Consider the following 57,261-nt stretch of genomic DNA (forward strand, 5'->3'; position numbering starts at 1 on the left):
GCGTCAATATTTGCCCAATAATCCATAGCACCCGTGAAACTAATAAAAGGAGCTTTAGGGACCAAGGGCTCTTCAGCAGTTCGAGCAGATGGATCAAAATATTGAACGTCTACGCCGTTTAATATTCCACGCACTTTATCTTGGTGAATTCTTGGTTGACGCTGACTAAACAAACTAGCCTCGTCTGGCGATACAAACAAACTGTAATCAAAATGCTGACAAATTTTGTCTTCATAGGTCGCTAACGTTTTATGCTCTCGACTGTAGACGTATTTTGCTATACCGGTTTTCTTATCCGCGTACTGACGCCACTTATCAGAGTCCACATCAACAAAATCAATAATACGTTGGCTATTCTCAAATGCAGCCCCCTCACAGTATTGTGCCATTGAGGACGAGTAGACAAAAATATGTTTAAACTGATGTGTTTGCATGGACGCCTTGCACCACGCATCCATCGCACCATCAAAATAATACGGAAGTGTGATCGGTTTGCCAGTCAAAAATGCACTAAGCCCTTTTATTTTACAGGCAGTCTTATTTTGCTGACGATAAAAAAGAACTTTGCAATATTTCTCTAACTCCGACACGTATCGCATGTCATACGGATCGTCGATAAAACAACCCAAATGGACATCAAACTGTTCATGCAGCTGTTTCAAAATATTGAATGAACGAATTTTATCCCCTTTGTTTGGCGGAAAAGGGATTCGATGGCAAAGAAATAATAACGGTTCCTTGTTCATGATTTCTTTCATCAGACGACTACCCCAAATACTTTGATAACAAAGGTCCAAGCATTTGGCTCACTCTAAGAGGAAGTTTCTGCCACATGCTAATAAACAACTTATACTTCGGGTTGTTAGGACTAAGATTGGGTAGCTCAGTAGCATTTACTAAATGATAGTAATAGTGAAGCGGCTCAGGCGTCATTCCCCAATTTTTTTTATACTTGTATGGACCACTATCATTTTTGCTACGTCCAAAGTCATACCAAGAAAAGCCTTTCTCTCGCGCATGACACAACACCTGATAATACATAAAATCAGCGCTTTTTAGTGCACGTGCACCGTCATTGCCGCCGCCATAATAAGGCAACACTTGATCTTTAAAGTAAAAGTTCATCACGGCATTTGACGGATTGCCTTGGCTGTCTTTGATTACACAAATATCGAGCTGCTCACCGAAATGCTTAATGAGTGATGCAAAGTATTTCTCGCTAAATATTGGGGTGCCTAAGTTGCGATAACTTTCTGACAACAAGGGATAAAAATCTGTTAGTGATTGCGTAAACTCAGCCGACAGCTCATTTTTCAATGAATGGCGAATAACAGCGCGCTGCTTCTTCTTAACATTCGCAAGTATTTCTTCATCAGATTCTGCAATCTCACAACCAAATGTACTGTGAGCTTGTTTCAACAGCATATTATTGTCTTGTTGATGGCGATAACGAAGCTCAAGATAATCAACCTGCAATTCTTCCGCGATTTCACAGGCTCTTTGCTCAAGTTGGCGTTTGGTATCTTCATCATCAGAGATAGCACCGCCGTATACACAAAATGGTGTCGAAACCAGCGCATGACCAAAAAGTGCACTCTTAACTTCGACCAATGGCAACACACCTACGAGCCTCGAATCATTCTCAGCATATAAAAAATAGCAAGGGTGGTTATAGGTTTCGGTGACGACACGTTGCCAACCGCTTAAATGAAAAAAGCTTCCTTCCTCGTGAGAGCCTACGTAGTCATCCCATGCCTTGTGCTCATCAGATAGTATTTTTATTGTTGTTTTTGCCGACAAACTGACTTCTCTTCTTACGTCCATGGTGATTAGCTTTCTATAGGTTCGTTTCCGGTACTGATGAATTCATATAAACATCTTGCATTGTTGACCACTGATAGTCTTGCAATAACCTGACTATCTTACCTTCCATTCTTGACAGATTGATGTAGTGGCGAACGCGAGATTTGAATGATGCACCTGCAACGCGAGGCTGTTCGGGGTCTATTTCCCAAGGGTGAAAATAAAAGCTATAGGGTGCATTTTCTTGCGATAGAAATTTTTCAATTCTTCTTTTCGAAAAACTGTACGGGTATAGACGGAAGTATCCACCACCGCCAATACCAGTATTGGTATCGCCACTTCGAACGGTGGGAATAGGTATTTCAACAATGCCTTCTGGGCGCGTGTATTTGAACCTTGGCCATTCCGGAACGCCGTAAAGATCATGCTCTATGGGATAAGTGCTGGAACTGTATTCAAAACCAAGATCCAATAATATATCGTAGGCCCATTGGTTATCTTGATTAATAGAAAAGCTAGGCGCTCGATAACCGGTAACTTTCGCACTACCGGCATCTTCGAGTAAAGTTTTACTCTTGTGAACGTCTTCTCGAAACTCATCAGGCGACATCGTAACTGCACGGCGATGGTTATAGCCGTGACTAGCTAGTTCATGACCTTGTTTAACAATTGCTTCAATAAGCGAAGGGCACTTCTCAGCAACCCAACCAAGCACAAAAAAAGTGGCTTTTGCACCGTGCTGTTCAAAAACGTCTAGGAGTCGATACGTATTGTGCTCTACTCTTAGCGGTAAGTTTTGCCAATCTTCACGTTTTATATTTTTTTCAAATGCCGACACGTGGAAGTAATCTTCGACATCTACCGTCATTGCATGCTTGCGAACTGTGTTCATGTCGCTAACTACCTTCTTTTACCGAACACAACAATTTCAAACGTTCTAATTAGAATCAGTAGATCTAGGAAAAAGCTACGATGCTTGATGTAATACAAATCGTATTTTAGTTTTTCAAGCGCATCTTCTTCCGTTGCACCGTAAGGGTATTTAAGTTGTGCCCAGCCCGCTAAACCAGGCTTCACGTTATGACGTTCGTTGTAGTAAGGAATTGACTTTACGAGGTTTTGCACAAATTCAGGACGCTCAGGGCGAGGACCAACAAAGCCCATATCACCTCGCATTACGTTGTAAATTTGCGGTAACTCATCAATCCTGTATTTGCGGATAAAATGGCCGATTCGCGTGGTACGATCATCATTTTTTGCCGCCCATTTAGCGCCATCTTTTTCCGCGTCAACTCGCATACTACGGAATTTAACGATGTAAAATGGTTGGCCATCAACACCAACACGCTCTTGGCGATAAAAAATAGGCGCAGATAAACCATCGTCCAATTTAATCAAGATCGCGGTAATCAACATCACTGGCCACGTGATAAGCAAAAGGAAAAATGCAATCGTCGCGTTAAACAACCAATCTAGTGTGTTACGCAAATAATTAGTTGAGGTAAACCCATTAGAATAAATAACCCAACTTGGATAAATAAGATTTACTGCTATTTGCCCCGTCTCTCGTTCGATAAAATCAAGAATTTCAGTAACATCTACACCGCGAATTTTACAAGCGAACAGTTCATCAACAGGCAGGTTGTTTCGACGCTCATCACTGGCGACAACAATTTCATCAATATCGTGTTCCAAACAGTAACTAACCAGAGACTCTTCTAAATTGATGCGTGTTTCTCGTTCAATACCGCCTTTCGAATCACCTTCCATGACAACAAAGCCATGTACTTTAAAACCTTGACGGTCGACGTCTCGTCGCATGCGTTTTTCAATGATGGATGCACGTTCGCCAGCACCTAACACCAATACGTTTCTTTTGTTGAAACCAAAGATATCGACATGATAGGCGAAATAGCGCAGCCCACCGATAAACAGTAAACTAATACACGAAGATAGCCCGAGTAGCTCAATAGCAAGCGCGAGATCTCCGTAGAGTGGATTAATAATGGTGGCAATTGAAAACGCGATGGCAATAGCCAGCATGATACGCCTGAAAAGGCCTCGGAAACTCTCTCTGAGTTTAGAATTGTATAGCCCTAACGCCAACGACGAAAGTTGTGCAATAAGTGCGTATGACAGTGCATATATGAAGAATATGTTACTGGGAAGAACCGCTTGTTGAACAATGCCAAATGCGTTATTCAAATGGATAGCAAGTGCTATTGATGACATGAACAGCAAAAGTTCGAACAGGACGAGATACTTACTACCTGTCGATAAATCTTTGAACTTAGTGATGGGCATTTTAGCTGTTTATTCCTTTAACCTGAGCTTCTTAAAACGAGCACAAAACTGTCTATTTTAACGGTTTCGATACTTTACCAGACTTAACATTACATTTACACAAATTAAATTGCGTGAATCATTTGTTAAAAAGTGTGCAACATCACCCAAAATACAATACAATCTTGAGCGTTACAGTTAATAGCACCGTATACTAAAAAGGTATTAACCATGGAAAAACGCTATATCCGCATCGCAACAGTCATGTGTGGAATGATTTTAGGTACACTTCTAACCGCATGTAGTTCTGTACCCGTTCTACCAACAGCAACATTGCACCCTTCTAAAACTGTCGATATTGACTCGTACCGCTACCTCATTGGTGCTGGTGACTCTGTCAATATTTTTGTATGGCGACACCCTGAAGTTTCAGGAACGTTTGTTGTTAGACCCGACGGTATGATTACCACGTCTCTTGTGGAAGACATTCCGGTATCAGGCCGTACACCGACAGAACTCGCAAGACAAATAGAAGAAGTGTTAAGTACATACTTGCGAGAGCCGGTTGTCACTGTAACCGTCAGTGGATTTGTTGGTCCTTTTAGTGAACAAATTCGTGTAATTGGTGAAGCAGCAAGACCACAAGCTATTAACTACAAAAAGAATATGACCCTTCTTGACGTAATGATTCGTGTTGGTGGCCTAACTCAATATGCCGATGGCAATGATGCTGTTTTGGTAAGAGTTGAGAACGGTCAACAAAAACAATATGAATTGTCGATAGATTCGTTGCTTCGTGACGGCGAAATTAATGCCAATGTCGATATGCTACCAGGCGATATTATTATTATCCCTGAAGCTTGGTTTTAATTAGTTTTACCTGTTTGTTAGAGGTCAGGAATGCAAGAGTTACTTGAACAGATAATCGATTATCTAAAGGGAATTTGGATAAAGCGTCGCTTTATTATTATCGCTACGTGGATAATCTGTCCTATCGGGTGGTATGCCGTTTCACAGCTGCCGAATGTTTATCAATCATCTGCACGTGTCTATGTAGATACGCAGTCGTTGCTACGTCCTCTATTGCGAGGATTAACTGTTGAAACTAACCCCAACACACAAATCCGCCTCATGGTGAAGACATTACTAAGCCGTCCCAACCTTGAGCGAATCTCGAGAATGACCGATCTCGATGTTCAAGCGACGACAAGCGAAGAATATGACGAGATAATTGAGCAGCTTAAGAAAGACCTCAAGATCAGCAGCGCAGGTAGAGAGAATATCTATACCCTATCGATCGAAAACAAAGATCCAGAAACTGCAAAAAATATTGTTCAGGCGGCATTGACCGTATTTATTGAGAATACGTTGGGCGAAACTCGCAGTGACTCTGACGAAGCACAGAAGTTTTTAAACGCGCAAATCCGCGACTATGAAAATCGCCTAGTAGCTGCCGAGAGTAGATTAACTAACTTTAAGCAAAAATACGGTGATTTACTCGCTAAAAACTCTGGTGGATTTTATGCCAACCTCAGTCGAGAGAAAAACCAACTTGAGCAAGCGCAGCTGCAATTAGAAGAAGCAAGAACGAGACTGACCTCAGCGAAAGCACAAATCGCTGGTGAAGAACCTGCGTTTGGGTTATTTAACAGTCGAGTACAATCAAACAACAGTGTAACAACAGCATATGATTCACGTATTCAGCAACTTGAAAGGGAATTAGATGCCAAGCTTCTCAGGTACACTACTCAACACCCTGAAGTCAAAGAATTACAGCGTCGCTTAGAAGAGCTTAATACGCTTCGTTCATCTGAAATAGAAGACTACTATGCAACCATTCAGTCGTCACAAGACGAGTCGACAGGTAGCATTACAAGTGTTGATAAGAACCCGGTTTATCAAGAGCTTAAGATTCAAGCGAACCAATATGAGAATGAAGTGGCATCATTAACGGTTCGTGTTGCTAATTTCAAACAGCGCGTTGCTGAAATAGAGAACAAGATTCACTCTTTGCCTGAAATTGAAGCTGAGCTAACGGCGTTGAATCGTGGTTACAACATCACTAAAGCAAAATACGAGGAATTACTGTCGAGAAAAGAAACCGCTCAGTTAGCACAACAAGCTGAAGAAACAACCGACAAGATTCAATTCCGAGTGATTGACCCACCGCGCGCTGCTATAAAGCCGTCAGGCCCACCTAGATTAGTATTCTTTACCTTTATTACTATCCTCGGGTTTGGCGTTGGCGTTGGCTTATCTCTATTAATGAGTCAAATCAATCCAGTAGTCACATCTGGTCACCAAATATCAAGAGTGACAGGCATCCCAGTTTTTGGTTCTGTTTCAGCCAATGAAAGTCTTGGTTTACACCAGTGGCACAAAAAGAAAACACTATTATTTATGATATCAAACTTAACATTGCTTATTGTTTTGGCGGCATTTATTAGCTACTTCACTTTCCCTGAACTATCACAAAAGGTATTTAGGTAATGAGCACTATCGAGAAAGCTTTAGCTAAGCAAAAAACCAAAGCGCCGGCAACGAACGATGTTGTAACGGAAGAGAAAAATACCGAAAGCAATGAAAGTGTTAGTGTTAATCCAGCACCTGCGCCGACTGAAAAGTTCGATATATTTATCGACAACGAAAAATTAACGGAAAGAGGCTTCTTGCACACAGGCGGCAATACGACCAACCAGCAAGAAGAGTTTCGTCATATCAAGCGTAAACTTATTAACAACGCCTTTGGACCCGCGTCTAAAACACTCAATAATAGCAATCTGATCATGGTCAGTAGTGCCAACCCTAACGAAGGTAAGACTTTCGTTTCGATAAATTTGGCACTCAGTATTGCGCTAGAGCAAGACAAAACCGTGTTGTTAATTGATGCTGACGTACTTAGACCCAGTATTCATCGTGAATTGGAGTTTGAAAACTCGACAGGGCTACTAGATTACTTGTGTGGTGACACTGATGATGTGTCACAAATTATTTATTCAACGAACCTTAACAACCTGAAGATAATGCCTGCAGGCAAAGCTCATCATTTAACCAATGAACTTTTAGCCAGTGACAGGATGGCAACGTTATCAAAAGAGCTCTCGTCGAGATACCCTGACAGGCTCGTTATTTTTGATTGTCCTCCATTGCTAGGCGTAACTGAAACGCCAGTACTAGCAAGTTTAGTTGGTCAAGCTGCGGTTGTTGTCGAGGAATCGAAAACTAAGCTTGAGACCATCAAGCGTGCTACCTCTTCACTCAACGAAGATCTCGCTATCGGCTTTGTACTCAATAAGACGATTAAAACCAGCAAGGATGTTTATGGCTATTATGGATATGGCTATGGCCGAAAAAGGTAAGTTTGTTCTTGCACTAATAGCAACTGTGCCTCTCCAGCAAGCACTTGCGCAAGGAGAGGTAACCTACAATGTTCGTGTAGAAGAGGTCTACTCAGACAATGTAGGCTTGTCCACAATTGACAAAGAAGACAGCTTTGTTACCAAAGCAGAAGTTGGAATAAACCAGTCGTTTGACTCGGCCATGCTTACAGGTAACCTTAAAGCCGACTACACACATCTACTATACTCCCACGACAGTGACGCTAATGATGGTTATGAATCACTTGATGCCAATGTCGACATAACTCCCTGGAAAAAGGGTCCGTCGTTATTGCTCGAAGGACGAATTGCTAATGTACCAAGGAGTACTGGTGCTGATTATTACTCAGACCTTATTTCCGGCGATACTGTGCGTACAACCGATTACAGCGCGACATTATCACAAACACTAGCAAACTCTGCTTATATCTTGACTGGTGAAGTCGAATATAACGATCAAGGTGCTGAAGATGATATAGGAATCAGTAACGGTTACAGAGGAAATGTTAGCTTCCGAAACAACTCAGGAGAGCACCATATTTTCTGGGATGTTCGCGGAAGTTATTCTGATAGAGAGTTCGAACAAAACACCGCTCGTAGTTATCAAGTGCAAGCGCAGTTGGGCTGGATTACTGGCTGGGATATCAATCCTTTCATACGCTATTTTGACGAAAGCTTCACCGGTTCAGTTAGCAATAATCAACTTAACCAGGGCGAGTCTTGGGGAGCAGGTATACGTTGGCAACCTGTCGACCTGATGTATTTAGATGTGTCTTATAACTTTGCAAAAGAAGATGAACTGAGTGATGACTACGTAGCAGCCACACTAAATTGGCAACCAACAAAACGAACGTCAGTATACGCGGACTATAACCAGCGTTTCTTCGGTGACTCATATAATGTACAAATTACCCACGAAAATAAACGCTTAACTAACACTATTAGTTATGAAGAAGAATTGCGGGCATTTGAACGAGACAGTTTTGAAACCATTATTGTTGACAACCTTTTCTGCCCCATTGGCGAACCAATAGACATTAATAACTGTTCCTCAGATATTGGAAGCCAAGATCCTGCTGACTTTGTCGAGTTACCGATATTCGGTGTTGTCCCAGTCGAAGATAACCAATTCTCCCTTTACCGCTCTCTTGAGTGGAAATCGCAGTATAAGACTGTCAGGGGTAGCATCGGTTTTGATATTTCGTCAAATGAACGGGAAGACTTAAATACGGGCGATATTCAAGAATACGGTACCGTCAACCTTTCATACAATCATGAATTAAATGAGAGAGCCAATGTTGATTTTACGTGGCGATTCACACGAAATGAATTTACCACTGATAACAATGACATAGAAATTGAGCGTAGAGATTATTACCGCCAATACAGTGTCGCATATAATCAACGCTTGGGAAGAACTTTATCTTTTAGAACAGATATTCGTTATTTACAGCGAGACAGTAATATTGGTCTGCGAGAATATGAAGAGACTCGCGCAACCATCTCTATCAACAAGAATTTTTAACCATGTACGAAAGTTACTATGGCTTTAGTGAACGACCTTTTCAGCTAAGCCCAGATCCGCGTTTCTTTTTCGCCACTAAACATCACCAGCGAGCGCTTTCTTATCTTCAATATGGTCTAGACCAAAAAGAAGGGTTTATTGTGATAACCGGCCCTATCGGTACGGGTAAAACCACCATTGCTCGCAACTTAATGAGCAATATATCAGATGCTGATATTGTGGCAGCGCAATTGGTTACCACCAAGCTAAACCCTGACGAATTACTGGAATTGGTCATTGCTGAGTTCAAAATACAATACGATGGCGATAGCAAAGCTGACATGTTGCATGCTATTGAGAAGTTTTTAATATCGTTACATGAACAAGGTAAGCGTGCTTTGTTGCTTGTTGATGAGGCACAAAATTTACCTTCTGAAACCGTTGAAGAACTCCGCATGTTGTCCAATTTTCAATTGGATAACCAACCACTAATACAGAGCTTTTTATTGGGACAAGAAGAGCTAAAATGCATTATTCAAGCGCCTAATATGGAGCAATTTCGCCAACGTATTATTGCTTCAGCCCATTTACAGCCTTTGTCAGTAGACGAAGTTAAAAACTACATCAATTACCGGATACATCAAGCGGGCTATGAAAAAGGTGACCTGTTTTCGGAAAAAGCCTTTGAACTTATCCATGAAAAAACACTTGGTGTTCCGCGTAAAATTAATATATTTGTAGACCGCATCTTGTTGTTTGGCTTTTTAGAAGAGCTCGACAATATTGATATTAACGCCATCAATACCGTTGCCGAAGAAATGGGAATTGAACTTACAGGTTCTCTTAACAGCAACGTCGAATCTATCGCTAGTGCTTCGAACAGTAATGGCCAAGTTGTGGTTAACTCAACTGAAAACGTTGAAAATATCAAAGAAGTTTTGCGAGAAGTTGAGGACATTCTAGAGTCATCAATTAAGCAAAAAATTAAAATGGCTCGTTATGTTGATAAATTGCTTAAGCAAAAAAACAAGCAATACGCAGAAGCCAACATCACCGAACAAAAATCCAATAAAGGTTAGCAGTCGCTAGCCTTTTTACTAAGGTGACACCTAAAGTAACGCATTAGCGTTGCGACAATATCTTTGAATAATGCTAAAATAAGCGTTCTAATAAATCTGGACGAAACAATATGTTAGCTTTACGTTCCCTCTTTTATTTTCTTCTTTCTTGGCCTATTAAGCTATTAGTGCGCTGTAAGATCATTCCGGATGATATCTTCGGTGCCTATAAAGACACAGCCGAACAGCCTGTGTTTTATATTGTTCGCCATCAATCTGCGAGTGATTTATTAGCCCTTCAAAAAGCGTGTAAAGAAATGCGCTTACCTGATCCGCTCAGTACGGTGACCGTAAAAGGCGAGCAATTTAAACGTACATTATGTCTAGAAAAGCCAACGGCACTGTTGCTTGGTCGAACCAACAACCACACAGACGCGTTAGACCAAGGGTTAAAACTGATAAAACTACACGCTAGTGACCCTAAGCTTGATGCCAAACTCATCCCCGCCAACTTGGTTTGGGGACGCCGACCAACCGTTGAGAAAAATGATGCCAACGTCGGGACTTTGTTAGCCGACCAAGAGTCTCCTTCAGCATTTCGTAAATTCTTTATTGTACTTTTTCTTGGCCGACAAACACTCGTGCGTTTTAGCGAAGCGCTCTCGCTGCGTATTATTGCAAATGACCACGGTACAGATAAAACGCGTGCTAGAAAGCTGTTGCGTGTTGCCCGTTTCCATTTTCATCGCCAAACGGTAGCGGCCACAGGCCCGCGTTTAATGCACCGCCAACAAATGTTTACTGCCCTTTTCGCTAATCCTTCTATTAAACGTATGGTGAGTGATGAGGCAAAAGCGAAGAAAATTTCTGAAGAAAAAGTGAAGAAGCAAGCCCTAGCGATCATGGATGAAATTGCAGGTGATTACCGTGATTCAATGATACGTTTTGGCGAGCGAGCACTAAGTTGGTTGTGGAACCGTTTATATAAAGGAATTGAAGTCAATAACGCTGGCAAGTTGCGCGAGGTTGCACAAGAGGGTCATGAAATAATCTATGTCCCTTGTCACCGCAGCCATATGGACTATCTACTGCTTACTTATGTTATTTTTCACGAAGGGTTGGTCACACCGCGAATTGCCGCAGGTATCAACTTAAACTTTTGGCCAGCAGGTCCAATTTTCAGAAAAGCAGGGGCCTTCTTTATCCGCAGAAGCTTTCGCGGTAACCGCATGTACTCGACCATTTTCCGCGAGTACCTGGGCCTCTTATTTGAGCGTGGTTACGCCGTTAAATATTACACTGAAGGTGGACGCAGTCGCACTGGGCGTTTGTTACAACCGAAAACAGGTATGCTTGCGATGACTATTCAAAGCCTACTTCGCGGTATCGATCGCCCGCTAACGCTCGTACCTGTCTACATCGGTTATGAACATGTGATGGAAGTTGGTTCTTACCATAAAGAGCTAAGCGGCAGTAAAAAGAAAAAAGAATCTGCTTTTGGTGTTATCAAAGCCATTAAAAATCTTCGGAACTATGGTCGTGGTTATGTCAACTTTGGCGAACCCATTAACCTCAACCAATTCTTAAACGATAACGTAGAAAACTGGCGTGATGCGATTGACCCAATAGATCCACAAAAGCCAAGCTGGTTAACCCCAACAGTTAACACACTAGCACATGATGTGATGGTTGAAGTGAATAAGTCTGCAGCGCTCAATGCTGTCTCACTAAGTGCTTTGATTTTGTTAGCGACAGAAAATAAAGCTCTTGCTGAAAATGAATTGGAAGAATTACTGACATTCTTCCTTGAGGTGCAACGCAAAGCAGCTTACAGCCCTTCTTTAACTATCCCTAAAGATAATGCAAAAGAAATGATTGAGCACGTCAAAGAGCTCAATAAAGTAACCACAGAAAAAGATGCGATAGGCAACATATTGTCGCTAAATAATTCAGCGATTTTAGAGATGCGATATTACCGCAATAATATTTTGCATACTTACATTGTGCCTAGCCTAGTGTGTCGCGTTTTAATGCACCATCCGAAAATTTCCCATGACCAGATGCTAGAGCAGGTCACATCGTTGGCAGCAATTATTAAAGGTGAACTGTTCATGTGGCAAACCTCTGACGAGGTAAGTAAGCAAGCCGAAAGTGTCCTTGAGACCTTATTGGCATTGAATATGGTAAAACGCAGTAAAGCAGGCTTCTGGACCCGTGTAGAGGATACTGACGTGCGTGCTCGTCTCAGTGTTATGGGCGAGTGTGTCGACGAAACGCTACAGCGTATCGCTATCGTCACCACGCTGTTGTCTCGCTTAGCACCTATCAGCAAATCTGCTCTAGAAGAACAAGTGATGACAATCGCCAAGCGCTTATCCAAGCTCAATAACATAGACGCGCCAGAGTTTGTTGACAAGAAAGCACAATCTTCACTGATTAATACGTTAAAAGAGTTGCAGTACGCAAGTACTAACGAGCAAGGCTACTTAGCTGATGGTGTAACCCTTAAAGAATTAAAAGAAGTGGTTAGCAACCTCGTTGATATTAAAGTATTGCAGAGCATAGCGCGTTAGTACCATTTCATTAAGTGACCAAGCGAGGCCACTACAAATAAAAAAGCAGCTTCACGCTGCTTTTTTAATAGCCCCAATATTCGATAACAATGCCAATAAAAACGATCAGCCCGACATAGTGGTTGTTCAAGAACGCTTTAAAGCAGGGATCTCTATGCCTGCCTTTGATTAATATCTGCTGGTAACAGAAAAAACCTGCGCTGATGACCAGTGTCAATTGATATGGCCAACCAAATGCCAGCATGTCACCTACTGTGAATAGCGTGGCTAAAACCATAAGCTGAAGCAAGCCAATGATTCTGATATCGTATTTGCCAAACAAAATTGCCGTCGACTTCACACCAATTTTAATATCGTCATCACGATCAACCATGGCATACATAGTGTCATAGGCTACCGTCCAACAAAGATTCGCGAAAAACAAAAGCCAGGCAATGATCGGGACTTCACCTTGAATCTCAGCAAACGCCATAATCATTCCCCAGCTAAAAGCAGCACCGAGCACAACTTGGGGTAAGTGTGTATAACGCTTCATAAACGGATAAGTCGTCGCTAGGATTAATGCAACAAAGGCATACTGAATGGTTAGCCATGATAATTGAATGGCTAATGCTATTGCAGCTCCAATCAAAAAGCCAAACACCATGAGTGCTTCTTGCGCACTTATTTGGCCTGACACAATGGGTCTATGCTGCGTGCGTTTAACCTGCCCATCAACATGGCGATCAGCATAGTCATTAATGACACACCCAGCGCTACGCATGATAAAAACGCCTAATGCAAAAATCGCTAATAAACCGGGATTAGGAAAGCCATTAGACGCCACCCAAAGTGCCCAAAACGTCGGCCACAACAAAAGATAAGTGCCGATAGGTTTATCCATGCGGGTCAACAGTTTCACCGCTTGCCACTTGCTCACCAGTGCCGTCATACCGCCATTTCCTCTTGATAAGCTATGGCTGAAGGTAAAAACACTTCGGCAACCGCTAACGGTTTATCGTGTAAAAAGAAAATGGATCGTCGCCCCCAAAGCGCTTCAACGTTTATATCTGTAATTGTATTGGAAAGCTTCACAACACGTGTGTCTGAATCAAATTGCGCGACAGAGAAATCACCTCGTGTTAAGTGCGGGCTGTTAAAAATAGCCTGCCCTAGTGGTTTATCACCAAGATTTGCCAAAAACGCTTCATCGTCAGTCAAGCTGTCTAACGGCATAATACTGCGAGCAAAAACATGTGGCTGTCCGTCACAGTACAGTAGCACTTCTCGAATGATAGCCTTTGTGCCTTGGGTGATATGTTCACAAGCGTCTTGTGTTTGAACAATTTCTTCTTTTTGCCCAATAACTTCGACATGAAACTTTTGGCAATTAGCTTTAAGTCTTGCTGTCAACGAGGAAGAGTCAAACAGCCAAGAGCCCATGACGTTGTTGAATGACGACGGCGATAAATGACGCCAAATTGCCGGTAGAGTTACCGGAAAAAACTGACTAATACTTTGCATAAGCAACACATACTTTTTGGTTAGGCGCATGATAACAGGCAATCGTATATAAACACTAGTACTGCAAGGATTTGTGATGGCAGCACATTACCAATATTTTTTGCCGTTGCCGCTACCCTTTTTTAACAGGGCGGTTACAATAAATATGATGTACCGAAACAATGATCGAAAAGTATTAGCTTTATGAAAAAACTGCCCCTGTTAGCCCTATTGTTACTTTCTTCACTCTCCGTTAAAGCGTCAGATTACGTCTATTATGGCTTTCAGCCAGATATCGTGACCAATTATGTCGCCGTTAAGAAGAAGATGGGGTATGTGCGTTTAACAGTAGAGTTAATGGTTGAAGGCAGCAATAATCTTGAAGTAGTTGAACATCATGCACCGCTTTTACGTGACGCAATTATCGACATCATCGGACAGCAATCAGAAGACAAAATAAAATCTATCAATGGTCGCCACGAAATTCAGCGTATGTGCGAAGAAAGAGTGCAAGATTTGTTAAAAGCAGAAACTGGGCAAACACTGATTAAAAAGCTGATGTTTACCCAGTGGCTTGATAACTAATTATTGACTGTCGATCTTTTGAGTTTTTTGTTGCGCAATAGCCCAAGCCATTGCGCAGCCAACTAACAAGCCAACCAAGTGAGCGGTATTGGCCATGTTTATAGGCAACACATCAACATAGCCCAAAAGCAGCCATACCAATAAAAAGCCCACAATAGGTTTAGATAACCCTAAACCTCGCTCTGGCATCAGCCACCCTGCAAACCAAGCAAAACCTACCACAGCGTATACCACGCCTGACAAGCCACCGAAATTAGGTCCACTTACTAAAAACTGTCCCAAATTGGATGCTATCGCTGATATCAAAAACAAATTAATAATACGCCAGCGGCCAAACTCACGCTCTATAGCGCTTCCTAACTGCCACCACCACATGGTATTAAACGCGATATGTAACAAAGAAAAGTGTAAAAAGGCAGGCCCGATCAAACGCCATGGTTCACTTAACAAATACTCAACGTTAAGGAACTGAAAGAATGATAGAGGACCGTAAAGCTCTCGCCCAAAGCCAATATTCGCCAGTATAAATACCACCCAGCAAACCGAAAAAACAAGCAAAGTAAACGGCTTTGCGTGCGCTAAAAACTGACCTTTAAAGCCAGCAAACGCGTCTCCTGGCATAGTGTTAGACGCGTCACCATGTTGCCAAGCTGCCTGCTGATACTTAGGGTGGTATGGTTGCACAGCAAATTCTTGAAATAGCTGCTTAGCTTGTTCAAAATTAATCGGTTCAACACATATCCAAAATGCGTATTCTTGCTCAACCAACTCACCGTCTATATTGAGGCTCTTTAAATAATCAACAAAAAGCTGACCTATCGCTCTCTGATCAACTTTAACGAGGGGCTGAAAAGATTCACTCATCATTATTTTTCAATATGTTCTGGATACAACTGCTGCCACTGCACAAAACCACCATCTAACGAGTAGACATCAGAAAAGTCTTGGCTGTGGAGGAAATCAGCAGCAGGCTGGCTCGATACACCGTGATAACAACACACAACAGTTGGCTTATCAAAATCAGCCTCACGCATAAAGTCAGCTAGATTGTCGTTGGTTAAATGAATCGCTCCTGGAATGCGCCCTTGGCTAAAGGTATTAGCATCGCGAATATCAACTATCACAAAGTGCTCTTCAGTGAGTTTTTCTGCCAATTGAGCGGGAGAAAGATGGGTAAAATTACTGGCTTGCTGCATGTCGTACACCTAACAATAAATCAATGCGCATTATACGAATATTCTACACAAATAAAAAAGGCACGGTTCACCGTGCCTTTATAAGAACCTGTTGTTCAATCCTCGAAAGAGTTACGTCCAGTCCAAAATAACTTTGCCTGACTGGCCAGAACGCATAACATCAAAACCCTGTTGGAATTCATCAACGTTGTAGCGATGGGTAATAATCGGTGACAAATCTAATCCTGATTGAATCAAGCTTGCCATTTTGTACCAGGTTTCAAACATCTCACGACCGTAAATACCTTTGATAGTTAACCCTTTGAATATTACTTTACTCCAGTCAATCGCCATGTCCTGGCCAGGAATACCTAGCATTGCGATTTTACCGCCATTATTCATATTCTCTAGCATGTCTTGAAATGCCATTGGTACGCCAGACATTTCTAAGCCCACATCAAAACCTTCGGTCATGCCTAATTCGACCATCACATCACTAAGTTTTTCTTTGGACACATCAACCGCGCGGGTTGCGCCCATTTGCTTCGCTAAATCTAGACGGTACTCATTGACATCCGTAACAACAACATGGCGAGCACCAACGTGTTTAGCTACGGCAGCGGCCATAATTCCAATTGGACCAGCACCTGTAATTAGCACGTCTTCACCGACTAAATCGAATGACAATGCCGTATGTACTGCGTTACCAAACGGGTCAAAGATCGCTGCCATGTCGTCAGAGATTTCATCAGGTAATTTGAATGCGTTAAACGCAGGGATAACCAAATATTCTGCAAAACAACCCGTACGGTCAACACCGACACCTACTGTATTGCGACACAGGTGAGTGCGACCACCACGGCAGTTACGACAGTGGCCACACGTGATATGCCCTTCACCAGAGACACGGTCACCAATTTCAAAGCCTTTGACTTCTTGGCCAATACCAACCACTTCACCAGCGTATTCGTGACCCACAACCATAGGGACAGGAATCGTTTTTTGAGACCACTCATCCCAGTTGTAAATATGAATATCAGTACCACAAATAGCGGTTTTTTTAATTTTGATTAATAAATCATTGTGACCAAGCTCAGGCTTTGGTGAATCGGTCATCCAAATGCCTTCTTTGGCATGCAATTTCGCTAATGATTTCATCTCATTAACCTCAAATAAATTACGTTAAGGCTCTCACCTGTTCTTACTTTTGTGTTAACAACTACCGCGTTAGATAACGCCTAGCTCTTTGCCGATACGGGTAAACGCTTCAATCGCTTTATCCAATTGTGCACGTGTGTGAGCGGCAGAAATTTGTGTACGAATACGCGCCTGCCCTTTCGGTACAACAGGGAATGAGAAGCCAATGACGTAAATACCTTCAGCAAGTAACTTATCGGCCATTTCACTCGCCAATGCAGCATCACCAATCATGACAGGCACAATAGCGTGATCAGCACCTGCACAAGTAAATCCTGCTGTTTCCATTTGACTTCTGAAGTAGGTTTGGTTTTCACGTAATGTCGCACGCAGGTCATCACCCTCTGCCAATAAGTCTATTACGCGAATAGACGCTGACACGATTGCAGGTGCTAGTGAATTTGAAAACAAGTAAGGACGCGAACGTTGACGTAGCCACTCAACAATTTCTTTGCGTCCTGAAGTGTAACCGCCGGAGGCGCCACCCATTGCTTTACCTAACGTGCCGGTAATGATGTCTACTCGGCCCATTACGTCACAAAACTCATGGCTACCACGGCCCTTGTCACCGACAAAGCCTACAGCGTGTGAATCGTCTACCATCACTAATGCATCATACTTGTCAGCCAAATCACAAACGGCTTTCAAGTTAGCGATCACGCCATCCATCGAGAAAACACCATCTGTAGCAATCAACTTAAAGCGAGCACCAGCTTCATCAGCTTCTTTCAATCGAGCTTCCAACTCGGCCATATCATTGTTTGCATAGCGGAACCGCTTCGCTTTACACAAACGAACACCATCGATAATAGATGCATGGTTCAGTGCGTCAGAAATAATAGCGTCTTCTGGGCCTAATAGCGTTTCAAAAAGACCCGCATTTGCGTCAAAACATGATGAATACAAAATCGTGTCTTCCATACCAAGGAAGTCACTTAACTTTTGCTCAAGAGTTTTGTGAATATCTTGCGTACCACAAATAAAACGTACTGATGCCATACCAAAACCGTGGTCGTCCAGTCCCGCTTTTGCCGCGTCAATTAATGCCGGGTGATTTGCTAAGCCCAAATAATTATTGGCACAAAAGTTAATTACTTCATCGCCTGAACTTACTGCAATTTCAGCTTGTTGTGCAGTTGTAATAACGCGTTCAGCTTTATATAAGCCTTCCGCTTTAACTTGGTCTATTTGATCTTGCAGATGCGCATAAAAGTTCGATGACATAGTTGCCCCAAATTTCAAAGTGGTGGAATGGCACGCTTAGCGGCACATTTTCAAACTAAGCATTAGCGCTGCACAGTGTTTTTGCAAGCTAAGCTATTCAATTGGCCGCTATTTTACGCATTTAGGCAGCTAGGTACAGTCCGATGAGTGAATAAGTAAAAGGGAAAGTGAAAACTTTTATTGGCAGCGTCAGCGTCCTACTGCTGTTTACCCCGCTCAATAAGCCAAGAAGCAATATCTGCCGACAAAGACGGATTACGCTTGAGTAGCTGGCTATCTGTATGCTCACCTTTAAACAACAACATTTTTGAGCGCTTGTGACCATTCCATTCGAACAGTTCTTTACTGGTCTGGTAGCTTTCAATATTGTGGATAGGGCTGATAAAGTAGCTCGGAATATCAGTGAGGTTTTTGTATCGCTCTTTGGCAATAAAATCCATCTCAGGGCTCAACAATACCATATTTGCGACGTGCATTTGCTCGGCTGTAGAGACTGCAAAAGGAGCTGAGCAGCCTACCGCAAATATAGAAATAGCGAACTGGTTATCTACTTTATCACGCAGATAATCGTAAGCATTAAGTACATCAAGCTCCCAATAGGCACTGATCATCGCCAGTTGTTGTTGATAAGCAATAATATCTTTCGCATTTTTCTTAATGTTTTGGTGAGAAACCATAGGCGTGACACTGTTTCCAAACCCTCGTAAATCAAGCGCTAATGCGTGGAAGCCAGCCTGAGAGATGCGTTTTGCGATATCGTGATAGGGGCGACTGTCAGATTTACAGTCATGCAAAACTAAAAAGCCATCGGCTTTTTTCTTACCGGGAAAATATTGACCCGTTAACGGAAATTTATCTTTAGTGGTGATCAATATTTGATTGTCAGGCACTTTAGTGCTGGCAGCTTCTTGCGCCGACACTGACGCCATTGAGAACAAAAAAACGAGCGCAATAACCGTAAACTGCACGATAAACAGATCTCCGCATTAGCGATAAAATAGACTGACTAACAACATACCAAACTCACCCACATTGTGAAACCTAGCACCAATTACATTTAACTAATAGCAAGGTATAATGCGTTTACTTTTGACTATTGAGATTTCGGCTTTGGCATTATTCTGTTACCGATTGCTGCTACTCGTTTTTTTACCCATCATTCTCTTATTCGCAGTCGCGCGTTCTTTCAGTCAAAAAGCATATCGCAAGCGTCTGTCAGAGCGCTTGGGTATGGTACCGAACCATTTCCAATCCGGTGGGATTATTATTCACTGTGCCAGCGTAGGCGAAGTACTGGCACTTAAGCCATATATTCAGGCATGTATCGCGCGCTTTTCTGATCTCCCTATTACAGTCACCACATTTACACCAACAGGTTCTGCGCAAGTGCAACAGTTATTCGGTGACCAAGTGCAGCACTGCTATTTCCCTCTTGATGTTTTGCCCTGCAGCGCTGCTTTTTTATCAAAGCTTAAGCCAAAAGTGCTGGTCGTGATGGAAACAGAGTTATGGCCCAATATAGTTGCGCAAGCTGCGAAACGTCATTGTAAGTTATTGCTGATCAATGGCCGACTCTCTGATAAATCATGGCCGAAATACCAAAAGTTAGCTGCGCTTATTAAGCCTTGTTTAGCGAACTTCGACCAAGTGCTGACACAAAGTGAACAATATTCAGAGCGTTTTATCGCTTTAGGTGCTAACGCTTCAACTTGCCACAATATTGGTAACTTGAAGTACGATTTACGCCAAACTGAGCAAGCGTTGGCCAAACAGGCTGAACTTGAAAACCTGATAGACGAGCACAAACAAACATTGTTGTTAGCCAGCAGTCATGCCGGGGACGAACAGCTTGTAATAGACGCATTCAAATCTGACACCCTGAAAAATGAGCACCTGCGCCTCATTGTTGTACCTAGACACCCAGAACGTTTTAATGAGGTTGCTCAACTGATTAAAAGCCAAGGTCTAGATTTGGCAACCCGAGGCAACGGTGACCGCGTAACAGTGCATACGGATGTTTGGCTGATAGATACCTTAGGCGAGTTAATGTCTGTTTTCCCACTTTCTGACATCGTGATCATGGGTGGTACCTTCTCCCATATTGGTGGCCATAATCCACTTGAGCCAGCACTTTTCAAAAAGCCCATTATGCTTGGCAGTGATATGGCCAACTTTAAAGAAGTACAACAACAGCTCAGTAAAGCCAATGCCGCCATTAATTTGCCAGAGGGAATAAAGGCTGAAGTACTTGCAAAAGAAATTAAGCGATTGCTTGACGACAAAGACTTACAAGAACGAATTGGTCAAAGTGCACAGGCTGTGGTTATACAAAATCAAGGTGCCACAGAAAAAGCGCTCAGTGCTCTAGCAGTGCTACTTAGGCAATAGTCGTGTATCAATGAAAAGCCAGCGCTTTTTCGCTATTGCGTTAGCTCTGGATAATGATCTGCAATAAGTTGTCGCACTTTATCCATCACTTGATCGATAGAAATATTATCCATCAAACCTTCACCTTTTGCGCGAGTTCCCCACGGCAACTTTGCAACAGGCTTATGATGCTGCTGTTGTACCGCCTCTTTGTAATGATTCACTACATAAGCCTGATAGGTATATGGACCAGTTCGCATTGGGTTGCTGTGCGCATATAGTCCAACGACTGGCGTCGACACAGTTACTGCCATATGCGCAGGGCCTGTATCTGGAGCAATGACGAGATGAGCGATATTCAAGCAAGCTAACATTTGCGGTAACGTCGTTTGTCCAACCAAATTGATAAGTTCTTGCGGGCAATTGGCCTGAATCATCGCTGCCAGCTTTTTCTCTAACTCAGTTGGGCCACCGCAAATAACAACGCTAAAGCCCTGTTGCACTAATTTGTGGGCAACTTCACCGTAGCCAGTTGGATGCCAATTACGCTCTGCCTTGCTAGCAGCAGGACAAATAATCGCGATGGGTTTATTTGTTTGAAGTTGTTCACTTACCCACAATTGATCTTCGTCATTGATCGGCATATGCCATTCTGGCTTTTCAATCGGGACGCCAATTGCCTCAGCAAAGCCCAGAAAACCATCCAGAACATGCGGCTGTGCTTGTGGAGCAATTTTTTTATTCGTAAATAACCATTGCCCTTCCTTAGCTCGCTCACTATCAAAGCCTACTTTGACTTTTGCCTTGATCATTAAACTCGCCAAACTCGCGCGAAACGCTATTTGCATGTGTAGCAACACATCGAACTCTTCACCATTCAATGTTTGCCTTAACGCCTTATAACCGGCAAGCCCGGCGCCTTTATCAAAAACCACAAATCGCACACCTGGCAAACCTTTCAGTAGCATGGCTTCAACCTTGCCAATGACCCAAGTTATTTTGCAATCAGGATATTGCCGCTGAATAGCTTGCACCATTGCAACAGCATGGCATACATCACCAATGGCTGATAAACGCAAAATACATAGGTTTTTCGGTGCAATTATTTGACCGGGCATAAAGGAATCACCACAATAAGCGACAGACGCTGAAAAGAAAGTTGGCCTATTATCTTGAACCTGAACGCAATTGTAAATTCTGAACTGGCGACACTAGTCCCAGAGAAGCGCCGTTGGACCGTGATCAATCAGACGTGGCAAACGCAATTTATTCCAGACATGTGCCAACCCGAGTATTGGCTGGCAAAAGATCTTGTGGTGGGTCAGGCACAAGGTCGAGGCACAACATACTTTGTTGAGCACAACGAACAACAGTGGGTGCTCAGGCATTACTATCGAGGAGGATTAGTTGGCAAATTCATCAACGATAGCTACTTTTTCTCTGGGCTCGAGAGTACGCGTGCAATAAGAGAGTTTTCGCTCTTACTGAAACTCAAAGAATTAGGCTTACCCGCGCCAACACCTGTTGCTTGTCAAATCACGCGTCATGGACTCTGGTACCGTGGAGATATCATCACTACCCGGATTGAAAATGCTCAAGATCTGTTTGCTAAGCTAGTGCATACGCCTTGTAATCAAGGTATGTGGCATGAAATAGGACGTTGTATTGCTGCCTTCCACAATGCTCAGGTGTATCATCACGACTTAAACATTCACAACATTTTAATAGATGATGAAGACAAAGTTTGGTTAATTGACTTTGACCAAGGGGCCATAAAAAGTGGTAGTGACTTCAAGCAAGGAAATTTGGATCGCTTGAAGCGTTCGTTTACAAAAGAATTATCTACACACCCTCAACTGCATTGGTCTGAGCAAGAGTGGCAAATGCTTATCGACGGTTACAAAAAAGCGAGTATTTAGCTCGCTTGTTTCGCTTCTTGATGACGCTCTAAGTACATTTCACGCGCCTTCACAAACTCTGGTAATGCTTTTTCTGTTGTGTACGGACGGATAATACTCAGTATTTTCAAAACACCTTCATAAAATACGGAGGACTCGATTTCCGTATTCATGGTTTGCGTTTGGTAGAAGCTTAACCAGAAGGTATTCACTAGGCGCAAAATGCTGACCAAATCGGATAGCTCTTCATCTTCAAACTGAATCATGTCTGCATCACGCAGAGACAACATCATGTCGCTAACACGTTCACTAATAAAGTGCTGCACCTCTACATATTTTTCGCGAAGCAACGGGTTCTTCGACAATAAAACAGGTAGATTCGCATAGAAAAAGCGGAACTTTGACATTGCCTGAAATACCGCATCCATATACAAAATAATAGCATCAAGCGGCTTGATATCTGGCGAAACTTGCGGGAAAGTCTCTAGCAGTAAGTTACGCGCGTATTCTTCATAAATCGACAGAATAATGTCTTCTTTATTGCGAAAGTGATAGTAAAGGTTACCGGGACTAATACCGAGGTGGGCAGCAATATGATTAGTCGTAACATTGCGTTCGCCGTGTTCATTGAATAACTCAATGCTGGCTTGAATGATTTTATCCCGCGTTTTCATAAGCTGTGTAGTAACTCCCACTTCGGACACATCAAGCTATCATACTATCAAAAACCTCGAAACTTAAAGTATTTACTCAAAAAAACTTTACAGGAATGTTTCACATTCACTTGCCTATTCTTTCGCATTGACGCAATCTAGCTGAATCTTGACAGGTGTTAGTTTTATGAAAATAAAGAGGGGATTATGTTAGAACAATGGCACAACACGGTAAAAACACGTGATATATCAGCGTTAAAGCAATTATTAGCGGAAAATGTTGTCCTTCACTCACCGGTTATTCATCGTCCTGTAGAAGGTAGCAACATGGTGTCTATGTACCTGACAGCTGCACTGCATACTTTTGCTAATGAACACTTTACCTATGACCGAGAATTCTTTGCTGACAATGCGGCAGTGTTAGAATTTAGTACCGAAATTGACGGCATCTTCATCAATGGAATCGACATGATCACCTTTGATGATGCAGGCAAAATTATCGACTTCAAAGTAATGGTGCGCCCACTTAAGGCGATAAATTTAATTAACGACAAGATGACCGCTTTACTCGAAAAGTACAAAGCCAATCTATCGCTTTGAAAATAAGGTGATCGGGGTCTAAAATAGCGGTAATTTACAATAATTACAGATATTTCATGTCAGTTAGAGCTATTTACCCCGGCACTTTTGATCCGGTCACTAACGGTCATACCGACCTTATCGAACGCGCTAGCAAGCTATTCTCAGAGGTCATTGTTGGCGTCGCGTACAGCCCGAGTAAGAAACCTCGTTTTGATTTAGATCACCGTGTCGATATGCTAGAGCAAGTTACGGCACATTTAGATAATGTAAAAGTCGTTGGTTTTACAGGGCTTTTAGTGGACTTTGCCAAAGAGCATCAAGCTAATGTACTTATTCGCGGTTTGCGCGCTGTATCAGACTTCGAATACGAATTTCAATTAGCCAACATGAACCGTCGCTTATCTCCCGACTTAGAAAGTGTCTTCCTAACACCTGCCGAAGAAAATTCATTTATTTCTTCGACATTGGTTAAGGAAGTCGCCTTACACAAAGGCGACGTGAGTGAATTTGTTCACCCCGTTGTCAAGCAAGCGTTAGAAGACTCGATGAAGTAAGACTTACTTTTGGCAGCTCGGGCAAAACACTGAGCTGCGATTCGATTGTCTGATCTCTTTCAGCGTCTCTCCGCACGTCACACAAGCCTTACCTGCTCGACCATAAACGTTTAATGATTGTGCAAAATAGCCTGGGCGACCATCTGCTTGCGTAAAGTCTTTAAGCGTAGTGCCGCCTTGTTTAATTGCCGCCGCTAACACTACTTTTATGTTGTCTGTTAACACCACACATTGTTTTTTTGTCAGTGTGCCAGCCTTTTTGGTGGGACGAATACCACTCAAAAATAGCGCTTCATTGGCATAAATATTACCGACACCAACAACCACTGGATTGTTCATAATAAACGTTTTCACAGGAACCGTTTTTTTACGTGACTTCTCAAACAAATAGTCAGCATGAAACGCGTCAGTCAGCGGTTCAGGACCTAATTTAGTCAAAATGCCCTGTTCATCGACATCATTCGCTAACCACAAAACTGCGCCAAAACGACGGGGATCATTCAGGCGCAGCATCTTGCCGTTGTCAAAGACAATATCGACATGGTCGTGCTTTTCGACAGGGACATTTTTATCGATAACACGAATAGTCCCTGACATGCCTAAGTGAATCAAAATACTACCGCTAGTAACTTTCAATATTAGGTATTTTGAACGGCGCTCGACACTGCGAATACGTTCTCCCACTGCATCTTCTAGTTGCTCTGGAACAGGCCAACGTAATTGTCGCTGACGAACATCAATGTTGGCTATGGCTTGATTGGTTATATGCGGGCTGATGCCTAAACGACATACTTCGACTTCTGGTAACTCAGGCATTATTGACCTTTTGATAATAAACCGGCTGGAATTAACTGTTGCAGCATTGGCCTAGGTAGTTGTATATACTGTCCTGTCTGGTGGTTCAGTATCACCAGACTTTCTGCCAGTGCATATAACGAATACATATTAATACGAGGATCACCAGCTAAGACCATGCTTACCAAAACCCCCTGATGCTGCTGACGATCAATCTCAATGTCTACGGCTTGACCTTGGATGTCGTGCCAAGAGCGCATCATCTGTTCAAGTCGCTGCGGCTTTATTAATTCTGGTTGAGCACGCCAGCTTTGACCAACACGTTCAATAATCACTTGTTGGTCAACCGTCATGGTCAGTATAACTTTGTTATCACCTATAACTGACTGAACCGATTTGAGGTTTTCATTACTCGTATCTTGCTCATTATTCTGAGTGAGATTAATCATCAAAATAAAGCCCATAACCGAGAAAATAATAACGTTATTCCAACCTGCTCGTGACAGCCTCATGATGCACCTACTTCTACGTTTGATAGGTCTATGATACTGAAAGCATGACAAAAGTGATACGAATGAAGAATTTCAGGCAATAAAAAACCCAGCGATTGCTGGGTTTTGCATTGTTCGAAAAAGGAAAATTACTTAATTTTCGCTTCTTTGTAAATCACGTGCTTACGTGCTTTAGGGTCGAACTTTTTGATTTCCATTTTCTCTGGCATAGTCTTTTTATTCTTGTCAGTAGTATAAAAATGACCTGTGCCAGCAGAAGAAACTAAACGAATCTTATCACGCATGACTTATTCCTTAGATTTTTTCGCCACGAGCACGGATGTCAGCAAGTACTGCATCAATGCCTTTCTTGTCGATAATACGCATACCTTTAGGAGTAAGGCGTAATTTAACGAAACGGTTTTCACTCTCAACCCAAAAACGGTGAGACTGAAGGTTTGGTAAGAAACGACGACGAGTCGCGTTTCTCGCATGAGAACGGTTGTTCCCTACAACTGGTTTTTTGCCAGTTACTTGGCAAACTTTAGCCATTTGAGTCACTCCAAAATTAATTTCAGCTCGAGCTAATTTCCCCTTGGCCGTCGCCTCGGGATCCTGAAAAAGGTGGCATATTATAGTGAAACTTAAATATGATTGCCAGCACTAATCAGTTTTTAACCAAGTTCTTGGTAATTATTTATCTTGATCAAAGAGTTACGTATTGCAAAAAAGGCATTTTATCGTCTTATTTCTAGACTGAATGACTGATTATCGTTCGAAATTAGGCGATCTTTGATCCTATCAAGGTCGCCAATTGAGACTTCTGATCTTGGCTCGACATGTGGTCAATGAGAATTCGGATAATGTGCGACTTCGCCAGTTTTGAGTCCTTCGCAAGTGCGTTGAGTTGTTCAATAGCATCTTCACTTAAGGTAAACGTGGCATGACGGAAGGGTCTGTTGCTTTCCTTTTGTAGCTCTTTTTCAGCAACCTTTTTTTCTGCAAAGGCAATCGCCTGATCCAGATCAAGCTTAGAGCCAGTGGTTTCTTGGCCACCACGCTTTACTATTTCAGGCACACCTTTAGCGTAGTTTTCCGCATCCGAAATAAATTCATCAACGGTAAAGCGTTTCTTTTTTACCGCCTTGCCTTTGCCTTTTTTAAGATCAGTTAAACTCATGGGAGTCGTCCGGCTTCATCGCTAATAGCTCTTCAGCGATGGCAATCATTTCTTGTGCCGCTTTACCTTCTGGTTCATTTTCCAATACTGAAGAGCCTGACTCTTCACTGTCGTCATATACGTTGCGGTTGTATGTCACTGCATTCAGCACATTGATGCCATATGAAGAACACACTTCTTTCGCTTCAATTATTCGATTCGCCTGTGTGGGTAAAGCGGGACATTGGGTGATAACAAATGATGCCAACATTTTAGGATTAACCATCTTACAGGTGCTTAGCATGTCTTCCATATGTGGCACCGTTTTCAAGTCACGGCGTTTTGGTCGTAATGGAATAACAACATGGTCTGCCACTGACATCGCTGCACGCAGCGCTAAGTTATCCTGTCCGCCACAGTCGACTATCACATAATCATAATGTTGATTCAGACTTAGCAAATCATTGCGAATCTTTCCGTATAATTGAATACAGTTGATGGCAGGTAAAGATGGGTCACCATTTCGGGCTTGGATCCAATCAGAGGTTGTACGTTGCGGATCACAATCAACCATTAGCACAATGGCGTTTTTGTGTTTTGCGAAATACACGGCAAGGTTTTGCGCTAAACAGCTTTTGCCGCTGCCGCCTTTCTCACCACCAACTAATATCATCATGATGCTAACTTCCTATAACTACAGGTCATTTATCCTTTCGGATTGTTTCAAGTATAGTCCAAATCCCCGCATCGCGGGTTATGCTTTAGTTTCCAGCAAAAAAGCGATATGAAACCAGCCTGTATCTTGTTTAATACAGCGTAATACAGTGCCTTTCAGGCTCTGCGCACTTGGGCTATTTCGTTTGAATATAACGGTAACAGGGGTGTCGACGGGGATTGCAATATCACTGTCTACGCGCAGGCCACCGCGCGAAAAGTCTAAACAGGCGACTTTCTTTTGTATGTCCTGACCATTATCGTTTTGCCAAACGATATCAATCAGTTCCTTTTCCATGTCCAGTCGGAAATGCTGGCGCCGTTCTATCTCATGGTTACTACTATCGGTCATAAGATGATCCTTGCTTATTCTCTCAACTCATGGTCAGCAGAATTGCTTGTTATCTGTCTAAACGTACTAAGCATTTCTCTGATATGCAAACACTTTTACATTAAATCTGGCCATGTTCTGCAAATGAGTAACATCTATTACCTGCGACAATTAAATGGTCCAGTACACGCACATCAATCAGTCGCAATGCTTTAACGAGCTGCTCTGTTATCGCCACATCAGCAAGGCTCGGTTCCAACACTCCTGTAGGATGGTTGTGAACGAGAATCACAGCGGCGGCGCGTGCCTTTAGTACCTGCTCAACAACGACTCGCGGATACACTGCAGCAGCATCTAGCGTCCCTTGGAACAATCGTTTAAAGCTAATAACTTGGTGTTGATTGTTGAGCAGCAGTACGCCAAAAACTTCATAGGGCTCTAATCCAAGTTCTGTCACCACATAGTGCTTAGTTTGGACAGAGCTACTAAGATAGTCAGATGTCTTTGCCTGCTCCTTTAGACAGCGCTTTGCCATTTCTAACGTCGCTTGCAACTGCACATACTTGGCCTGCCCAAGTCCATTGCGTTGACAGAAGCTATGTTCATCCGCCTGATAAATAGCAGCAATACTCCCAAACTCATTGATTAGCTGACGCGCCAATTCAACAACATTAGTACCTTTGACACCGGTGCGTAAAAATATCGCGAGAAGCTCAGCGTCACTGAGAGTATCCGCCCCTTGTTGAAGCAGCTTTTCCCTAGGCCTTTCAGCCTGTGGCCAACTTTGCAACATCCCTTTCTCCTTGTCTTCAATCCTTGATATACTCATGCCATTATCGTCCCAAGAGACTTAACGTTTTGAGTCTACTGACTTTTTAAGATTAGCAGCATATGGCAAGTTTACAGAATAAAAACATTGTTTTAGGTATTAGTGGCGGCATTGCTGCATACAAAGGTCCTGAGCTTGTACGCAGACTCAAAGAGCAAGGTGCAAATGTACGTGTTGTGCTCACCGAGTCGGCCAAAGCTTTTGTGACACCTTTATCGTTACAAGCCGTTTCTGCAAACCCGGTAGCAGATGACTTGCTTGACCCTCAAGCCGAACTTGCAATGGGACACATTGAATTAGCAAAATGGGCCGACCTATTATTGGTTGCACCGGCAACGGCAAACACCATTGCAAAATTAGTGCATGGTTTAGCAGATGACTTACTTTCAACGATAGCTTTGGCAACACCCGCCCCAATAGCAATTGCACCAGCGATGAATCAACAAATGTGGCACAACGCTATTAGTCAGCAGAACATCGAAAAAGCAAAAGCAGCGAGCTTTGCGTTATTGGGGCCTAGCAGCGGTGAACAAGCCTGTGGAGACGTCGGCTTGGGACGCATGCTCGACGTACCCGAATTGGTTACTGCCGTTTCAGACCTTTTTGTTGAGCAAACACTAGTTAACCAGCATTGGGTGATTACCGCAGGTCCAACGCAAGAACCGATAGACCCTGTTCGCTATATCTCCAATCACAGTTCAGGAAAAATGGGGTATGCTATTGCACAAGCCGCGGCATCCCTAGGCGCGAAAGTAACGTTAATATCCGGGCCAACAAAATTATCAGTGCCAACAAACTGCCAACGTATTGATGTGCTCAGTGCTGCTGATATGCACACAGAAGCACTGAGTGCAGCACCCAATGCAGATGTCTTTGTTGCCTGTGCTGCCGTCGCAGATTACCGTGTAGCCAACGTTGCCGATCAGAAAATCAAAAAACATGAAGATGCGATGCAAATCAACTTGGTAAAAAATCCAGATATCGTGGCTGATGTTGCAGGTTTAACCGAAAATCGACCGTTTACCGTTGGCTTCGCAGCAGAAACACAAGATGTTGAACAATATGCTCGAGGCAAGCTAAAAAAGAAAAACCTTGATCTAATTGCTGCTAACAACGTATCTACAAAAGGTATTGGCTTTAACAGTGACGATAACGCATTAACCTTGTATTCGGCAGATGACGCGATCGACTTGGGCCACCACAGTAAGAAAGCACTCGCAGCGGCATTGGTTGATGCTATCGCCAGACAGCGCAGCTAATCATCCGTAAGCAAGTCTTTACTTACTTCTATATACGCTATTAATAAATTTGCCAATTTGTGGCTTGAAGTGGTGTTAATGATACCGCTAAAATCAAGCCTCAAAAAATGACAGAGAAGTCTTACATGTCAACAAACGAAAAACCAAGTCGTAAACAACAAATCCTAGAGTGCCTTGCACTAATGCTGCAAAGTAGCCCAGGGCAACGCATCACTACCGCAAAGCTTGCGGCTGAAGTTGGTGTGTCAGAAGCCGCGTTGTATCGTCACTTTCCATCCAAAGCGCGTATGTTTGAAGGCCTGATTGAGTTTATTGAAGAATCCATCTTCTCTCGTATCAATTTGATTTTGACCGATCACAAAGAGGCGCTAGTGCGCTGTCACCATATTCTGCATGTGCTGTTAGTGTTTTCAGAACGCAACCCTGGTATGTGCCGCATTTTGTCTGGTGATGCCTTGATGGGTGAAAACGAACGTTTACGCGCTAGAGTAAATCAGTTCTTTGAAAAGTTAGAGTCGCAATTTAAACAAGTTCTGCGAGAGCGTAAACTAAGAGAAGGTAAAAGCTTCTCTGTAAGCGAGCAAGCATTGGCAAATATGCTTGTCTCATTTGCAGAAGGAAAAATTGGCCAGTACGTTCGTTCAGGTTTCGCGAAAAAACCGAGTGACGAATTTAATGAGCAATGGCAATTTTTAATGGCAAGCAAGTAATTGCATCGTAACGCCAGCCTAGCTGGCGTTTTTTATATGTAAAGTAGGTAAATTTTATGTCTCAGCTGTCACATCTCGCGCCGAATACCCTTTGGCAACTATTCGAGCACATTTGTAGCATTCCCCACCCATCAAAGCATGAACAAAAAATATCAGCTTGGATCCAAGCATGGGCCAAAGACCTTGGTATTTCAGTAAAAGAAGACGCTGTCGGTAATTTAATCCTTAAAAAGCCAGCAACAGCGGGTATGGAAGACCGCAAAGGCGTTATTTTACAAGCGCACATGGACATGGTGCCGCAAAAAAACAATGACACGGAACATGATTTTTTAACCGACCCTATACAGGCTTATACCGTTGAAGAAGCTGATGGTCTATGGGTAACGGCTAAAGACACAACGTTAGGTGCAGACAATGGTATTGGCCTAGCATCAGCGCTCGCGGTATTGGCAAGTGACGATATAGCACACGGCCCACTGGAAGTGCTCGTCACTATTGATGAAGAAGCAGGCATGACCGGTGCATTTGGTCTTCAGCCAGGCGAATTCGACGGCGACATTCTCATCAACACTGATTCCGAGCAAGAAGGCGAAGTGTACATGGGTTGTGCTGGCGGTATCGACGGTAATGCAAGTTTCAAGCTTGCCTTTGACGACGTGCCAGCCAACACCACGGCATTCAACTTATCAATCAGTGGATTGAAAGGCGGACATTCGGGTGTTGATATTCACACGGGGCGTGCCAACGCGAACAAATTACTTGTGCGCTTCTTGCTGTCAGCAACGCGCGAGTTCGACATCCGCTTAACTGAATTAAATGGTGGTAGTTTGCGAAATGCTATCCCTCGTGAAGCAGATGCAAGCTTTGTCGTCTCAAATGAACATGTACCCGCGTTAAAAGCGGCTGTTGATAACTACTTGAGCCAAATTCGTAGCAATTTAAAAGCGATTGAAACAGACATCGACATGCTATTAATTTCGCCTGAAGAATTTGACGAGTGTTGGCAAGCTGATATCCAAGGCCGCATTTTAAATGCCTTAAATGGGTGTCCAAACGGTGTTGTTCGCATGAGCGATGAAATTGAAGGCATTGTTGAAACGTCACTGAACCTGGGTGTAATGCGCTGTAAAGGCAATAAGTTTGTCGCACAAACCTTAATTCGCAGCTTACACGACGACGGCCGTTTAGAAACAGAACAGAGTGTCCGTTCAGTATTTGAGTTGGCAGGTGCTGATATCGAGTTTTCTGGCGCCTACCCTGGCTGGAAACCTGATACAGATTCCGCAATCATGAACGTGGTCAGAGAAACCTATAAAGATCTATTCGGCAAAGTACCGGAGATCATGGTTATCCATGCAGGTCTTGAATGTGGCCTATTTAAAACGGCCTACCCGCATTGGGATATGGTGTCGTTTGGACCTACCATTAAATTCCCGCACTCACCTGATGAAAAAGTCAACGTTGAAACCGTCAGCCAATACTGGGAGCTTATGCTAGCGGTATTGAAAAACATCCCAAAAGCCTAACTTTTTCTGGAAAATAAAAAGCGAGCTAGATAGCTCGCTTTTTTTGACCTCAATCAAACTTAGACTAAAGTCGAGTACCATTTTTCAACAAGCTATTCTTATAATGCAATGGGGAAAACTAAACAGGCAATATTTATGATTCAGCCGGACAACATTATTATCGCGGATGATCACCCCCTGTTTCGCCAGGCATTGCTCGCAACGCTGATGCCAAAGTTTGCCAACTGTAAATGGCAAGAAGCACAGACAATTGCAGAACTAGAACAACAATTAATTGCACATGCTGATGCTGATTTATTGATACTCGATCTCAATATTCCTGGCGGTCACGGGTTTAACAATTTGGTCAATATTCGAAAACAATACCCACAGCTTCCGGTTGTGATAATTTCCGCGCACGAAGATAACGACACGATAGGCAAAGCTATTGAGTTGGGTGCTGCGGGTTTTATCCCTAAATCAACACCGGTAGATACCATTTACCAAGCTATCGTTGATGTCATTGCGGGTAAACAGTGGTTACCTTCACAATTCCAGCAAAAAGCGCCGGAAGCTGAATATCACGACATAGCAGAAAAGGTCGCAAGCCTGACGCAACAACAGCACAAAATTTTAATGATGTTTGCTGAAGGTATGTTAAATAAGCAAATTGCTTATGATTTAAATGTTAGTGAGGCAACCATAAAAGCGCATGCCACAGCTATTTTTAAAAAGCTCAATGTGAGGAATCGTACTCAAGCCGTTATCGCTATAGGGCAGCTCGACTTATCTGACCAAGAGTTCCATCACTCCTAACCTGCATAGGTTTTAATGGTTACTCAGCACCGACATATTGTCGGTGCAACTTATCGGCAAGTTTAGCGCTTATCATGGCGCGAAGTGCCGCAGGTTTTACCATTTTCCGCATATAGCCCATATCCGCGTTTGCCGCTTTTTCAGCAATGTCAGATTCGGTAGTCGCGGTGATCAAAATTGCAGGTAAATAGACCTCACACATTGCCCGTAATTGCTCAACAACCGCAATACCGTTGTCAGTTTTTGATAGTTGATAGTCGACGAGCACAATATCGACATCGAACTTGTGTTGTTCAAACATATCAAACGCGCTTTTTGCATTATCCGCGGCCAACACATGGCAGTCCCAACTGGATAACATCTCAACCATGCCACTGAGTACATCTTCATCATCATCAATACATAAAATCGTTGTGTTTTTCAGTGGTACAGTTGCTGCTGGGATGCTCGGTTGTGATTTTTTCACCGCGGCAACACGTGGCAGAGATATAGCAAAACAACACCCTTTGCCTTCGACCGAGGACAGCGTCAACTCATGATTCAACAGCTTACTAAGCCCTTTGGTAATATTTAGCCCCAACCCTAAGCCTTGTGTCGTTAACGACTGCTCATCATTAAGCTGGGTAAACTCTTCAAACACCAATTCTTGCTTGTCTGGAGCGATACCAGGCCCTGTATCAAGCACTTGAATTTGCACATGTTGTCCTTGATGACGTGCACCCAATAACACTTTGCCTGGGCTTGCGTAACGGAAAGCGTTAGTAAGCAAGTTTTGAATCATGCGTCGTAGCAACTGCTTGTCTGAATACACCCAAGCCCTGCTGCAAACGACATGGAAATCTATTTGATTGTTTTGTGCGGATACGGAAAACTCATTTGCAAGCCCATCAAATAACTCACCCAACGAAAAAGGCTCGCATTGCGGTTTTACATTGCCACTCTCAATGCGCGCGATTTCAGCAAGCTCTGCCAATAAGTCATTCGCCACTTTTAAAGAGTGACCGATACTTTCTACATGACGTTGTTGCTGCTCCGTTAAATTATGCTGATTTGACAAGGCTTCCGTAAATAAGCGTGCCGCTTCTAACGGCTGCATTAAGTCATGACTGCATGCTTTAAGATAAAGGCTCTTTTTAACATGTGCCTGCTCTGCCCTTTTGCGAGCTAAACCGAGCTCTCTATTAGCCATGGCGAGCTTTTCGGTACGTTCATCAACTAATGCCTCTAAGTCGACATTTTCAGCTTTAAGCAGCTGCTCTGCTTGTCGATACGCGGTGATATCTGAAAACAACATCACAAAGCCACCGTTAGGCAAAGGGTTACCTTCAATGCGTATGACTTTATCATCCAAGGTACGCTCTGATTCATGTGAGCTGCCTTGACGCAAAAAGTCAACGCGCCGCTTGACCTGAGCTTCGGCTTCACCCGGCCCACATAACCCACGTTCTACGTTGTATTTGATTAGCGACGCGATTGGGCTGCCAACAAATACCAATGACTCTGGATAATCAAATAAGTCGAGGTATTTTCTATTCCACGCCACCAAATTGAGGTCTTTATCGATTATCGAAATACCCTCACTGGCGTTCTCGATTGCACTTTGCAGCAAACTTTGACTAAATCGCTGCTGCTGCGTCGAAGCCTCTTCTACCAACAAGGCAAGTTCATCCAGTGCAATATCTCTACCTTCAAGAGCAGAAGACAGTACCAGCCGCGCAGATGATGCACCCATCACGCCAGCAAGTGTATTTTCAGTATGCTCCAGTAGTAGTTGATTGAAGCGAGCCGAGCCTACTTCATCTTTATCCACCGCCAGTAAAAACACTTGAAAACTTTGCTTCGCTTTCTTGTCACCGACAAAGCGAGACACCAGCAGTTCAAGCTCTTTTTGGTTCACCACTCGCTTTTTCTGTACATCCAAAGACGATGGCTGTTGCCACTCCAAAAAGACAGACGCTTGCACACGCTCTTGCACACTCTGGCGACTGATTTGAGAGATAATGTAAATAACAAATACGTTTGCCAACAAACCCGCCAACGTAACCAGTGTATTGGTTGGTAGCAATGCATTTTCAAACGGTTTTGCGTACAAGCCAAACTGAGGTAAGAAGCTTAATAATAACCAAACTGAGAAACCAACCAATATGCCTGCATAAACGCCAGTTAAACTCGCTCGTCGCCAGTAAAAGGCCGCGATTAACGCAGGTGTCAATTGGGCAAATGCGCCAAATGCGACTTCGCCAAGAGACGATAATGTATCAGGGGAAGCAAACAAAAAGACTAAATACCCCAACATGATGACGAGCAGCACAAGTAGCTTTCTGATTTTAAGAAGATTTACCCTGAAGGCATCGTAGTCTTGGGTTTGCTGTTTTTGATAGCGATACAAGAATGGGAAAACTATTTCATTACTCAGCATAGTACTTAGTGCGATGGCAGAAATAATCACCATGGAGCTCGCTGCCGATATTGCCCCTAAAAATGCCAAAAGCGACAGCCATTGTTGCCCGCCAAACGCAGGTAAGAAAAGCACATAGGTATCAGACGGTACTTGACCACTTAATAAATGCTCACCCGCTAAACCAAGCGGTATCGCCACTAGTGCGAACACCAGCAAATAGATTGGGAATAACTTTCTACTAACATGCGTATCTTTTGCATCTTGCAGTTCAACCACCATCACTTGAAACTGTCTTGGTAGCGACAAAAAGGCCGCCATGACAATCACCAACATAGCTAGCAAAGCAGATAAATTAGGTAGCTCCAGCTGACCCGCGACTTTTAAACTCGCCTCTGTTTCTTGCCATAGCGCCACCGGGCTGTCGAACATAAAAAATGACACAAAAATACCGACAGCAATAAAAGCGAGTAATTTGACCAATGACTCAAAAGCAATCGCTAGCATCACACCAGGGTGGCGCTCTGTCACATCAAGATGTCGAATGCCAAATACGATAGTAAAACCGGCTAAAAATAAGCTGACAATAAACCCAAACTGCCCTTGGCTGGCAGATGGGCTGACTTGTAGTTGCTCGAACGAATAAACAATACCTTTAAGTTGTAGTGCGAGGTAAGGCATCGTACCTATCAACGCCACAATCGTTACCATAATCGCAAGGTTGTGTGATTTACCAAAGCGCGCCGCCAGTAAGTCAGCTATCGAGGTGAGATTGAGCTTTAAACTGATCCGGATAATTCGCTGCAAGAAAGGCCATGCGACGACAAAAATGAGTATTGGCCCCAGATAAATGGGAAGATGCGATAGAAAATTAGTGGCCGCCTGCCCTGTCGTACCCAAAAAGCTCCACGAGGTGCAATAAACCCCCAATGTCATTGCATAAATAAACGGTTGCCAACGCTTAGAAATTTTATGGCGATAAGTATCACCAAAATACGCGATCGCAAAAAGTAGTCCTATGTATCCAAGACTAATAACGATGAGTTGCCAATTCGCGAACACAGCTTTGTCTTTTCCTTATCTAATTCGAGAGTATATGGAGTGCACTCTGGCTAACTAGGTGTCTTGAGCTTCTACTTAACGGTTTGTGTATAAAACTCACTTATATATTTACCACCTTTAATACTGACAATCACTCGCATTTTTTGCTTTTCGCCTTTGCTGCTTATCTTCTCAGCTAGGCCAGTTTCTGATTGCCAATAATAAGGAGTGCTCGCCATCGCAAGCTGGTAAGTCTCATACTGCCCTGGAGCATTGACCATGAACAACACAGCGTCATCCACTGGAAACGTTGAATTGACGGTAGTTATTCCGTTTTTATCCAAAATATTGACCTTAAACTCACCAGCACTCAGCACACAAGACTCATTAATGACATCGCAATGCCCCTCTGGTACTAGTTGAAACACTTTCTCTTCACTCGCTTTGTGCTCAAGGTAGTAATCGGATGCGATATAGCCCCCTATGGCTAAAAACGGGGCAATAAAAATGGCAATTTTTTGATGGCGATTCATACAACATCCTCAAAAATTTTAGTAGCGACCTAACGAAAAGAAGGCTCCAAAGCATAGCAATGGAGCCTTAAAACGACGAGTGCTTAGTGGGAACCTAAAATACACACTCGCTTAACCTTAGTGATCATGCGCTCCCGCTATTTCACCATGCGGTGAACGGAAGTTATCCACCATATCTTGAATATGACTAGGTGCTGGACCTGTCGCTTTCAAGACAATAAAGGCAACGGCAAAGTTCACTACCGCACCGACTGAACCAAAGGCATTTGGCGAGATACCAAAGAACCAGTTTGGCTCCATACCACCTAGGAAAGACGTGCCTGGAATAAACATGATGCCCTTGTGCTGGAATACATAAAGCATGGTAACGCCAAGGCCTGCACACATACCGGCAATTGCCGCTTTACTGCTCATGTTCTTCGAGAAGATACCCATCATCAATGCAGGGAAGATACTCGATGCTGCTAAACCGAATGCCAGCGCTACAGTACCCGCAGCGAAACCAGGCGGATTCAAGCCGAGATAACCCGCAAACAGAATAGATATCGTCATCACAATGCGACTTGCCCGAAGCTCACTTTTCTCGCTCATATCCGGCATCAAGACCCCTTTCATTAAGTCATGAGAAACGGCCGAGGATATGGCTAACAGTAAACCTGCTGCCGTTGATAGCGCGGCCGCTAAACCACCTGCTGCCACTAGCGCAATGACCCAGTTAGGCAAGTTCGCGATAGAAGGATTCGCAAGAACCATGATATCGCGGTCGACCTTCACCATTTCATTGGTTTCAGCGTCTGCTACATATTGGATTTTGCCATCACCATTTTTATCTTCGAATTTGAGTAAACCAGTGCGCTCCCAGTCTTTAAACCATTGTGGACGCTCTGCGTATTCAAGGTTTTGACCTGCTGCTGGCTCTATGGTGTTCATTAGGTTGAAGCGCGCCATTGCACCTACTGCCGGTGCTACCGTGTAAAGTAACGCGATAAAGACAAGTGCATAACCTGCTGACTGACGTGCCGCTTTTACTGAAGGTACAGTGAAGAAGCGCATAATAACGTGTGGCAAACCAGCCGTACCAATCATTAATGACATGGTATAGGCAAACATTTCAACGCCACCGAGTGTCGAGGTCGTGTACTCTTTAAAACCAAGATCGGCGACCACCATATCCAGTTTATCTAGCAGGTATACGCCACTGCCATCTGCCAATGTCGAGCCTAAGCCCAATTGAGGAATTGGATTGCCTGTCAATTGAAGGGAAATGAAAATAGCAGGAATGGTATAAGCAGTAATCAGCACCACATACTGTGCAATTTGCGTGTAGGTAATCCCTTTCATACCGCCTAGCGTTGCGTAAACAAATACCACAAACATACCTATGTATAGGCCCATGTCGTATTCCACTTCCAAGAAGCGAGAAAAGGCAACGCCAACCCCTTTCATTTGACCGATGATATAAGTCACTGACGCGATAATCAGACACACAACCGCAACGATACGTGCTGTTCGTGAGTAGAATCGGTCACCAATAAATTCAGGTACCGTGAACTTACCGTGCTTACGCATGTAAGGCGCCAAACACATCGCCAGCAGCACGTAACCACCGGTCCAGCCCATTAGGAATACAGAGCCCCCGTAACCTAAAAAGGCAATAAGACCGGCCATGGAAATAAACGAAGCGGCACTCATCCAGTCAGCACCAATCGCCATACCGTTTTGCAGTGGCGTAATACCACCACCAGCAGCGTAAAATTCACTGGTGGAGCCTGCGCGTGCCCACCACGCTAGAAAGAAATATATACCGAAGGTGCCGCCAACGGCGATCCAGGTGTAGAGTTTTAGTTCATCCATTATGACTCCTCCTCCACGTTATACTTTTTATCCAACTGATTCATTTTGGCGCTATACCAAAAAATCAACGCGACAAAGGTATAAATAGAGCCCTGCTGTGCAAACCAAAATCCAAGCTTATAACCCCCTAAGCGGATTTCATTTAACGGTTCGACAAGTAATAACCCAAACCCGAACGACACGATGAACCAGATGGCGAGACAGATTAAAATTAGACGCAGATTTTCCTGCCAATAACTCTTTTCCACGATTCTCTCCTCGCTGTTGCCTGTTTTACTGATATTGTTTTAGTTGTCTTTAGTTGGCTGTTTGCCAACTTATCATTCACCCTAGCAAGTAAATTTGGTCGCAGGTATTAAACTTTAGTCTAGGTTCATTGCAAAACCATTGACCATGTAACAGCGGTGCACTAAAACTGAACATGTTGGAGATAACAAAGGCGGCGCTATGGATAACGAACTGAGTGAGCTTTACGCATTTATTGGCAGTATTGCGCCTTTCGAGCAATTGCCTGAAAGCGTCATCATACAAATCGTCAAGCAAATTACGATTTGTTATGTGCCACAAAATCAACCATTGCCACCGCCTAATATTGAGTCACCGAGTTTTTATATTGTCCGCAAGGGCGCACTAACGTATCGAAACCAACAACAAGAACTTCTGGGTAAATATGGGGAAGGCGATATTTGTACGATATTTTGCTACCCCGAAAAATATCAAGACATTGAAGTCAGTTCAGAAGAAGACTGTTTGTTGTATGCACTTGATAAACAAAAGTTGCTAGGCTGTTTAATTGAATCCCCTGCCATTATTAGCTTTTTTGAACAATCTGCAGAAGAGCGACTCAAGCACACCGTATCAGATTTACATCAGGCGGCTGTTGTTCAGGCAAGCCTCACAAACACCCCGATAGAGCAGCTATATCAAACGCCAGCGGCAACGATACTTTCTTCCCAGTCCATTCAGCAAACCGCTATCAAAATGACTGAGCTTGGCTTTTCATGCTTAGTGGTGGTCGACAACGACGAACACGTCGTCGGCATAGTGACTGACAAAGACTTTCGCCGCCGTTGCATTGCCTCGGGTATGGATATCAACAAACCTGTTGCAGAGATTATGACGCCGAATATCCAGATGTTAGATATTCGCCACACCGCCTTCGATGCACTCATTGCCATGACATCACGCCATATTCACCACCTTCCTATCACTGCTGAAGGCCAACTTGCGGGTATGGTGACCATTACTGACCTTATGCATTTTGAAGAGCAGAATGCCGTCAACATGACCAGCCTTATTCACAAAGCAAGCTCGGTTGACGAATTAGTGGATATCAGCAAACTCATCCCACAGCTGCAACAAAAACTAGCGAAACTTGGCACCCCCGCAGAACATGTTGGGAAAGCAATTAGCGCCATTACCATGGCGTTAACCATCAAGCTTATTGAACTGGCTGAGTCGCTATACGGCAAAGCACCAGTGCCGTTTGCTTGGGTTGCCGCTGGGTCACAAGCAAGACAAGAACAGTTGGCCCATTCTGACCAAGATAATGCGTTGATTATTGATAACGCCATGCAGCCAGAACACACTGCGTGGTTCGAACGACTAGCAACATTTGTCTCAAATGGTTTGCATCAGTGTGGCTTTATTTACTGCCCAGGTGATGTGATGGCGACCAATGAAAATTGGCGACAAACAGAAGCGCAATGGCACAAATACTTTAAGCAATGGATAAATACACCTAAACCTCAAGCACTCATGAACGCCAGCATCTTCTTCGATTTAGCCCTTGTTTATGGCGATGCTTCTTTGCTCCATCGTGTCCAAAAGCAAATGCTACAGCAAACACAGAATGCGAGCTTGTTTATCGCACACTTGTCAAAAAATGCGCTACAACATAAACCCCCATTAGGTTTTTTCAGAGATTTTGTACTGATTTCCGAAGGTGAGCATAAGAAAACGATGGATCTAAAACATAACGGCATTGCGCCTATTGTCGATCTTGCCCGCATCTACGCATTGCAAGAGGGTGTAACCGCAGTAAACACCATAGAGAGACTAGAAAAAGTTGCAGGTAGCCGCTCCCTCACTAAATCATCAGCGGCCAACCTAATCGACGCTTTTCAGTTTTTAACCTCCTTACGCTTACATCATCAAGCGCGACTAGTAGAGAAACAGAAAAAGGCAAACAACTATTTAGCCCCCAAAGAAATTTCAAGATTAGAAAGAGAACACTTAAAAGATGCTTTCAAAGTAATAAAAACCTTACAAGACAACCGCCAAGCGGTTTACTGATCATGTTTGACCATTTCTTCGGCTATGAAGCTAAACGTCGAAAGCTGCTCGCCACCGTTAAACACAGCGCATTAAAACACTATTTATCGGTACCTCTTCCAGCCACTAAAAGCCCTATTGCCGACGTGAATCTGCTATCTCTCGACTTCGAAACAACGGGGTTAGATGCCAGAAATGATGCGCTGTTAAGCATTGGCTATGTCGACGTCACAAACCTCGCTATTCCACTTGCGTCTTCTGAGCACATATTGGTACAGCCTGATACAACCGCACAGCAAGATCAGGTCGTGTTGCACCAGATAACAGAACAAGAACAAGCCAGTGGCTGTTCGCTCGCTGAAGCCGTCGAACAGTTACTTATAGCACTGTCTGGCAAAGTCATGTTGGCACATTACGCCCATATTGAATTGAGCTTTTTAAAGCAAGCCTGTTTAAAACTGTATGGTGTCGCTCCCCCGTTTCCCGTTATAGACACCTTGGCACTCGCCAAACGGCGTCTTGATAAAAGGCAAGTCCCATACGACCCGTCGCAGCTTCGATTAGTCGCGCTAAGAGAACACTACACACTCCCTAAATACTATGCGCACAACGCACTAAATGATGCAGTAGCAACCGCTGAATTGTTTCTTTATGAACTCAATCACCATCATCAAACAAATGCGCCACTCAAAGAGTTTTTACGCTAGTAACTTTTTAACCAATTGTTAGTTAATGTTACTAACTGTATTGGTTATTTTTACCACCGGCTTATTATCCACCCTCAGGCAGGAAAATATATACTCTATATTTTTCAGTTGGTTACGATTTTTTTCGCAAATGGCACACAGCTTGTTATGTAAGAGACAAGACTAGCGATTCAATCTTTTAACAGGATGTAGAAAATGAAAAAATCAATTTTAGTGTTATGCGGCATGTTATTAACTTCAGGTATGGCACATGCAACTAACCAAGCAGACTTGCTTGATGTAAAAACCTACAAAGCAGAATACGAGACAGCTATTTCTCTTTACCAACAAAAAGACTATACAAATGCATTGCCTGCGCTAGAAGTCATGGCTCAACGCGGTGAGAAAAAAGCGCAGTATATCCTTGGCACTATGTACTTAAATGGCCAAGGCACTGCTCAAGATTTAATGAAAAGCTACGCATGGTTGAGTGTCGCAAATGAGCAAAAGAACAAGCATTGGAAGCGCCCATTAAACATGTTGAACGACAAGTTGCCCGCTGACTACCTAACCATCGTAAGTGAAGAAGCAGACAAATATCAGGCACTTTACGGTGTAAAAGCACAGAAAATGAAATGTCGTAACATCAAAACACTGGGCTCTAAAAAACCAACACATATGTGTATGAAGTCAGAAGTAAAAGATGGTTACTACTATGTTGCAGGCCAGTCTGTAGCAGCAAACTAATCCCTGGAACTTTCGTGGTTCAAGCCCTTGTCCCAACCAAGGGCTTTTTTATGTCCAAAAAAAAAGCCACCGCAGGGGTGGCAAGTCGATAGAGGGAATCGAAATCGTTAGGCTTGGTGTTTTTTTAACATCCCAAACAACGCATCTTTATGTTGCAACCTCAATTTTTTACGCTGCTCTAAATATTCATCTGATGTGTTTTCAACGCCTGTTTCAATGCGAATCACTTCGTGATCAAGTTCGTGATACTCTTTAAATAGTCGAGCAAAGTGAGCATCGGTCATTTTTAACTCTCTAATAGCATCTTTAAACTCTGGAAATTCGTGATGTAAGTCGTGTTTTTCATTCAACATGAGCTTTTCTCCCTAAATTTATAACGCGCATTTAACGCAGAAGTCGGTGTAAGGCAATGTCTTCAATCTAGCAGCAGCAATACTTTCGCCACACTTAGTGCAAGCACCATATTCATCTTTATGCACTCGCTCCAAAGCACGTTTTACTTGCAGCAATTCCGTTTTCGCTTCCTGGCGAATTTCGTCAAGCACCTGATCGTTCTCACACTCAGTCGTTTGCTCGGCAAAATCAGCACTACGGCCTTTTTGAAAGTCTTTCTCTATCGCATCAATCCGCGTAGTTAGCTCGACTTGCTTCGCTCTCAAGGTGTCGATAATTGTAGGTGAAACCATAACGCACTCCTTATTTGATAGTTTCAGTGTACGCCTCTACTGGTCAGATGTTTTGATCTAGAACAAAGTTGGAATCGTTACTTTGGCAACAAATATTTAACAGCTCAATAACACCTCACGACATCCGAAATTGTTATATTATTTCAATATAAACATATGGTTACGCGCTAAATTTCTTTTGTTACTTTTGTTTTTCCGACAGCGAAATGCTATACATAGTCTTTTAGTCGCCATTTATTTCGTTCGGAAAACTTTTGTGAAAATTGGCCCGCTTATATTTCTCTCGCTTTTAACGTTATCAACGCTAGTTTTTGCGAATGATTTTCAAACTGAGTTTGACGAAATCAGTCAATTACCGAATAAGTCAGAGCAAATTGAACGCTTTCAAGCATTGGCAATGCAGCCAGAGCTTGCACCTTCCGACGCCTATAAAGCGATGAAAGCCCTTATTTTTGCTTTGCTTAATGAAGATAGATTGGAAGAGGCATCGGCAGCCGCTCAACAGGCAACAATGTATGCAGGTAAATTCAAATTGGCAGAAGCAGAAGCTGAAGGATATAAACTGCTCGGTGTTACGCATTACTATCAAGGCAATCACCAGCAAGCTGTAGAGGCCTATCAGCTCTCGCGGGAACTTTATCTGAGTTTAGAATTACCGGTAAAAATGGCACACGTTCTCAATAACTTAGGTCTTGTTTTTTCAGAGCTTGCAGAGTATCGCAGAGCATTAAATGTCTACCAATCTGCAGACAAGTTATACCAGCAATATGGTGATGAGAGCGATAAGTTAGATATTAGGCATAACATCGCATTGATTTACATTCATTTAAATCAGTTCGAATTTGCGATTAGTACGTTACTTGAACTGGAAGACGCATACTCAACGCTAGACAAACCGAGTGATTTAGCGATGGTGCAGCAAAACCTTGCCATTTCCTATAAACACGCAGGTGAATATGAGCTTGCACGCAACAAAGCGTTAGCGGCATTGGAATACAACCAACGAGCAGGCAGTGAATATAACCAAGCAACGCAAATGCATAATTTGTCCAGTATCTACTTTCATCTTGAGCAGCCAGAAACCGCCATAGATTATGCCGAAGCTGCGGTAAAACTAAGTCGGGAACACAATAATCAACGTGTCTTAGCTGGCGCTTTGCAAGTGTTGGCAAAAGGTCATTTTTATCGCAAAGAGTTTGATAAAGCGCTAGCTGCACTGCAAGAGTCTATTGATATCTCTGAAAGCACAAGTTATCGAAATGCCATCGCTGATAAGTCAGCGCTTATGGCGCTTATTCTTGCGGCTAAAAAAGACACGGCAACGAGCCTCAGTTATTTCCATGAGTACATTAAAAACGTGAATCTTGAGTCTAACGAGCGGCTGAACGAACAGCTAGCAAAATTTGAATCAGGACAGCTCACATTAAAAATCGAGCAATTGGAAGCCAGTAAGCAAAAGCAGCATGAGTACGAACAACAAATTCGCCTATACATGCTGTTGAGTTTCGCATTATTTATGCTCGCGTTGTTTATGTTCTATCGTAAATCTCTCGATAAAAAAATGCGTAGAGAGCTCGAACGTACTGTTGAAAGTCGTACAGAGCAGCTGCTTGATGCCAACAAACAACTACTGGATTTGAGTCTGTTGGACAGTTTAACCACTGTACATAATCGCCGAAGCTTCGATCATGACCTGAAAAATTTGTGGTGTGAAAAAGAAAGCAATGATGGCGAATACGTACTTATCTTTGCAGATGTAGATTACTTTAAAAAATTCAACGACCTGTATGGACACCTTGAAGGCGATAGAGCATTAAAAGAAGTCGCAAAAACGATTAAAAAACTGGTGCGTGATGATGATCGCGTGTATCGCTACGATGGAGAAGAGTTCGCAATTATAATGACTAATCGCGGTGTCGATGCGGCCAAAATGATCTTTGAGCGCGTCCAGTATGCCATTCACCAACTTAACATATCCAACGATGGAAGCGAGCATCGAATTTTGACCCTAAGTGCCGGTATGGCAGAGTCGACAGAAGCTAATTCATATGCGCATTTAGTTACCCTAGCTGAGCAACGCTTATACAAGGCCAAATCACAAGGCCGAAACCAACTTATCGACAAAACAGTGGGTTAAACCACTCATCAAAACATACCTCTATACGACTAAAGTCTAATACTGAAATCTGTAAGTCTTAGACTTAGGTCTAATTCCCCAAAACCCATTCTGTCTCTAACGTAATGCCATTACAGCAAAACTCGCGTACGCGATGTTCGGAGACAAACAATGACTGAAGCGAAACAACCTGACATTTTCCATCCAAGCGAAGAGGTTATTGCGCAGGCAAACGTTCAAGACTACGACGCTACTTACCTACATTCAATTGAAAATCGTGAGGCTTTTTGGGCTGAACAAGCCGAAACATTAGGTTGGTATAAAAAGTGGGATTCGGTGCTAGATGAATCTGAAGCGCCATTTTACAAGTGGTATGACGGCGGTGAAATTAATATCGTCCACAACGCTATTGACCGCCATTTGGAAAATGCTAACCGCAACAAAATGGCGATTATTTGGGAAGGTGAAAACGGCCAAGTTCGCAACTTTTCCTACAATGGATTGAATCGTGAAGTATGTCAGTTTGCCAATGTACTCAAGAGCATGGGTGTGGAAAAAGGTGACATTGTTACCATCTACATGCCACAAATTCCTGAGCTTGTCTTTGCAATGCTGGCCTGTGCCAAAATTGGCGCTATTCATTCCGTGGTTTACGGTGGCTTCAGTACCGAAGCTTTAGCCTCTCGTATTGATGACGCGCAGTCACGCGTGCTGATCACAGCTGACGGCGGCTGGCGACGCGGAAAAGCGGTCGATTTAAAATCTATCGCCAACGACGCCATGATGCGCTCACCTAGTATTGAGGTATGTATCTGCGTTAAGAACAACGAGCTTGATGTTGAAATGGAACCTGCACGTGATTTTTGGTTACACGACCTAAAGGCACTACCTATCGCAAGCAGCAAATGTGAAACGGAACGCACGAGCTCCGAAGATCCGCTCTTCATTCTGTACACCTCAGGCACCACGGGTAAGCCAAAAGGCATGGTACATACTCACGGTGGTTATTCCGTGTATACCTCTACCACGCATCGCATGGCATTTGACATTAAACCGCAAGACCGTTGGTGGTGTGCTGCCGATCCAGGTTGGATTACAGGCCATAGTTATATCGTCTACGGACCTCTTATCAATGGTGCCACTATCATGTTGTATGAGGGTGCGCCTAACTACCCGTATCCAAACCGTTGGTGGCAAATCATTGAGAATTACGGCATCAACATTCTCTACACCTCGCCAACGGCAATTCGCGGCTTAATGCGTTTTGGTGATCGCTGGCCGCAAAAACATGATTTATCAAGCTTACGCTTATTAGGCAGTGTCGGTGAGCCGATCAACCCTGAAGCATGGCGCTGGTATCACCATGTAATTGGCCAAGATAAATGTCCGATCATCGATACTTGGTGGCAAACCGAAACCGGCGGTTTCATGATTTGCCCACTGCCCATTACGCCATTAAAACCCGGCTCTGCGACAAAACCTTTCTTCGGTAACGAAATGGCAATTGTCGATGATGACGGTAACGAGGTTGCGGCCAATGAAGAAGGCAAGTTAATTGTTAAAAATCCTTGGCCTGGTATGGCTCGCACGGTATTCAAAGACCCGCAGCGTTATCAAGATCTTTACTGGTCACAAGACGACAATGGCGACTGGCGCTACCTAGCAGGCGACAGCGCTAAGAAAGATGAAGACGGCTACATCTGGGTGATCGGCCGTATGGATGAAGTGCTTAAAGTTAGTGGTTATCGTTTGGGTACCGCTGAAATTGAAAGTGCATTAGTCAGTCATGCGCAAGTGAGCGAAGCTGCCGCAGTTGGCTTACCGCACGAGCTAAAAGGTAACGCCATCCACACCTACGTTATTTTGAAACAAGGTGTCTCGCCATCAAAAGAACTTCAGCAAGAGCTTAAGGCGCATGTGGGCAATGAAATGGGCAAAATTGCCACGCCGGAAAGTGTTGAATTCGTCGATGCACTGCCTAAAACACGTTCTGGAAAAATCATGCGTCGAGTCCTAAAAGCACGTGCACTAGGGCAAGACGAAGGTGATTTAAGCACATTAGAAGAATAACCAAAAACAAGGGCAGGCAACTGCCCACCATGAAAAATACAAAACTATTACTACAAGCGCCATTAGCCAGAAGATGCAGTCACAACAATAAAGATCTCAGCGCTAATACATCGGGAGAGCATAATGAAGATTACAAAACGCTTTACATTCTCATGTCTAGCATCTGCTGTTTTATTGGCAAGCACCGCAGCAAACGCTGCATATACCATTCAACTCACTGAAGAAGACTCAATTACCTTCGGGGGTTTCATCAAAGTTGATTATCGTCACGTAGACGGTAACGTTGGCTACAAAGATTTTTGGATTGGCGGCGGTACTGTGCTGCCTGAAGACAAATCGCAAACCAAATTCTTTGCCAATGAATCGCGCATCAACATGAAATTTGTTCATGGTGAAGTGACGGGTTTTGTTGAAATGGATTTTTACGGCGGTGGCGGTAATGAAGTCATTTCTAATTCATCACACCCTCGCTTGCGACATGCCTTTATTAAGTACAGTGACTTCACCTTCGGTCAAACTTGGACAACGTTCATGAATACCAGCGCACTGGCTGAGACTGCTGATTTTGCTGGTCCAATGGTAGGTGAAGCGTTCGTTCGTAATACCATGGTACGTTATAAAATGGGCGGCTTAGAACTTGCGTTAGAAAACCCTGAGTCTTGGGGTAATGACAGCATAGATGATTCTCCAGATGCCGACTCTGCCAGTGATGAAGTGCCAGATATGGTGGCAAAATACACCTTTAGTGGTGACTGGGGTAATGTGTCAGTATCGGGTTTAGTGCGTCAATTAAACTTCGACAATGGCGACGATGAAACCGCTGTAGGCGCTTCAATAGCGGGTCGCATAAAAACCTTTGGTAAAGATGATTTCCGTTTCCAAATTCATGCCGGCGAAATTGGCCGTTATGTTGGTGTAACGGCGGCACCGGACGTATTCAATGGTGAAGTAGAGGAAAGCACCGCATTCATGGCAGCTTACCGCCACTTCTGGACCGAAGACACGCGCAGCTCAGTTTTCTATGGTTACATCGAAACGGAAGAGTCTGACAGAGAGCGCACGCACTGGGGCGTGAATGTATTTAAAAACTACACGCCGAAACTATCGTTTGGTGTTGAAGTTGGTCAATTTGAAATGAAAGATGCGGATGCCGACTCTATGTATGCACAAGTATCGGCTAAATACGTATTGTAGCCATCGCCTCTTGAAACAGTTAAGTCATAGCGAATAGAGGAAAAGCAATTTTGTCGCGGCGCTTTATAGCAAAGTTTGGCTCCCCTAAACGTGCGATAAAGCAATAAAGCGTGAATAGCTTTTATTTTATCTTGACTCACCAGTCATAAGTTAGCCTCCACCTTGAGGCACCTTTGGGGAAGCACTTTGCTTCCCCTTTTTTATTCTACGTTAACGACTTTCTGCGGGTATACACGTCAGCATCTCGAATTTGCATCAGGCTTTTAGCTTCTTCTCCGTCAACAGGCTTGTAGCCAAACTGTTCATACAACCCATGAGCGTCAAACGTTGCCAGCATTATACGGCGTAACCCTTGTAGCTCGGGGTATTCATGAATCGCTGTCATCAACTTTTTACTTAGCCCTTCCCCACGGTGTGTTTCTAAAATGAACACATCAGCAAGATACGCAAATGTCGCGTAGTCTGTGATCATACGGGCGAAGCCCACTTGATTACCCTTCTCGTCCAGCACGGCAAAACACAGTGAGTGGTCGAATGCCTTCTTCATGGTGTCGACTGGTATACCTTTTGCCCAGTAACTCTGACTAATAAAGCCATATATCACGTCAAAGTTCATCAAAGCTTTATCAGTAGTTACACGGTACATGGCTTTACTTCCCTATCTTTTACGTAAACGAAAATCTCTGCAAAACTGCTGTTTATACAGTATTTGAGAGGCGCTAGTCTTTCTTCAATTTGGCAAAAGCATCAGCAAACGCATTACCCATTGCAGCGTTTGCCGGCGAACGGTCTTTCTTAGGTTTTGATGCATGTTGTGGCTTCGATGACTTAGCCTGTGGTTTATTTGATTGCTTCTGCCCGCCTTTTTGCGGCTTGGCGGTATCATCCAAACGCATCGTTAAATTAATGCGCTTGCGCTGAACATCGCATTCAAGCACTTTCACCTTAACCACATCACCCGCCTTAACCACTTCTCGTGGATCGCTAACAAACTTATTTGTCAGCGCTGAAATATGGACCAGGCCGTCTTGATGCACGCCAATATCAACAAAGGCACCAAAGTTAGCCACATTCGAGACTACGCCCTCTAAAATCATGCCTTCTTCAAGGTCAGCAAGAGTATTCACCCCTTCTTTGAAGGTCGCAGTTTTAAATTCTGGCCGCGGATCACGGCCTGGCTTTTTCAGCTCACTGATAATATCGTCAAACGTTAATGCACCAACACCCAGCGCCTCACTATCTAAACCAGACGCTTTATTGAGTAACGCGTCATTGGCGATCAGCGCCGTCATTTCTGTTTCTAGTTGACTAACAAGCTTTTCTACCACCGGATAGCTTTCCGGATGAACCGCAGTATTGTCCAACACATTATCAGCTTCTCGAATACGCAAGAAGCCAGCTGCTTGCTCGAAGGCTTTAGGGCCTAAACGAGCAACATCCATCAATTGCTTACGCGAGGTAAATGCGCCATTAGCTTCCCGATGAAGAACAATGTTTGTCGCAAGCGTTTTCGTCAACCCGGCTACGCGAGTCAGTAAAGCGGCAGAGGCACTGTTTAGCTCAACACCAACCGCATTCACACAGTCTTCCACCACATCATCCAACGATGCAGTCAGCTGGCTTTGGTTAACGTCGTGCTGATATTGGCCTACCCCAATGGCTTTCGGGTCAATTTTCACTAGCTCTGCTAGTGGGTCTTGGAGGCGGCGCGCAATAGAAATAGCACCACGTAGCGACACATCAAGATCAGGAAACTCGTTAGCCGCCAGCTCTGATGCAGAATACACTGACGCACCGGCCTCGCTGACCATCACCTTATTCGGCTTCTCACCTTCGATCATCGCCAAAGCATCAGCCGCCATTTTGTCTGTTTCACGCGACCCCGTACCATTACCAATAGCCAGTAATTGCACTTTGTGCTGACGAATCAAATTAACGACGGTACGTACTGATTTGTCCCAGTTGTTTTGCGGTGCATGTGGGTAAATAGTGGCGGTATGAAGCAACTTGCCCGTGGCATCGACAACCGCAATTTTACAGCCAGTTCTTAGCCCAGGATCAATGCCCATGGTGACTTTAGCCCCTGCAGGTGCACTCATCAGAAGATCTTTCAGGTTTTCAGCAAACACCTTAATTGAGCTGAGTTCCGCTTGCTCGCGCAACTGACCAAAAACTTCAGTTTCAAATTGTCCAAGTAGTTTTTGCTTCCAACTTTGCTGAATAACCGTTCGCATAAAGCCAGCACCAGCTTGCTGCGTTAGGTTTTTGCCTAAGTGCTGGGTAATTATGTCAAACGCTGCACTATGACTGTTATTGTCGGTATTCGGATCAACATCTAAAGCCAATCGTAAGAAGCCCTCGTTCTTGCCACGTAGCATAGCAAGTACACGATGTGCAGGAACTTTCTTAACCGACTCACTATGCGCGAAGTAATCTTTGTATTTGCCTGCTTCCGCTTTCTTTGTTTTAACCACAGTAGAGGTGATATGAGCACGCTGACTAATATGACGACGCAGTTTCGCTAATAGCTCGGCATCCTCAGCGAAACGCTCGGCTAAAATACTTGTCACACCAGCTAGCACGGCTTCTGTATCATCAAATCCTGCTGCTTTATTAATAAACGCTTGCGCTTCTTGTGTTGGCTCAAGCTGCAGGTCTTTAAATAAGTTGTCGGCTAGTGGCTCAAGACCTGCCTCAATCGCTATTTGACCTTTCGTACGGCGCTTAGGCTTAAACGGTAGATACAAATCTTCGAGGCGCGTTTTGTTGTCGGCATCATTGATAGCTGCTTTCAAAGCAAGTGTCATTTTACCCTGCTGTTCAATATTCGTGAGTACGACTTGTCGACGCTCATTTAGCTCTCGCAAATAAGTTAATCGACTCGCTAATGTGCGCAAGTGCCCATCGTCTAGGCCTTGTGTTGCTTCTTTTCGGTAACGGGCAATAAAGGGAACAGTTGCCCCGTCATCTAACAAGGAAATTGCGGCTTCTACCTGATGCGGTTTTACGGAAAGTTCTGAGGCAATTTGCTGCGCTATCTGCTGCATAAATGCTGACCTACATGGAAAAATCAAAAGTATAATAGCGGCAAGTATACCGCTAATATTTTTGAAGTCTCGCTGTTTAGCTGATTATTCCTATTTTCGTCACATTTGTTTACCAACGGTTTTTGCTTGTGACAACATATACAGGTTAGCTAATAGATCGACTTTTTAGCTACCATGCAAATGCTGCATTCGCAACACTGTAAAATACAAATACCGATTTTGGGTTAAATCAGTCTAATTATTTAACCTAAGTAAACGAGTGAGGAACGACTCTTTTATTAGATGGCCAAAGAAGCATGTCACTATCAGTGAGCCAAGTAAAAATACGAAAGGAAGCAGAATGAGAACAGCAATAGAAGAAATAAAGTTTAGAGCAGATTTTTGTAGTACTTGTGGAAATATTGAAATTGCAGACCACCTGCTAGGCCAATCAAAAGCTTTAGGTTATAGAACTTGTGCGGGCTTCCATTTGGGTGCATATATCTACTACGCTTCGCTAAACGAAAACACCATCGCATTGGATAGCCTGTCTAAAGTAATTGAATTTGGTATGAGTGCAAAGGCACCATATGAACAGGAAAGCCTGTTAAGTCTGCTAACCGTTTATCATGGTAAAGCCTTTTTAGGGGAAGATCTCATCGCTGTATCCGAAGCGATAATGGAATATAGCGATCAATTTGAAAACGAATTCGTAAATCCATTGTATCCAATACTTGCCGCTATTACATTGGAGGAAGAATATAGCAAATTTTTGCCCAAACTTGCTGCTTGGGAAAAGAGAAAATACCCCATCACATTGCCGGGCAGTTCCAATGCGGTTGAGCAAATATGCCAAAACGATGGTGACGCTCTAACCAGTAGCATCAGCGACATGCTAGCCCTACACCACAAACAGGCCACCAATAGACATTCTAGTATACACAATCATCATGCTAGCTTTATAAGCTACACGCCATACCTTTTGCTAAATTTGGCGCGCACAAGAGGGTTGGATATTAGCGACAATGTGCAAAATAGGGTTCAAACGTTAAAACTGGGCATGAGCTCGCCTGTAGACTTCCCCGATATCCCCAAAAATCACAAAATGCCAATTGAGGTGGATTATCTCACCGGAAAAATAAAGCCTTTGAGCTAGAGAGAGTAGTTCAAGGAAGGAAGCAGAATGAGAACAGCAAAAGAAGAGATAAAATTTAGAGCAGATAATTATATTATTTGGGGAAATATTGAGCCTGCAGACCATTTGTCAGACCAGTCAAAAGCATTAAATTACAGGAGTTGTGCGGGCTTCCATTTGGGTGCATATATTTATTACGCATCGCTAAATGAAAACACCATCGCATTAGATAGCCTGTCTAAAGTAATTGAGTTTGGTATGAGTGCAAAGGCTGTATATGAACAGGAAAGCCTGTTAAGTCTGCTAACCGTTTATCATGGTAAAGCCTTTTTAGAGGAAGACCTCACAGCTGTATCCGAAGCGATTATGGAATATGGCGATCAATTTGAAAACGAATTCGTAAATCCATTGTATCCAATACTTGCCGCTATTACATTGGAGGAAGAATATAGCAAATTTTTGCCCAAACTTGCTGCTTGGGAAAAGAGAAAATACCCCATCACATTGCCGGGCAGTTCAAATGCGATTGAGCAGATATGCCAAAACGATGGTGACGCTCTAACCAGTAGCATCAGCGACATGCTAGCCCTACACCACAAACAGGCCACCAATAGACATTCTAGTATACACAATCATCATGCTAGCTTTATAAGCTACACGCCATATCTCTTGGTAAATTTGGCGCGCACAAGAGGGTTGGATATTAGCGACAATGTGCAAAATAGGGTTCAAACGTTAAAACTGGGCATGAGCTCGCCAGTAGACTTTCCCGATGTCCCCAAAAATCACAAAATGCCGATTGAAGTGGATTATCTCACCGGAAAAATAAAGCCTTTGAGCTAGAGAGACTAGATCAAGAAAGGAAGCAGAATGAGAACAGCAATAGAAGAGATAAAGTTTAGAGCAGATAATAATATTATTTGGGGAAATATTGAGCCCGCAGAACATTTGTCAGACCAATCAAAAGCTTGGAATTATAGGAGTTGTGCGGGCTTCCATTTGGGTGCATATATTTATTACGCTTCGCTAAATGAAAACACCATCGCATTAGATAGCCTGTCCAAATCAATTGAATTTGGTTTGAGTGCAACGGCTGCATACGAACAGGAAAGCCTGTTAAGTTTAGAAACCGTTTATATTGGTAAAGCTTTTTTAGGGGAAGATCTCACCGCCGTATCTGAGTCGATTATGGAAAACGCTAATCAATATAAAAATGAATCCGTAAATCCATTGTATCCGTTACTTGCCGCTATTATGCTGGGGCAGGTTCATAGCGAATTTATGCCCAAACTTGCCGCTTGTGAAAAGAAAAAGTACCCCATCACATTACCGGGCAGCTTTAACGCAATTGAGCAGATATGCCAAAATGATGGTGACGCTCTAACCAATAGCATTAGCGATATGCTAGCCCTACACCACAAAAAGGCCAACAATAGACATTCTGATATATACAATCACCATGCTAGCTTTATAAGCTACACGCCATATCTCTTGTTAAATCTGGCACGCACACGAGGATTGGATATTAGCGACAATGTGCAAAATAGGGTTCAAACGTTAAAACTGGGCATGAGCTCACCTGTAGACTTCCCCGATGTCCCCAAAAACCACAAAATGCCAATTGAAGTGGATTATCTCACCGGAAAAATAAAGCCTTTGAGCTAGAGCGAGTAGATCAAGAAAGGAAGCAGAATGAGAACAGCAAAAGAGGAAATCGAATTCTTATTGGATTTCGTGAATAGTAGCGTTGGCAGAGCACCAGGCGAACGCTTGAATGACTATAGAAAAGCATTTGCGTATCAAAATATAGCGTGGAGATACGTTAGTATCTATATTTATAAATCGCTACTTAATATTAGTGACGAAAAAGATAATGCATTGAGAAATTCTATAATCAATTCTCAAAAAGCAATAGAGATTTACCCCGAAGACAAGTTAAGTCATATACAACCTCTTTTTATCGCAAAATCTTTGCTAGGAGAAAGCTTACTTGAGCCGGCTAAACAAGTAATTGAAGCTGAACAAATCAACAAAAATGAGAACATTAGCCCCCTGATTACAATGCTTTCGAGCATTATTCTTAATGACAATCACTCTCTTTTCATGGAAATGTTAAAGACGCATGAAAAGAAAAAGCACTCAACCGTTTTGTCAGGTAGTTACGACGCTATAGTTCAATTATTAAAGCGTGATGAAGAAGGTTTTATTAAGGCATTAAATTCAATGCTACTTGCTCATCATAAAAAAGCTAACAGCCCTAGCTCAGGTATATACAGAACGTGCTATTCTTTCTTAAGCTTAGATTCATATTTAGTTTTAGCACTGTCTGAATTTTTAGGCATGAATGTGAGGTCGAAAATCTCTGAAAATATACAGACTCTCAATGTGCCTTTGAGATTTCCTACAGAATTTCCAAAACTTCCCAAAAATTACAAAATGGCACTGTCAGTTGATTACCTAACAGCGACAGCAAACTTTGCTTAAATCAGGGTTGGTGATTTAAAAGAACCTTCAAGGATGGCGATATTGTGTGCTTCGCCACCAGCAAAGTAAAAGAATACTACACCAAGCTTTGTTATAGAGTTCCCCTCGAGAGAAAACTAGACACTCCGCACCTTAAAAAACGAGTTAACTGAGGTGCGATTGTCGGGCGATTTAGGATCGAAACTCACTTGTTCTGTAATATCTGCAGAGTGCAAAACATTGCCAGGATAGAGAATAATGCGGTTCGGTTTCGCATCGACCTGAAAAGCGCGTTCAAACAAATGATTGCCCTTGCCAATATAGCCCGCATTCGGTTCTATTTCCTCATTCACACGGGCAACCATTGTTCGGATGGTTGACTCGTCTTTATGATAAAACGACATTTGCTGCGTATCGCGGTAGCGATAAAAGCTCGTGCCACCTAAGTGATTGCTCTTTAAGTAATGAACCGCAGCGTAGTTTTCTGGCCCAAGCGCGTCAAAATGCGGCATTTTTTGCATTGGGTGTAATTGCTTAGGACCTACTGTCACCTTAGACAACCAACTTTTCGCCAAAGTGTGATGTGCGAAGTGTGCCCCGTGCTGGGCTTTTTCAGCAAGTAGCTCAAGCAAAGCAGTAAGCGCACGATAATAAGGGGCTGGCATCTCGTCTCGAACACCAGGAAATAAGGTGCCATCCGCGCCCTGCTTGCCAAAATATGCGGTACTTTCAGCATATGCTGTCAGTTGGTCAAAGCCCTGCAGAAAGTCGTCAACAATAAACACCTGGTAAGGCGTATCAGCAATAGGTAAAGCAGAAAAGGAAAGCTGTGGGTTTAACTGAATTTGCATAACTAATGTCGTTCCGTGACGAGTTGCACTACTGTAGAAAAATACTGCCCGCTTGCCAAAGACTCATCTGTAATAATCTATGTGAAAGTATTCACGTTTAAAACTTGATGTAACAATTACGCTGAGCAAAGACATACAGATCGCTTGTGCACGTAGCTGTTCACTCTATAATGTGAACGTCCAGAATCACCATAACACTATGAAAAAAAGCAATTACATTACCCGCGAAGGTTACGAACGACTCGATCGCGAACTTAAGTTTCTTTGGAAAGACGAACGCCCTAAAGTCACCAAAGCAGTGTCTGAAGCTGCTGCATTAGGTGACCGGAGTGAAAACGCAGAATACATATACGGTAAGAAACGTCTACGTGAAATAGACAGGCGCGTTCGCTTTTTAAATAAACGCCTTGAAGACTTACAAATCGTTTACCCCGAAAAACAGCAAGAAGGTAAAGTTTACTTTGGTGCTTGGGTCACACTAATTGACGAAGACGATAAAGAGTATACCTATCGCCTTGTCGGTGTCGACGAGTGGGATGTAAAAAAGGGTGAGATCAGTATCGATTCTCCTGTTGCTCGAGCGCTTATTGGTAAACAGGTAGATGACGAAGTGGTAGTGAAAACACCAGAGGGCGAACGTTACTTAGAAGTTATTAAAATTTGGTATAAATAAACCTAGCCTTATTCAAATGCAATCAAAAGCCAAGGTAGTCATTCGATGTTAAAAAAAGCAGGTATATTTGTTATTGCCTTGGCAGTAATACTCTCAACAGGTTATGCCATTACGCCAAATGACACCTTGTTTGAGTGGAGCGTTGAGGCTGAACGCAAGCTTGCTGGCTTATCCATAAAACAAGTAAACATCAGCGACAGTGAAATGGTTTACTTAGAAGGTGGCAGCGGTGAACCACTTGTTTTACTACATGGCTTTGGCGCGAATAAAGATAACTGGAACCGTATCGCGCTTAGCTTAACTAAGCACTATCGGGTCATCGCGCCCGACTTACCTGGCTTTGGGGACAGTTCTAAGAATATCGACTACGACTATGATGTGCTTGCTCAAGTCGCCCGCTTGAATGAATTTATCGACACCCTTGGATTAACCCAAGTGCATATTGCAGGGAATTCCATGGGTGGCTATATCGCTGGCAACTATGCTGCGAAACATCCAGAAAAAGTAAAAAGTTTGTGGCTACTCAACCCCCTTGGCGTGGCTAGCGCCAAAGACAGCGAAATGTTCACCATGATTCGTAACGGTGAACC

General features: G+C 43.3%; 57 protein-coding genes (2 of these 57 running past the window's edge). 27 read left to right on the forward strand and 30 right to left on the reverse strand.

Going from position 1 to position 57,261, the window contains the following annotated elements; translation table 11 throughout:
• The 4 genes in view from ACFSJY_RS13900 to ACFSJY_RS13915 are tightly spaced (at most 13 nt apart) and all read right to left on the reverse strand, a layout consistent with a single transcriptional unit that may run on beyond the window.
• A protein-coding gene (locus ACFSJY_RS13900; RefSeq protein ID WP_386035333.1) for a TIGR03087 family PEP-CTERM/XrtA system glycosyltransferase crosses the window boundary here: on the reverse strand, window positions 1–758 show its 5' portion. It extends 496 nt beyond the left edge of the window; 758 of the gene's 1,254 nt are visible here — the first part of the coding sequence; its start codon is at window positions 756–758; its stop codon lies beyond the left edge, outside the window.
• 7 nt (window positions 759–765) lie between these two features.
• Entirely contained in the window at window positions 766–1,824 is a 1,059-nt protein-coding gene (locus tag ACFSJY_RS13905) for a FemAB family XrtA/PEP-CTERM system-associated protein (protein WP_386035336.1), read from the reverse strand.
• 13 nt (window positions 1,825–1,837) lie between these two features.
• Window positions 1,838–2,695 carry an XrtA system polysaccharide deacetylase gene (locus ACFSJY_RS13910; RefSeq protein WP_386035339.1) on the reverse strand — a complete coding sequence of 286 codons (858 nt, stop codon included), beginning with the start codon at window positions 2,693–2,695 and terminating at the stop codon, window positions 1,838–1,840.
• A gap of 8 nt (window positions 2,696–2,703) precedes the next feature.
• On the reverse strand, window positions 2,704–4,107 hold the full coding sequence (locus ACFSJY_RS13915) for a TIGR03013 family XrtA/PEP-CTERM system glycosyltransferase (RefSeq protein ID WP_386035342.1): 1,404 nt from the start codon (window positions 4,105–4,107) through the stop codon (window positions 2,704–2,706).
• A gap of 210 nt (window positions 4,108–4,317) precedes the next feature.
• Between ACFSJY_RS13915 and ACFSJY_RS13920 the strand changes: the two genes are divergently transcribed.
• The 6 genes from ACFSJY_RS13920 to plsB all read left to right on the forward strand — a co-directional run bounded on the left by ACFSJY_RS13920 (window position 4,318) and on the right by plsB (window position 12,598).
• Complete coding sequence (locus tag ACFSJY_RS13920) at window positions 4,318–4,956, forward strand: XrtA/PEP-CTERM system exopolysaccharide export protein (RefSeq protein ID WP_386035345.1); 639 nt, start codon at window positions 4,318–4,320, stop codon at window positions 4,954–4,956.
• 30 nt (window positions 4,957–4,986) lie between these two features.
• On the forward strand, window positions 4,987–6,576 hold the full coding sequence (locus ACFSJY_RS13925) for an XrtA system polysaccharide chain length determinant (protein ID WP_386035348.1): 1,590 nt from the start codon (window positions 4,987–4,989) through the stop codon (window positions 6,574–6,576).
• A complete protein-coding gene (locus tag ACFSJY_RS13930) occupies window positions 6,576–7,445 on the forward strand; it encodes an XrtA-associated tyrosine autokinase (RefSeq protein WP_386035351.1) in 870 nt (289 codons plus the stop codon). The genes ACFSJY_RS13925 and ACFSJY_RS13930 overlap by 1 nt, the downstream gene beginning before the upstream one ends.
• Entirely contained in the window at window positions 7,408–8,988 is a 1,581-nt protein-coding gene (locus ACFSJY_RS13935; protein WP_386035354.1) for a TIGR03016 family PEP-CTERM system-associated outer membrane protein, read from the forward strand. Before ACFSJY_RS13930 ends, ACFSJY_RS13935 begins: the two co-directional genes overlap by 38 nt.
• A 2-nt stretch (window positions 8,989–8,990) precedes the next feature.
• Complete coding sequence (locus ACFSJY_RS13940; protein WP_386035357.1) at window positions 8,991–10,046, forward strand: XrtA/PEP-CTERM system-associated ATPase; 1,056 nt, start codon at window positions 8,991–8,993, stop codon at window positions 10,044–10,046.
• Window positions 10,047–10,156: 110 nt separating this feature from the next.
• Window positions 10,157–12,598 (forward strand): glycerol-3-phosphate 1-O-acyltransferase PlsB, encoded by a 2,442-nt coding sequence (plsB, locus tag ACFSJY_RS13945; RefSeq protein WP_386035360.1) that lies wholly within the window; start codon window positions 10,157–10,159, stop codon window positions 12,596–12,598.
• Between the two features lie 64 nt (window positions 12,599–12,662).
• On the opposite strand, the gene ubiA is transcribed toward plsB, so the two are convergent.
• On the reverse strand, window positions 12,663–13,529 hold the full coding sequence (ubiA, locus tag ACFSJY_RS13950; protein ID WP_386035363.1) for a 4-hydroxybenzoate octaprenyltransferase: 867 nt from the start codon (window positions 13,527–13,529) through the stop codon (window positions 12,663–12,665).
• Window positions 13,526–14,101: a chorismate--pyruvate lyase family protein gene (locus ACFSJY_RS13955; RefSeq protein ID WP_386035366.1), complete on the reverse strand. Its 576-nt coding sequence runs from the start codon at window positions 14,099–14,101 to the stop codon at window positions 13,526–13,528. The genes ubiA and ACFSJY_RS13955 overlap by 4 nt, the downstream gene beginning before the upstream one ends.
• Window positions 14,102–14,284: 183 nt before the next feature.
• Here ACFSJY_RS13955 and ACFSJY_RS13960 point away from each other — a divergent pair, with 183 nt between their 5' ends.
• Complete coding sequence (locus ACFSJY_RS13960; protein ID WP_386035369.1) at window positions 14,285–14,665, forward strand: flagellar basal body-associated protein FliL; 381 nt, start codon at window positions 14,285–14,287, stop codon at window positions 14,663–14,665.
• On the opposite strand, the gene glpG is transcribed toward ACFSJY_RS13960, so the two are convergent.
• From glpG to ACFSJY_RS13985, 5 genes are all read right to left on the reverse strand, one after another.
• Window positions 14,666–15,532 (reverse strand): rhomboid family intramembrane serine protease GlpG, encoded by an 867-nt coding sequence (gene glpG / locus ACFSJY_RS13965; protein ID WP_386035372.1) that lies wholly within the window; start codon window positions 15,530–15,532, stop codon window positions 14,666–14,668.
• Window positions 15,532–15,861: a thiosulfate sulfurtransferase GlpE gene (gene glpE / locus ACFSJY_RS13970; protein ID WP_386035375.1), complete on the reverse strand. Its 330-nt coding sequence runs from the start codon at window positions 15,859–15,861 to the stop codon at window positions 15,532–15,534. Before glpE ends, glpG begins: the two co-directional genes overlap by 1 nt.
• A gap of 111 nt (window positions 15,862–15,972) precedes the next feature.
• Window positions 15,973–16,998, reverse strand: a complete 1,026-nt coding sequence (gene tdh / locus ACFSJY_RS13975; RefSeq protein WP_386035378.1) for an L-threonine 3-dehydrogenase — start codon at window positions 16,996–16,998, stop codon at window positions 15,973–15,975.
• A 69-nt stretch (window positions 16,999–17,067) separates the two neighbouring features.
• Window positions 17,068–18,261, reverse strand: coding sequence for a glycine C-acetyltransferase (locus ACFSJY_RS13980; RefSeq protein WP_386035381.1), 1,194 nt, complete (start codon window positions 18,259–18,261; stop codon window positions 17,068–17,070).
• Between the two features lie 197 nt (window positions 18,262–18,458).
• Entirely contained in the window at window positions 18,459–19,229 is a 771-nt protein-coding gene (locus ACFSJY_RS13985; protein WP_386035384.1) for an alpha/beta fold hydrolase, read from the reverse strand.
• Between the two features lie 109 nt (window positions 19,230–19,338).
• On the opposite strand from ACFSJY_RS13985, the gene ACFSJY_RS13990 reads away from it, so the two are divergent.
• Complete coding sequence (locus ACFSJY_RS13990; protein ID WP_386035387.1) at window positions 19,339–20,649, forward strand: 3-deoxy-D-manno-octulosonic acid transferase; 1,311 nt, start codon at window positions 19,339–19,341, stop codon at window positions 20,647–20,649.
• Window positions 20,650–20,681: 32 nt separating this feature from the next.
• Here the strand turns inward: ACFSJY_RS13990 and ACFSJY_RS13995 are convergent, their stop codons facing one another.
• Complete coding sequence (locus ACFSJY_RS13995; RefSeq protein ID WP_386035390.1) at window positions 20,682–21,746, reverse strand: glycosyltransferase family 9 protein; 1,065 nt, start codon at window positions 21,744–21,746, stop codon at window positions 20,682–20,684.
• 54 nt (window positions 21,747–21,800) lie between these two features.
• On the opposite strand from ACFSJY_RS13995, the gene ACFSJY_RS14000 reads away from it, so the two are divergent.
• Window positions 21,801–22,547: a 3-deoxy-D-manno-octulosonic acid kinase gene (locus ACFSJY_RS14000; RefSeq protein ID WP_386035393.1), complete on the forward strand. Its 747-nt coding sequence runs from the start codon at window positions 21,801–21,803 to the stop codon at window positions 22,545–22,547.
• On the opposite strand, the gene ACFSJY_RS14005 is transcribed toward ACFSJY_RS14000, so the two are convergent.
• A complete protein-coding gene (locus ACFSJY_RS14005; protein WP_386035395.1) occupies window positions 22,544–23,200 on the reverse strand; it encodes a TetR/AcrR family transcriptional regulator in 657 nt (218 codons plus the stop codon). The genes ACFSJY_RS14000 and ACFSJY_RS14005 overlap by 4 nt on opposite strands.
• A gap of 186 nt (window positions 23,201–23,386) precedes the next feature.
• Here ACFSJY_RS14005 and ACFSJY_RS14010 point away from each other — a divergent pair, with 186 nt between their 5' ends.
• Entirely contained in the window at window positions 23,387–23,779 is a 393-nt protein-coding gene (locus ACFSJY_RS14010) for a nuclear transport factor 2 family protein (protein WP_386035398.1), read from the forward strand.
• Between the two features lie 56 nt (window positions 23,780–23,835).
• Window positions 23,836–24,315, forward strand: a complete 480-nt coding sequence (gene coaD / locus ACFSJY_RS14015) for a pantetheine-phosphate adenylyltransferase (protein WP_386035401.1) — start codon at window positions 23,836–23,838, stop codon at window positions 24,313–24,315.
• A gap of 3 nt (window positions 24,316–24,318) precedes the next feature.
• On the opposite strand, the gene mutM is transcribed toward coaD, so the two are convergent.
• The 8 genes from mutM to radC form a co-directional block, all read right to left on the reverse strand.
• Window positions 24,319–25,131 carry a bifunctional DNA-formamidopyrimidine glycosylase/DNA-(apurinic or apyrimidinic site) lyase gene (gene mutM / locus ACFSJY_RS14020; protein WP_386035404.1) on the reverse strand — a complete coding sequence of 271 codons (813 nt, stop codon included), beginning with the start codon at window positions 25,129–25,131 and terminating at the stop codon, window positions 24,319–24,321.
• Window positions 25,131–25,622, reverse strand: a complete 492-nt coding sequence (locus ACFSJY_RS14025) for a hypothetical protein (RefSeq protein WP_386035407.1) — start codon at window positions 25,620–25,622, stop codon at window positions 25,131–25,133. The genes mutM and ACFSJY_RS14025 overlap by 1 nt, the downstream gene beginning before the upstream one ends.
• A gap of 128 nt (window positions 25,623–25,750) precedes the next feature.
• Entirely contained in the window at window positions 25,751–25,906 is a 156-nt protein-coding gene (gene rpmG, locus ACFSJY_RS14030; protein ID WP_033078277.1) for a 50S ribosomal protein L33, read from the reverse strand.
• A gap of 10 nt (window positions 25,907–25,916) precedes the next feature.
• Window positions 25,917–26,153, reverse strand: coding sequence for a 50S ribosomal protein L28 (gene rpmB / locus ACFSJY_RS14035; RefSeq protein ID WP_386035411.1), 237 nt, complete (start codon window positions 26,151–26,153; stop codon window positions 25,917–25,919).
• Window positions 26,154–26,382: 229 nt separating this feature from the next.
• On the reverse strand, window positions 26,383–26,781 hold the full coding sequence (locus ACFSJY_RS14040) for a hypothetical protein (RefSeq protein WP_386035414.1): 399 nt from the start codon (window positions 26,779–26,781) through the stop codon (window positions 26,383–26,385).
• On the reverse strand, window positions 26,768–27,436 hold the full coding sequence (locus tag ACFSJY_RS14045; RefSeq protein ID WP_386035417.1) for an AAA family ATPase: 669 nt from the start codon (window positions 27,434–27,436) through the stop codon (window positions 26,768–26,770). Before ACFSJY_RS14045 ends, ACFSJY_RS14040 begins: the two co-directional genes overlap by 14 nt.
• A gap of 78 nt (window positions 27,437–27,514) precedes the next feature.
• On the reverse strand, window positions 27,515–27,826 hold the full coding sequence (locus ACFSJY_RS14050) for a PilZ domain-containing protein (RefSeq protein ID WP_386035420.1): 312 nt from the start codon (window positions 27,824–27,826) through the stop codon (window positions 27,515–27,517).
• A gap of 100 nt (window positions 27,827–27,926) precedes the next feature.
• Window positions 27,927–28,634 (reverse strand): RadC family protein, encoded by a 708-nt coding sequence (radC, locus tag ACFSJY_RS14055; protein WP_386035423.1) that lies wholly within the window; start codon window positions 28,632–28,634, stop codon window positions 27,927–27,929.
• Between the two features lie 62 nt (window positions 28,635–28,696).
• Between radC and coaBC the strand changes: the two genes are divergently transcribed.
• The 4 genes from coaBC to ACFSJY_RS14075 all read left to right on the forward strand — a co-directional run bounded on the left by coaBC (window position 28,697) and on the right by ACFSJY_RS14075 (window position 32,924).
• Complete coding sequence (coaBC, locus tag ACFSJY_RS14060) at window positions 28,697–29,893, forward strand: bifunctional phosphopantothenoylcysteine decarboxylase/phosphopantothenate--cysteine ligase CoaBC (RefSeq protein ID WP_386035426.1); 1,197 nt, start codon at window positions 28,697–28,699, stop codon at window positions 29,891–29,893.
• Between the two features lie 125 nt (window positions 29,894–30,018).
• Window positions 30,019–30,603: a nucleoid occlusion factor SlmA gene (gene slmA, locus ACFSJY_RS14065; protein ID WP_386035429.1), complete on the forward strand. Its 585-nt coding sequence runs from the start codon at window positions 30,019–30,021 to the stop codon at window positions 30,601–30,603.
• Between the two features lie 56 nt (window positions 30,604–30,659).
• Window positions 30,660–32,129: an aminoacyl-histidine dipeptidase gene (locus tag ACFSJY_RS14070; RefSeq protein WP_386035432.1), complete on the forward strand. Its 1,470-nt coding sequence runs from the start codon at window positions 30,660–30,662 to the stop codon at window positions 32,127–32,129.
• A gap of 135 nt (window positions 32,130–32,264) precedes the next feature.
• A complete protein-coding gene (locus tag ACFSJY_RS14075) occupies window positions 32,265–32,924 on the forward strand; it encodes a response regulator transcription factor (protein ID WP_386035435.1) in 660 nt (219 codons plus the stop codon).
• A gap of 19 nt (window positions 32,925–32,943) precedes the next feature.
• Here ACFSJY_RS14075 and ACFSJY_RS14080 read toward each other — a convergent pair whose 3' ends face one another.
• From ACFSJY_RS14080 to ACFSJY_RS14095, 4 genes are all read right to left on the reverse strand, one after another.
• On the reverse strand, window positions 32,944–36,384 hold the full coding sequence (locus ACFSJY_RS14080; RefSeq protein ID WP_386035438.1) for a hybrid sensor histidine kinase/response regulator: 3,441 nt from the start codon (window positions 36,382–36,384) through the stop codon (window positions 32,944–32,946).
• A 71-nt stretch (window positions 36,385–36,455) separates the two neighbouring features.
• Entirely contained in the window at window positions 36,456–36,896 is a 441-nt protein-coding gene (locus ACFSJY_RS14085; protein WP_386035441.1) for a hypothetical protein, read from the reverse strand.
• A 117-nt stretch (window positions 36,897–37,013) separates the two neighbouring features.
• On the reverse strand, window positions 37,014–38,750 hold the full coding sequence (locus ACFSJY_RS14090) for a sodium:solute symporter family protein (protein WP_386035444.1): 1,737 nt from the start codon (window positions 38,748–38,750) through the stop codon (window positions 37,014–37,016).
• Window positions 38,750–38,998, reverse strand: coding sequence for a DUF4212 domain-containing protein (locus tag ACFSJY_RS14095; RefSeq protein WP_386035447.1), 249 nt, complete (start codon window positions 38,996–38,998; stop codon window positions 38,750–38,752). The genes ACFSJY_RS14090 and ACFSJY_RS14095 overlap by 1 nt, the downstream gene beginning before the upstream one ends.
• 199 nt (window positions 38,999–39,197) lie before the next feature.
• Between ACFSJY_RS14095 and ACFSJY_RS14100 the strand changes: the two genes are divergently transcribed.
• From ACFSJY_RS14100 to ACFSJY_RS14110, 3 genes are all read left to right on the forward strand, one after another.
• The gene (locus ACFSJY_RS14100; protein WP_386035450.1) at window positions 39,198–41,045 is read left to right on the forward strand and encodes a putative nucleotidyltransferase substrate binding domain-containing protein; all 1,848 of its coding nucleotides are present in this window, start codon (window positions 39,198–39,200) and stop codon (window positions 41,043–41,045) included.
• Window positions 41,046–41,047: 2 nt separating this feature from the next.
• Entirely contained in the window at window positions 41,048–41,731 is a 684-nt protein-coding gene (locus tag ACFSJY_RS14105) for an exonuclease domain-containing protein (RefSeq protein WP_386035453.1), read from the forward strand.
• A gap of 195 nt (window positions 41,732–41,926) precedes the next feature.
• Entirely contained in the window at window positions 41,927–42,457 is a 531-nt protein-coding gene (locus tag ACFSJY_RS14110; protein ID WP_386035456.1) for an SEL1-like repeat protein, read from the forward strand.
• 107 nt (window positions 42,458–42,564) lie between these two features.
• Here the strand turns inward: ACFSJY_RS14110 and ACFSJY_RS14115 are convergent, their stop codons facing one another.
• Both ACFSJY_RS14115 and ACFSJY_RS14120 read right to left on the reverse strand, forming a co-directional pair.
• Complete coding sequence (locus ACFSJY_RS14115) at window positions 42,565–42,810, reverse strand: YdcH family protein (RefSeq protein ID WP_386035459.1); 246 nt, start codon at window positions 42,808–42,810, stop codon at window positions 42,565–42,567.
• An 18-nt stretch (window positions 42,811–42,828) separates the two neighbouring features.
• Entirely contained in the window at window positions 42,829–43,143 is a 315-nt protein-coding gene (locus ACFSJY_RS14120) for a TraR/DksA family transcriptional regulator (RefSeq protein WP_386035462.1), read from the reverse strand.
• A 256-nt stretch (window positions 43,144–43,399) separates the two neighbouring features.
• Between ACFSJY_RS14120 and ACFSJY_RS14125 the strand changes: the two genes are divergently transcribed.
• The 3 genes from ACFSJY_RS14125 (at window position 43,400) to ACFSJY_RS14135 (ending at window position 48,523) form a co-directional block, all read left to right on the forward strand.
• Window positions 43,400–45,280: a diguanylate cyclase domain-containing protein gene (locus ACFSJY_RS14125; protein WP_386035465.1), complete on the forward strand. Its 1,881-nt coding sequence runs from the start codon at window positions 43,400–43,402 to the stop codon at window positions 45,278–45,280.
• Window positions 45,281–45,430: 150 nt separating this feature from the next.
• Entirely contained in the window at window positions 45,431–47,329 is a 1,899-nt protein-coding gene (acs, locus tag ACFSJY_RS14130) for an acetate--CoA ligase (protein WP_386035468.1), read from the forward strand.
• A gap of 123 nt (window positions 47,330–47,452) precedes the next feature.
• Window positions 47,453–48,523, forward strand: coding sequence for a DcaP family trimeric outer membrane transporter (locus tag ACFSJY_RS14135; protein ID WP_386035471.1), 1,071 nt, complete (start codon window positions 47,453–47,455; stop codon window positions 48,521–48,523).
• Window positions 48,524–48,728: 205 nt separating this feature from the next.
• On the opposite strand, the gene ACFSJY_RS14140 is transcribed toward ACFSJY_RS14135, so the two are convergent.
• Window positions 48,729–49,169, reverse strand: a complete 441-nt coding sequence (locus ACFSJY_RS14140; RefSeq protein WP_386035474.1) for a GNAT family N-acetyltransferase — start codon at window positions 49,167–49,169, stop codon at window positions 48,729–48,731.
• Between the two features lie 73 nt (window positions 49,170–49,242).
• Window positions 49,243–51,570, reverse strand: coding sequence for a Tex family protein (locus ACFSJY_RS14145; protein WP_386035477.1), 2,328 nt, complete (start codon window positions 51,568–51,570; stop codon window positions 49,243–49,245).
• Window positions 51,571–51,910: 340 nt separating this feature from the next.
• Between ACFSJY_RS14145 and ACFSJY_RS14150 the strand changes: the two genes are divergently transcribed.
• Genes ACFSJY_RS14150 through ACFSJY_RS14165 form a run of 4 tightly spaced genes read left to right on the forward strand, consistent with a single transcriptional unit; the run spans window position 51,911 to window position 55,168 of the window.
• Entirely contained in the window at window positions 51,911–52,705 is a 795-nt protein-coding gene (locus ACFSJY_RS14150) for a hypothetical protein (protein ID WP_386035479.1), read from the forward strand.
• A gap of 27 nt (window positions 52,706–52,732) precedes the next feature.
• Window positions 52,733–53,527: a hypothetical protein gene (locus ACFSJY_RS14155; RefSeq protein ID WP_386035482.1), complete on the forward strand. Its 795-nt coding sequence runs from the start codon at window positions 52,733–52,735 to the stop codon at window positions 53,525–53,527.
• A gap of 27 nt (window positions 53,528–53,554) precedes the next feature.
• Complete coding sequence (locus tag ACFSJY_RS14160) at window positions 53,555–54,349, forward strand: hypothetical protein (protein WP_386035485.1); 795 nt, start codon at window positions 53,555–53,557, stop codon at window positions 54,347–54,349.
• 27 nt (window positions 54,350–54,376) lie between these two features.
• On the forward strand, window positions 54,377–55,168 hold the full coding sequence (locus tag ACFSJY_RS14165) for a hypothetical protein (protein WP_386035488.1): 792 nt from the start codon (window positions 54,377–54,379) through the stop codon (window positions 55,166–55,168).
• A 116-nt stretch (window positions 55,169–55,284) separates the two neighbouring features.
• Here the strand turns inward: ACFSJY_RS14165 and ACFSJY_RS14170 are convergent, their stop codons facing one another.
• The gene (locus ACFSJY_RS14170; RefSeq protein ID WP_386035491.1) at window positions 55,285–55,998 is read right to left on the reverse strand and encodes a DUF6445 family protein; all 714 of its coding nucleotides are present in this window, start codon (window positions 55,996–55,998) and stop codon (window positions 55,285–55,287) included.
• Between the two features lie 199 nt (window positions 55,999–56,197).
• Here ACFSJY_RS14170 and greB point away from each other — a divergent pair, with 199 nt between their 5' ends.
• Together greB and ACFSJY_RS14180 are read left to right on the forward strand one after the other, a co-directional pair.
• Window positions 56,198–56,671: a transcription elongation factor GreB gene (greB, locus tag ACFSJY_RS14175; RefSeq protein WP_386035494.1), complete on the forward strand. Its 474-nt coding sequence runs from the start codon at window positions 56,198–56,200 to the stop codon at window positions 56,669–56,671.
• 45 nt (window positions 56,672–56,716) lie between these two features.
• Window positions 56,717–57,261, forward strand: partial view of an alpha/beta fold hydrolase gene (locus tag ACFSJY_RS14180; RefSeq protein WP_386035497.1) — the 5' portion only. It continues 400 nt past the right edge of the window; only the first 545 of its 945 coding nucleotides appear in the window; the start codon lies at window positions 56,717–56,719; its stop codon lies off the right edge, out of view.

This window comes from Thalassotalea euphylliae (assembly GCF_042682785.1).
Taxonomy (GTDB): Bacteria; Pseudomonadota; Gammaproteobacteria; order Enterobacterales; family Alteromonadaceae; genus Thalassotalea_F; species Thalassotalea_F euphylliae.

Excerpts from the sequence above, each read along its gene's own strand:
- ACFSJY_RS13905 (WP_386035336.1), bottom strand. The coding sequence starts at position 1,824 with ATGGACGTAAGAAGAGAAGTCAGTTTGTCGGCAAAAACAACAATAAAA.
- ACFSJY_RS13910 (WP_386035339.1), bottom strand. The coding sequence starts at position 2,695 with ATGAACACAGTTCGCAAGCATGCAATGACGGTAGATGTCGAAGATTAC.
- ACFSJY_RS13915 (WP_386035342.1), bottom strand. The coding sequence starts at position 4,107 with ATGCCCATCACTAAGTTCAAAGATTTATCGACAGGTAGTAAGTATCTC.
- ACFSJY_RS13920 (WP_386035345.1), top strand. The coding sequence starts at position 4,318 with ATGGAAAAACGCTATATCCGCATCGCAACAGTCATGTGTGGAATGATT.
- ACFSJY_RS13925 (WP_386035348.1), top strand. The coding sequence starts at position 4,987 with ATGCAAGAGTTACTTGAACAGATAATCGATTATCTAAAGGGAATTTGG.
- ACFSJY_RS13930 (WP_386035351.1), top strand. The coding sequence starts at position 6,576 with ATGAGCACTATCGAGAAAGCTTTAGCTAAGCAAAAAACCAAAGCGCCG.
- ACFSJY_RS13935 (WP_386035354.1), top strand. The coding sequence starts at position 7,408 with ATGGCTATTATGGATATGGCTATGGCCGAAAAAGGTAAGTTTGTTCTT.
- ACFSJY_RS13940 (WP_386035357.1), top strand. The coding sequence starts at position 8,991 with ATGTACGAAAGTTACTATGGCTTTAGTGAACGACCTTTTCAGCTAAGC.
- plsB (WP_386035360.1), top strand. The coding sequence starts at position 10,157 with ATGTTAGCTTTACGTTCCCTCTTTTATTTTCTTCTTTCTTGGCCTATT.
- ubiA (WP_386035363.1), bottom strand. The coding sequence starts at position 13,529 with ATGACGGCACTGGTGAGCAAGTGGCAAGCGGTGAAACTGTTGACCCGC.
- ACFSJY_RS13955 (WP_386035366.1), bottom strand. The coding sequence starts at position 14,101 with ATGCAAAGTATTAGTCAGTTTTTTCCGGTAACTCTACCGGCAATTTGG.
- ACFSJY_RS13960 (WP_386035369.1), top strand. The coding sequence starts at position 14,285 with ATGAAAAAACTGCCCCTGTTAGCCCTATTGTTACTTTCTTCACTCTCC.
- glpG (WP_386035372.1), bottom strand. The coding sequence starts at position 15,532 with ATGATGAGTGAATCTTTTCAGCCCCTCGTTAAAGTTGATCAGAGAGCG.
- glpE (WP_386035375.1), bottom strand. The coding sequence starts at position 15,861 with ATGCAGCAAGCCAGTAATTTTACCCATCTTTCTCCCGCTCAATTGGCA.
- tdh (WP_386035378.1), bottom strand. The coding sequence starts at position 16,998 with ATGAAATCATTAGCGAAATTGCATGCCAAAGAAGGCATTTGGATGACC.
- ACFSJY_RS13980 (WP_386035381.1), bottom strand. The coding sequence starts at position 18,261 with ATGTCATCGAACTTTTATGCGCATCTGCAAGATCAAATAGACCAAGTT.
- ACFSJY_RS13990 (WP_386035387.1), top strand. The coding sequence starts at position 19,339 with ATGCGTTTACTTTTGACTATTGAGATTTCGGCTTTGGCATTATTCTGT.
- ACFSJY_RS13995 (WP_386035390.1), bottom strand. The coding sequence starts at position 21,746 with ATGCCCGGTCAAATAATTGCACCGAAAAACCTATGTATTTTGCGTTTA.
- ACFSJY_RS14005 (WP_386035395.1), bottom strand. The coding sequence starts at position 23,200 with ATGAAAACGCGGGATAAAATCATTCAAGCCAGCATTGAGTTATTCAAT.
- ACFSJY_RS14010 (WP_386035398.1), top strand. The coding sequence starts at position 23,387 with ATGTTAGAACAATGGCACAACACGGTAAAAACACGTGATATATCAGCG.
- coaD (WP_386035401.1), top strand. The coding sequence starts at position 23,836 with ATGTCAGTTAGAGCTATTTACCCCGGCACTTTTGATCCGGTCACTAAC.
- mutM (WP_386035404.1), bottom strand. The coding sequence starts at position 25,131 with ATGCCTGAGTTACCAGAAGTCGAAGTATGTCGTTTAGGCATCAGCCCG.
- ACFSJY_RS14025 (WP_386035407.1), bottom strand. The coding sequence starts at position 25,622 with ATGAGGCTGTCACGAGCAGGTTGGAATAACGTTATTATTTTCTCGGTT.
- rpmG (WP_033078277.1), bottom strand. The coding sequence starts at position 25,906 with ATGCGTGATAAGATTCGTTTAGTTTCTTCTGCTGGCACAGGTCATTTT.
- rpmB (WP_386035411.1), bottom strand. The coding sequence starts at position 26,153 with ATGGCTAAAGTTTGCCAAGTAACTGGCAAAAAACCAGTTGTAGGGAAC.
- ACFSJY_RS14040 (WP_386035414.1), bottom strand. The coding sequence starts at position 26,781 with ATGAGTTTAACTGATCTTAAAAAAGGCAAAGGCAAGGCGGTAAAAAAG.
- ACFSJY_RS14045 (WP_386035417.1), bottom strand. The coding sequence starts at position 27,436 with ATGATGATATTAGTTGGTGGTGAGAAAGGCGGCAGCGGCAAAAGCTGT.
- ACFSJY_RS14050 (WP_386035420.1), bottom strand. The coding sequence starts at position 27,826 with ATGACCGATAGTAGTAACCATGAGATAGAACGGCGCCAGCATTTCCGA.
- radC (WP_386035423.1), bottom strand. The coding sequence starts at position 28,634 with ATGAGTATATCAAGGATTGAAGACAAGGAGAAAGGGATGTTGCAAAGT.
- coaBC (WP_386035426.1), top strand. The coding sequence starts at position 28,697 with ATGGCAAGTTTACAGAATAAAAACATTGTTTTAGGTATTAGTGGCGGC.
- slmA (WP_386035429.1), top strand. The coding sequence starts at position 30,019 with ATGTCAACAAACGAAAAACCAAGTCGTAAACAACAAATCCTAGAGTGC.
- ACFSJY_RS14070 (WP_386035432.1), top strand. The coding sequence starts at position 30,660 with ATGTCTCAGCTGTCACATCTCGCGCCGAATACCCTTTGGCAACTATTC.
- ACFSJY_RS14075 (WP_386035435.1), top strand. The coding sequence starts at position 32,265 with ATGATTCAGCCGGACAACATTATTATCGCGGATGATCACCCCCTGTTT.
- ACFSJY_RS14085 (WP_386035441.1), bottom strand. The coding sequence starts at position 36,896 with ATGAATCGCCATCAAAAAATTGCCATTTTTATTGCCCCGTTTTTAGCC.
- ACFSJY_RS14090 (WP_386035444.1), bottom strand. The coding sequence starts at position 38,750 with ATGGATGAACTAAAACTCTACACCTGGATCGCCGTTGGCGGCACCTTC.
- ACFSJY_RS14100 (WP_386035450.1), top strand. The coding sequence starts at position 39,198 with ATGGATAACGAACTGAGTGAGCTTTACGCATTTATTGGCAGTATTGCG.
- ACFSJY_RS14105 (WP_386035453.1), top strand. The coding sequence starts at position 41,048 with ATGTTTGACCATTTCTTCGGCTATGAAGCTAAACGTCGAAAGCTGCTC.
- ACFSJY_RS14110 (WP_386035456.1), top strand. The coding sequence starts at position 41,927 with ATGAAAAAATCAATTTTAGTGTTATGCGGCATGTTATTAACTTCAGGT.
- ACFSJY_RS14115 (WP_386035459.1), bottom strand. The coding sequence starts at position 42,810 with ATGTTGAATGAAAAACACGACTTACATCACGAATTTCCAGAGTTTAAA.
- ACFSJY_RS14120 (WP_386035462.1), bottom strand. The coding sequence starts at position 43,143 with ATGGTTTCACCTACAATTATCGACACCTTGAGAGCGAAGCAAGTCGAG.
- acs (WP_386035468.1), top strand. The coding sequence starts at position 45,431 with ATGACTGAAGCGAAACAACCTGACATTTTCCATCCAAGCGAAGAGGTT.
- ACFSJY_RS14135 (WP_386035471.1), top strand. The coding sequence starts at position 47,453 with ATGAAGATTACAAAACGCTTTACATTCTCATGTCTAGCATCTGCTGTT.
- ACFSJY_RS14140 (WP_386035474.1), bottom strand. The coding sequence starts at position 49,169 with ATGTACCGTGTAACTACTGATAAAGCTTTGATGAACTTTGACGTGATA.
- ACFSJY_RS14145 (WP_386035477.1), bottom strand. The coding sequence starts at position 51,570 with ATGCAGCAGATAGCGCAGCAAATTGCCTCAGAACTTTCCGTAAAACCG.
- ACFSJY_RS14150 (WP_386035479.1), top strand. The coding sequence starts at position 51,911 with ATGAGAACAGCAATAGAAGAAATAAAGTTTAGAGCAGATTTTTGTAGT.
- ACFSJY_RS14155 (WP_386035482.1), top strand. The coding sequence starts at position 52,733 with ATGAGAACAGCAAAAGAAGAGATAAAATTTAGAGCAGATAATTATATT.
- ACFSJY_RS14160 (WP_386035485.1), top strand. The coding sequence starts at position 53,555 with ATGAGAACAGCAATAGAAGAGATAAAGTTTAGAGCAGATAATAATATT.
- ACFSJY_RS14165 (WP_386035488.1), top strand. The coding sequence starts at position 54,377 with ATGAGAACAGCAAAAGAGGAAATCGAATTCTTATTGGATTTCGTGAAT.
- ACFSJY_RS14170 (WP_386035491.1), bottom strand. The coding sequence starts at position 55,998 with ATGCAAATTCAGTTAAACCCACAGCTTTCCTTTTCTGCTTTACCTATT.
- greB (WP_386035494.1), top strand. The coding sequence starts at position 56,198 with ATGAAAAAAAGCAATTACATTACCCGCGAAGGTTACGAACGACTCGAT.